The following is a 57,671-nucleotide window of genomic DNA, read 5'->3' on the forward strand; positions in this document are numbered from 1 at the left end:
ATTTTTCGTCCTAGGACGTCAAGAATCCGTATCTTCGAGTGCCCACACAGATTGTCTGATAAATTGTTAAAGAGCAGTGCCGCTTCGCTTTTTCTCAGCGGCGCGGGGTGTGCATATTACGCTTTCCCGCCTCAGAGTCAAGCGTTTATTTTCGCTTTTCTCCGTGAGGTTCTGGTCTGAACCCCGCTGACCCGGCGGCCTGTGTGCCGTTGTTCCGTGTCAGTGGTGGCGCATTATAGGGAGTTATTTCTGCCTGACAAGAGGAAATTTAAAATAATTTCTTAAGTGCCTGGTATTTACCCAAAACGCCATTAAACCGCCAGTTTTTCGAGCGTTTCAAAGCCATAACGCTGTAAAACGGGTAATAATTGTTCAGCTCCTGGCGTCATTGCCATGCAATAAGCAATATTGGCATCGGTTGATTTCGCATCCGGCGCTTCATGTTCCAACAGCCAGGCTGTACGACGCGCTATCGCCGCGCCGGAATCCACTAACCGCGTCCCTTCGGGCAGGACTTGCAAAAGCTCGTCCCGTAATAGAGGGAAATGCGTACACCCCAGAACGACCGTATCAGGCGGCTCCGGCATTCGTAGCCATGGACGTAATATGCGGCGCAGTTCTTCCAGCGATACCGAATCGCCATGTAATTTAGCTTCCGCCAGTTCCACCAGTTCTGCCGACCCCAACATGGCTATCTGACATTCATTAGCGAAGCGCGCAATCAGCTCGTGAGTATAAGGACGTTTGACCGTGGCTCTCGTCGCCAGTAGCCCGACGACGCCATTGGCGGTCAGCCGCGCCGCTGGTTTAATCGCAGGCACAACGCCCACCACCGGGAAGGCAAACTTTTCACGTAATGCGGGAAGTGAGACCGTACTGGCGGTATTACAGGCAATCACCGCCAGTGAAAGGGGATAGCGCTGCTGTACCGCAGTCACAATCTCGACAACGCGCTCGACGATAAACGTTTCGCTCTTTTCCCCGTAGGGGAAAGCCACGTTATCGAAAGCATATATATAGTGGAGATCCGGCAGGAGCCGCCGAATCTCATCATAGACCGACAATCCACCGACGCCGGAATCAAATACCAGCACGGTGGGACGTGGTTCAGAAGGTGTAGCTGCCAGACAAGGTGTATTCTCGTCCTGCAGTTTGGTAGCCATAAACTGTCTCGTAATCTTTGTCGAACAGGTTGGCTATTTTACCACGAACTGTCAGATGTGAGGTGACCGGATATGCAACCGTAAGATCCCATAAACTGACGCCGCCCATTTTTACTGTCCGGTATGGGTAAGCGGAGTAATCCGAATCATAGCGGGAACCAAGGTATTGATATGTCACCCCCCAGTCAAAATCGTAAACGTCCCAGTCAAGTTGATATTTTGCCATCTGTTTGGAACGCCGCGGTAATGGCGTATCGGTAATCGCATTACGCGCATCAACGTAATCGTAACTGACCGTATGCGTTAACGGTCCGGTATCGAAATTCGCCGTCGCCTCAATACCTTTAATGCGCGCCTTACCTTCGTTGTAATATTTTTGCAGATGATCGTCATAATCGATCATGTCATTAATATCGTTACGATAACCTGAAATACGCCAACTGACGCCAGCGGTTAGCCCTTCAAATGCGCCTTCCCACTGTTTACTCTTTTCAGGATTCAGGTTCGGATTACCGTAATAACCATACAGTTGGCCCAAATTAGGCGCTTTGTAGGAGGTTCCGTAGGAAGCAATAAAGCGATAACCTTCTATAAACTCCCATCCCGCGCTGGTTTGCCATGTACCGTGACGACCAAACTGGGAGTTGTCATCACTGCGCGCCGCCGCTTCCAGAGTGAAGTCACCCAACTGTTGTAATCCTGTCAGGTAAACCCCGGTATTACGCTGGTCATATCCCTCGGGCACATAGCCGGTACCAGGCGTGGTAGTCTGTTTCTGCCAGTCTACGCCCGCCCCAACATTACCGTGCCCCACGACCACACTGTTGGTCCATTGAACATTGTACTGTTTCATCTCATCCAGCGTGGCGGAGGTATCATACCGGCCATAGTGCGGATCATAGTTGTAATCTTTACTGTGGCTATAGCTTGAAACCAGCTGAGACTGAATACGTTCGCCATTAAAGCGCAGCCCGGCGTCCCAGCTTTGGCTATAAAGTTTGCGTGTATCAATCAGCGGCGAGCCCGGCGAGTAATAGGCGTCGTAATCGGTACGGTTATCGTAGCCATAACCACGCACGAATCCGCTCCAGCGATCAGAAAAGGTATGCTCTAACGCGCCATAAAGCGTTTTACTCAAAAAGCCGTCCCGGTCAGGCTGCGCCTGCATCCCGGTACCGCCTTTCGCTACCACGTCAAACCCTTTGGTATATTCGTAATCGCCGATCAACGTCGCCCGCGTGTTTTCGCCAAGTTGCTGTTGCGTCGAGAGGTCGTAATTCTGGTAGCTATTGCTTCCCCATCCAGCGGTTAATTCTGTGCCTGGGTTATCGCGCGTCGTAATGATATTCACTACGCCGCCGATAGCATCGGAACCATAAATAGCGGAACGCGGACCACGAATATATTCAATGCGCTGTACCAGCGACACCGGGAACTGGCTGAGATCGGCGGACCCGCTCACGCCTGCTAAATTCAGACGCACGCCGTCAATCAATACCAGTACATGGCTGGAGTTGGTGCCGCGAATGAAAATGGAGGAGTTTTGTCCGGCGCCGCCGCTCTGCGCAATATCGACGCCAGGCAAACGGCGCAGAACATCATTTACGGAGGTCGATTGCCAGCGTTCAATATCCTGACGCGTCACGATGGTAACGGGCGCCAGAACCGCGCTGCGCGGCTGCTGAAAACGGTTGGCGGTGACAACCAGGGTATCCGGGCTAGTGTCCTGCGCCCAAGCGGAAAAGGCCGTGACGGAGAACGCCGTCAGCAGCGTAGCTTTTTTAATCATTGTAAAGCATCCACAATATAAGAAGGATGCCGCAGGCTTCATCGATAGTACGCGATGATGAAAAACCAGATGCGACGTTAGCCGGCAGGTCTTCGGGCTTGGAGGGTTATCCGTTGGCTGGATAGCAGAAATGATGACTTCCCGCCGGAGGCAGTGTCTGCTTACGCTCTCATCTCACCTTTCCTTACCGCTGCGCGTCAGCTCCAGATTTTCACTGGATTCCCTATTAACTCACAGGACCGGCCCACGGATGCTACCGTCTGTCACAACACCCTGTCCAGACCGCGCATCACAAATCAGAAATCATCAATAGCTGGACATCCACTGAGCAATCCCTACAATCCCCGCGTACTTTTATTATTCAGGATGCGATATGACCCCCGAACATCTTCCGACAGAACAGTATGAGGCGCAGCTAGCCGAAAAAGTGGCGCGCTTGCAGAGTATGATGGCGCCGTTTTCTGACCTGGTTCCGGAAGTATTTCGCTCGCCGGTCAGTCACTATCGTATGCGTGCGGAATTTCGCCTGTGGCATGACGGCGATGACCTGTACCACATTATGTTTGATCAGCAGACCAAAAGCCGGATTCGCGTTGACACCTTCCCGGCGGCCAGCCAACTGATTAATACCTTAATGAAGGCGATGATTGCCGGCGTGCGCGATAATCATGCACTGCGGCATAAGCTGTTCCAGATCGATTATCTCACGACCTTGAGCAACCAGGCGGTAGTGTCGTTGCTGTACCATAAGAAGCTGGACGAAGAGTGGCGTGAAGCCGCCACTGCGTTACGCGATGCTTTACGCGCGCAAGGTCTGAACGTACACCTGATTGGCCGGGCTACTAAAACTAAAATCGAATTGGATCAGGATTATATTGATGAGCGTCTGCCTGTGGCAGGTAAAGAGATGATCTACCGCCAGGTCGAAAACAGCTTTACGCAGCCAAACGCCGCCATGAATATTCAGATGTTAGAGTGGGCGCTGGAGGTGACGAAAGACTCAAAAGGCGATCTGCTTGAGTTGTATTGCGGCAACGGCAATTTTTCTTTAGCGCTGGCGCGCAATTTTAACCGCGTGCTGGCAACCGAAATCGCCAAACCGTCCGTCGCTGCCGCACAGTACAATATTGCCGCTAATCATATTGATAATGTGCAAATTATTCGCATGGCGGCGGAAGAGTTTACCCAGGCGATGAATGGCGTTCGTGAGTTTAACCGCCTGCAGGGGATCGACCTGAAGCGCTATCAGTGCGAAACCATTTTTGTCGATCCGCCGCGCAGCGGTCTGGACAGCGAAACGGAAAAAATGGTGCAGGCTTATCCACGTATTCTGTACATTTCCTGCAATCCGGAAACGTTGTGCAAAAACCTGGAAACGTTAAGCCAGACGCACACGGTGTCTCGCCTGGCGCTATTCGATCAGTTCCCGTATACGCATCATATGGAATGCGGGGTATTACTCACCGCAAGGTAAAATGTACGTCGGATGGCCGGTTATACCGCCATCCGGCATTCGCACACTATTCCGCGGTGTCCTGCTTGCGGTTACGCAGTTTAAAGCCAATCCAGAATACCAGAATCACCGACAGCACCGCCGGGAAGAAATTAGAGCCAATATCCGGATATTCTGCACGCACGACGGTGCTATACAGTAAAACGCCAAGAATGAAACAAGCGGCGGCCAACCCCGGCAAACCTACCGGCATAGTACGATTTTGGTAGCGCTGATGCAGGCAATATACCGTCAGCACCAGCGAGATAACCGGGAATACGGAGAACGGCACAATAGCGCTAAACAGCGCCGCGAATGTGCCGTTAATCGATAAGCCAGCGATGAGCGCCAGCAACAGCGTACCTTTATCTTGACCTGACTGTTTCATTACTCGTCCTTCACGTTATTCGGAATGATGTGCTATTTTCTCTTGCTCACGGCGATACCAGTAATACGCCCCTTTCGCAATCATGCGCAGTTGCAATACCAGCCGCTCTTCTAATTGCCGACGCTGTTCAGCGCCGATGTCCAACGCCTCTGCGCCCGCGCTAAAAACAATAGTCACCATCGCTTCGGCCTGGGCTTCAGTAAACGCGCGCGGCATATGGTTTTCGAGTTCCAGATAGTCGGCAAGTTCCGCAATAAAATGCTGAATCTCCCGCGCGACGGCGGCACGAAACGCCGCTGAAGTGCCGGAACGCTCGCGCAACAACAGACGGAAGGCGTTGGGGTTGTTGCCGATAAACTCCATAAATGTGGAGACCGACGTGCGAATGACGCTGCCGCCTTTCGCGATGCGCTGTCGCGCCTGACGCATCAACTGACGCAGCATCAGACCGCTTTCATCCACCATCGTCAGGCCGAGTTCATCGACATCGCGAAAATGACGGTAAAACGACGTTGGCGCAATGCCCGCTTCACGCGCCACCTCACGCAAACTCAGGCTGGCGAAACTCCGCTCAGCGCTCAGTTGGCTGAATGCGGCTTCCACCAGCGAACGCCGGGTTTTTTCTTTTTGTTGCGCTCTAACACCCATCACAATGTCTGAATCCTTCCATATGCCTTATTCGGCACTATACCAGAGAATAAAAGTAACGGGTTCACACTGGATTGTGAATGATTGTTTACAGACAGTTTGTGCTCCGGCTTCGCAAAAAAGCACAACGATAATTGGGTTAAAGCTGGGCAAATGTTATCATCGTGTTTATTTTATGTATAAAAACAGGTGAGTAATACCATGCCACATTCCTGGGATTATGATGCAGTCGTCATAGGGTCAGGCCCCGGCGGTGAAGGCGCTGCAATGGGTCTGGTTAAGCAAGGAGCACGCGTCGCGGTGATTGAGCGTTATCATAACGTTGGCGGCGGATGTACCCACTGGGGCACCATCCCATCCAAAGCCCTTCGCCACGCCGTCAGCCGCATTATTGAATTTAATCAAAACCCGCTCTATAGCGACCACTCCCGTCTCCTTCGATCTTCTTTCGCCGATATCCTTAATCATGCCGATAACGTGATTAATCAACAAACGCGTATGCGTCAGGGGTTTTATGAGCGTAACCACTGTGAAATCTTGCAGGGCAACGCCCATTTTATTGACGAACATACCCTGGCGCTGGAATGCCATGACGGCACGGTTGAAACTCTGACGGCAGAAAAATTTGTTATTGCCTGTGGTTCGCGTCCTTACCATCCCAATGATGTGGATTTCTCGCATCCGCGCATTTATGACAGCGACTCAATCCTGAGTCTCCACCATGAACCGCGCCACGTTATTATTTACGGCGCCGGCGTTATCGGCTGCGAATATGCGTCCATCTTCCGCGGTATGGATGTGAAAGTGGATCTGATCAACACCCGCGATCGCCTGCTGGCCTTTCTCGATCAGGAGATGTCCGACTCTCTCTCTTACCATTTCTGGAATAGCGGCGTGGTTATTCGCCACAATGAAGAGTATGAGAAAATCGAAGGCTGCGATGATGGCGTCATCATGCACCTGAAATCCGGTAAAAAACTGAAGGCTGACTGCCTGCTCTATGCTAATGGCCGTACCGGTAACACCGATTCGCTGGCGCTGGAGAATATTGGTCTGGAAACAGACAGCCGTGGACAGCTCAAAGTCAACAGTATGTACCAGACCGCCCTGCCGCACGTCTATGCGGTGGGCGACGTGATTGGCTATCCCAGTCTGGCCTCCGCCGCCTACGATCAGGGGCGTATTGCAGCGCAGGCGCTGGTGAAAGGCGAAGCGACCGCGCATCTTATCGAAGATATCCCCACCGGGATTTATACCATTCCGGAAATCAGTTCTGTCGGCAAAACCGAGCAGCAGTTAACGGCAATGAAAGTGCCTTACGAAGTGGGCCGCGCGCAGTTTAAGCATCTGGCGCGAGCGCAAATCGTCGGCATGAACGTCGGCACGCTAAAAATTCTCTTCCACCGCGAAACCAAAGAAATTCTGGGGATTCACTGCTTTGGCGAACGCGCCGCCGAAATTATTCATATCGGCCAGGCGATCATGGAGCAGAAAGGTGGCGGTAACACCATCGAATACTTCGTTAACACCACCTTTAACTACCCAACCATGGCGGAAGCTTATCGGGTTGCGGCGTTGAACGGCTTAAACCGCCTGTTTTAACGCCTTATCGAAATGGCCATCCATTGCGCCACGGATGGCCTCTGCCAGTTGCTCATAACGGCTACGCAGCGGCGATCCAGGGCGATAAACCAGCCCCACGGTACGACGCGGCTCCGGCTTAATGCATGGCAGATAAACCACGCCGTCGCGCTTACGCTCCTGCGGTACGGCCAGCGCGGGGAGTAGTGTAATACCACTGCCCGCCGCCACCATGTTGCGCAGCGTTTCCAGACTGGTTGCCCGGAAATGGGTATCTTCATCCGCTCCCGCTTCAAAACAGAACCCCATCGCCTGATCGCGCAGACAGTGGCCATCTTCCAGCATCAGCAATTTCTCGCCCGCCAGGTCGGACATCGGCACGCGATCGCGATTCGCCCACGGATGATCCTCATAAATAGCCAGCATCATGGGCTCATCAAACAGCGGCACTTCGATAAACGCCTCGCTCTCTTTCACCAGCGCCAGAATAGCGCAGTCAAGCTTGCCGCTATCGAGTTGCGCTAACAACTGATGCGTTTGCGCCTCATGCAGATACATTTCCAGCTTCGGGAAAGTCTGGTGCAACATTGGAATGATAAGCGGCAGCAAATAGGGACCAATCGTTGGGATTAAACCAATATGTAGCGGGCCGGACATCGTCTCGCCTTGTTGGCTTGCCATCTCCTTGAGCACCTTGACCTCACGCAGTACGGTACGCGCCTGATCCACCAGCAGTAAGCCCGCCTGGGTAAACAGCACCTTACGGCTCGTACGCTCCAGCAGCATAACGCCCAGCTCATCTTCCAGCTTACGTATTTGCCCACTAAGGGTTGGCTGGCTGACGTGACAGGAGTCCGCCGCTCGCCGGAAATGGCGATGTTCGGCTAACGCCACCAGATATTCAAGATCACGAATATTCATTATTCATCCTCCGTCGCCACGATAGTTCATGGCGATAGGTAGCATAGCAACGAACGATTATCCCTATCAACCTTTCTGATTAATAATACATCACAGAACGGAGCGGTTTCTCGTTTAACCCTTGAAGACCCCGCCCGTTCAGAGGGTATCTCTCGAACCCGAAATAACTAAAGCCAACGTGAACTTTTGCGGACCTCTGGTCCGCTTTTTTTTGCGTAAAAAAGCCCGGCGTCGCTGATGCTCGGCCGGGCAGTATTACCTGATGGCGCTACGCTTATAAGGCCTACAACGCGAGGCGCGCCCTGGCATCGTCGATGGCCTGCGCCACCTGCTGCGGAGAAACGCCGCCTTTTGCCGCCCGTTTATCCAGACACGACTGCAAAGACAATATCGGATACACATCGTCGCCAATCACGCGGCTGAATTTCTGTAAATCGGCCAGCGGCAACGCTTCCAGCGGCTTACCCTGGCGAATGGCTTCTACCACCGCTTCGCCGACAATATGGTGCGCTTCGCGGAACGGCACGCCTTTCGCGACCAGGTAATCCGCCAGCTCCGTGGCGTTGGCATACCCCTGTTGCGCCGCGTCCTGACAACGTGGGCGTTTCACCTGAATACCGTCCAGCACCAACGCCGCCATATGCAGGCAGTCAAGCCAGGTATCGAGCGCATCGAACAGCCCTTCTTTGTCTTCCTGCATATCTTTGTTATACGCCAGCGGCAGACCTTTTAAGGTCATCATCATGCCGGTTAGCGCCCCTTGTACGCGACCGCACTTACCGCGAATCAGCTCCAGCGCGTCCGGGTTTTTCTTCTGCGGCATTAACGATGAACCGGAAGTCACGCGGTCAGAAAGCTCTACAAAGCCCGCTTCACCAGAATTAAAGAAAATCAGATCTTCCGCGAAGCGTGACAGATGCACCATGCCGATAGCCGCATCAGAAAGCAGTTCCAGTACGTGGTCACGATCGGACACGCTGTCCAGGCTGTTGCGGGTCGCAGACGTAAAGCCCAGCCAGCCTGCCAATTGTTCACGGTCAATTTCATAGGCCGTTCCCGCCAACGCGCCGCAACCTAGCGGACTCACGTCCAGACGTTTAAGCGTGTCCTGCAGGCGGCTTTCATCGCGCGCCAGCATTTCGACATACGCGAGACACCAGTGGGCGAAAGTCACCGGCTGCGCGCGTTGCAGATGGGTATATCCCGGCATTACCGCGTCCTGGTTCGCCTGCGCGGTTTCCACCAGCGCGCTCTGTAGCTGGCGGTTAGCGGTAAGCAGTTCCCTCACCGTCTCTTTGCACCACAGTTTCAGGTCCGTCGCCACCTGATCGTTACGGCTGCGTCCGGTGTGCAGCTTTTTACCCAACTGACCCACTTTGTCGATGAGCTTACCTTCCACCCAGCTATGGATATCTTCCGCATCGCTTTGCAGGATTTGCTGCGGATTCGCGCGAACCTCTTCCAGCAGCACGTTCAGCGCTTCTTCCAACTGTCGTTGCTCATCGGCAGTCAGTACGCCTACCGTGACCAATGCTTTGGACCAGGCCACAGAACCGACAATATCCTGCTCCGCCAGACGGTAATCGAAGCGCAACGAATCATTGAATTGTTTAAACCGCTGGTCTGCCGCCTGTGTAAAACGCCCACCCCAAAGTGCCATAATAGACTTCCTTAAATTCTTCGAATTTCACTGCCGGATGGCGCTACGCTTATCCGGCCTATAATTTCTGTTTACGCAGGCCCGATAAGGCGCAGCCGCCATCGGGCGAACAAATACTTAAGCCAGAATACGCGTGCCAATCGGCGTGCCGTTAAACAGTGCAGGCAATTGCTCCGCATGACGCCAGGAAGCGATATCCACCGGGCGACCCAGCGCCCGCGCAGCATCGAGAGCCGCATTCACTTTCACAATCATCCCGTCGGTAATAATGCCCTGGTCGATAAGCTGCTCGGCTTTGGACGCCGTCATTTCGGCGATACGCTGGCCTTTGCCGTCCAGAATACCGCTCACGTCGGAAAGCAGGATCAGATCGGCCCCCAGCGTCGCCGCCAGCGCGGTTGCCGCCTGATCGGCGTTGACGTTCATCAGTTGGCCGTCGTCTGTTACGCCAATGGAGCTGACCACCGGCAGAAAGCCGTTTTCCAGCAGCATGTTAATCAGCTTCGGCGACCCCGGCTGCGCCAGCCCGACGTGGCCTAACGCTTCATCGAGTTGGGTCACGTTTACGCTGTCGCCATCGCCCAGAAACAGACCAACAGAGGCGATATGGTGTTTCTTCGCCCAGGCCAGCAGAGTTTTGTTAGCGGTTCCCGCCAGCGCGCCTGTAATGATGCCAATCTGATCGGCAGGCGTCACGCGCAGGCCGTCTTTCTTTTTCACTGGCAAATTCAGCCCTTTCATCAGCTCATCCACCACGCAACCGCCGCCATGAACAATCACCAGCGGACGCTGATGGGACTCACGATAGTTGACCAGCGCGGTAAAAAGACGTTCCAGAGCCTCTTCGCTATCCAGTAATACGCCACCCAGCTTGATAATTAATGGATTCATCATTTCACCCTTAAATAAGAGACTGCGTTTCAGCGAAGCCAAAACGAATATTAGCGCACTGCACCGCCTGCGCCGCTGCGCCTTTCAACAAGTTGTCTTCGGTTGCCACCACAATCAGATGTTCGCCCTGGACGGCAAAACCAATATCGCAGAACGGCAGCCCGACGACGTTCTTTAACGCCGGAACGCCTTTGTCATACAGGCGCACCAGTGGTTTGTCGCCATAGGCTTTTTGCAACACATCGGCGACCTGCGCATGGGTTACTCCCGCTTTCAGGCGGCAGGTAATGGTTTCCAGAATCCCGCGCGGGAAATTCCCCAGATGCGGGGTGAAGATGACCTCCGCGCCCAGATGGACGGCGATTTCCGGCTGATGACGATGCGTAAACACACCATACGGTTGCAAACTCACTTCACAGAAACTGTTCGATATTGCCGCTTTGCGCCCCGCGCCGCTCACCCCGCTGGTGGCATTAATTACCGGCCACTGCGTCAGATCCAGAAGCCCGCCGTCAATCAGCGGTTTTAGCGACAACTGCGCTGCGGTTGGATAGCAACCAGGAACCGCAATCAGATTCGCCGTGTTCAGTTTATCGGCATTCCACTCCGCCAGACCGTACACCGCCTGCTCCAACAGCTCAGGATACTGATGAGTAAATCCGTAGTACTTTTCATAGAAGGCGCGATCGTTTACCCGAAACGCGCCGGAAAGATCGAATACGACGCATCCGGCCTGTAAAAATTGCGGCGCCAGATCGTGGCTCACTTCATGCGCTGTCGCCAGGAACACCACATCAACATCTGCACTAAAATCACGCACATCCGACATCGGTTGCAATGGCAGGTCGACAATCCCTTTTAACTGCGGATGTAAATCAGAAATTAACTTTCCTGCATCATTGCTTTGCGCTGAGACGGTCAAAGCGGTTATGGTCATATGTGGGTGGCGATTTACGTAGCTTACAAGCTCTGCGCCCGCATAACCGCTAGCGCCTACAATCAGCGTATTCAACATCGGGTTCCTTTATGCTCAACGTTAATGTATTTTTATTCATAATTAATGCATGAATATTGATACTATCATGACCTGAGGTGTGTCAACAATGAAAAACGTTTTACCGCCATTTATCGAGATTTACCGCGCTCTGATTGCCACACCGTCGATAAGCGCAACCGAAGAATCCCTGGATCAAAGTAATGCGTCTTTAATCACTTTGCTTGCAGGCTGGTTCAGCGATCTTGGTTTCAACGTAGAGGTTCAACCGGTTCCAGGAACGCGAAACAAATTTAATATGCTCGCCAGCACCGGACATGGCGCGGGCGGTTTGCTGCTGACCGGCCATACCGACACGGTTCCCTTTGATGACGGACGCTGGACGCGCGACCCGTTCACGCTGACCGAGCACGACAATAAGCTCTATGGCCTGGGCACTGCGGATATGAAAGGCTTCTTCGCTTTTATTCTGGACGCACTACGTGACGTTGACGTCACAAAGTTGAAAAAGCCGCTCTACATTCTGGCGACCGCCGATGAAGAGACCAGCATGGCGGGGGCGCGTTATTTTTCCGAAACCACGGCATTACGTCCGGACTGCGCGATCATTGGCGAACCGACGTCGTTGCAACCGATACGCGCGCACAAAGGGCATATCTCTAATGTCGTTCGCGTCCTGGGGCAGTCCGGTCATTCCAGCGACCCGGCGCGTGGGGTTAACGCCATTGAACTGATGCACGATGCGATTGGCCATATCATGCAACTGCGTGACTCGCTGAAAGCGCGGTATCACTACGAGGCGTTTACCGTTCCGTATCCAACGCTGAATCTGGGCCATATCCACGGCGGCGATGCCTCAAACCGTATCTGCGCCTGCTGCGAATTGCATATGGATATTCGTCCACTGCCGGGCATGACGTTAAACGACCTTAATGGACTGCTTAACGACGCGCTGGCCCCGGTAAGCGAACGCTGGCCTGGCCGCCTGACGGTGGCGGAATTACATCCGCCGATTCCAGGTTACGAGTGTCCACCGGACCACCAACTGGTTGAAGTAGTAGAAAAACTGTTGGGAACAAAAACCGACGTGGTGAACTACTGTACTGAAGCGCCGTTTATGCAGACATTATGTCCAACGCTGGTGCTTGGTCCGGGCTCAATTAATCAGGCGCATCAGCCGGATGAATATCTCGAAACGCGTTTTATTAAGCCAACCCGGGAATTGATTACCCAGGTAGTACACCATTTTTGCTGGCATTAATGCATATTGCCCGGTGACGTGATGTTTACCGGGCCTCCCCCGTCTTGTAGGCCGGATAAGCGCAGCGCCATCCGGCATCTCTACGCCACATGTTCATAAGCATTTCTTATTTGGCACGATGCGAATTAACTTTAATAAATTACCGCCATTTTTTCGTTTGCTGAACCGATTTCGCAGTAATTGACGCCACGGGTTTTACGTGGCTTTATAAAAGACGGCTAAAAAGCAAAGTCCGAAAAATTTCACGTCACAGCAAGGCGGCAAACGAGCCCATTCCGCAGAACTGGCATACGGGCGAGCGCAGCCACTGCCGCTGTGGCATGAAAGAGACAGGGCAATTACATTAAAGATGGGGTGTCTGGGGTCATATGAACGAACAATATTCCGCGTTGCGTAGTAATGTCAGTATGCTCGGCAAGGTGCTGGGAGAAACCATCAAGGATGCGCTGGGAGAACACATTCTTGATCGCGTAGAAACAATCCGTAAGCTATCCAAATCTTCACGCGCCGGCAATGAAGCTAATCGCCAGGAGCTGCTCACCACGCTACAAAATTTGTCTAATGACGAGCTGCTGCCAGTTGCGCGCGCGTTTAGTCAGTTCCTGAACCTGGCCAATACTGCCGAGCAATACCACAGCATTTCGCCAAAAGGCGAAGCCGCCAGCAACCCGGAAGTGATTGCCCGCACTCTGCGCAAACTGAAAAACCAACCGGACCTCAACGACGCAACCATCAAAAAAGCGGTAGAGTCGCTGTCTTTGGAGTTGGTGCTAACCGCCCACCCGACAGAAATTACCCGCCGTACGCTTATTCACAAGATGGGTGAAATCAATAACTGTCTGAAACAGCTTGATAATACCGATATCGCCGACTACGAACGCCACCAGGTGATGCGTCGCCTGCGCCAGTTGATTGCCCAATCCTGGCATACGGATGAGATCCGCAAGCAGCGCCCAAGCCCAGTGGATGAAGCCAAATGGGGCTTCGCCGTGGTTGAGAACAGCCTGTGGCAGGGCGTACCTAACTATCTGCGTGAACTGAACGAACAGCTGGAAGAAAATCTCGGCTACAAATTGCCGGTGGATTTTGTGCCGGTACGTTTTACCTCCTGGATGGGCGGCGACCGTGACGGCAACCCGAACGTGACGGCGGATATCACCCGCCACGTACTCTTGTTAAGCCGCTGGAAAGCCACCGATCTGTTCCTGAAAGACATTCATGTTCTGGTATCAGAACTGTCGATGGTCGACGCCACGCCGGAGCTGCTGGCGTTAGTGGGCGAAGAAGGCGCGTCTGAACCGTATCGCTACCTGATGAAAAAATTGCGCGCCCGTCTGATGGCGACCCAGTCCTGGCTGGAAGCGCGTCTGAAAGGCGAGAAACTGCCCAAACCGGATGGCCTGCTGACGCAAAACGAGCAGCTCTGGGAACCTCTGTACGCCTGCTACCAGTCGTTACAGGCCTGCGGCATGGGCATTATCGCCAACGGCGAGTTACTCGACACGCTCCGCCGCGTGAAGTGTTTCGGCGTACCGCTGGTGCGTATTGATATCCGTCAGGAGAGCACCCGCCATACCGAAGCGCTGGGCGAAATTACCCGCTACCTTGGTATTGGCGACTACGAAAGCTGGTCGGAAGCCGACAAGCAGGCCTTCCTGATCCGCGAGCTGAACTCCAAACGTCCGCTGCTGCCGCGTAACTGGGAGCCGAGCAACGATACCCGCGAAGTGCTTGAAACCTGCAAGGTTATTGCCGAAGCGCCAAAAGGGTCGATCGCCGCCTACGTGATTTCAATGGCGAAAACGCCGTCTGATGTGCTGGCTGTGCATCTGCTGCTGAAAGAGGCAGGTATCGGCTTTGCCATGCCGGTCGCGCCGCTGTTTGAAACCCTCGACGACCTGAACAACGCCGACGACGTGATGACCCAGTTGTTGAATATCGACTGGTATCGCGGGCTGATTCAGGGTAAGCAGATGGTCATGATCGGCTACTCCGACTCGGCGAAAGACGCCGGCGTTATGGCCGCGTCATGGGCGCAGTATCAGGCGCAGGACGCCCTGATCAAAACTTGTGAAAAAGCCGGCATCGAGCTCACCCTCTTCCACGGCCGCGGCGGCTCTATTGGCCGTGGCGGCGCGCCAGCCCACGCGGCGCTGCTTTCGCAACCGCCAGGCAGTCTGAAAGGCGGTCTGCGCGTGACCGAGCAGGGCGAGATGATCCGCTTCAAATACGGCCTGCCGGAAGTCACCGTCAGCAGCCTCTCGCTTTACACCAGCGCAATTCTGGAAGCAAACCTGCTGCCGCCGCCGGAACCGAAAGACAGCTGGCGTCATATTATGGATGAGCTTTCCGTGATCTCCTGTGAAACCTACCGCGGCTACGTGCGCGAAAATAAAGACTTTGTACCGTACTTCCGCTCCGCGACGCCGGAGCAAGAGCTGGGCAAATTGCCGCTCGGCTCACGTCCGGCGAAACGTCGTCCAACTGGCGGCGTCGAATCGCTGCGCGCGATTCCGTGGATCTTCGCCTGGACGCAAAACCGCCTGATGCTGCCAGCCTGGCTGGGCGCGGGTACTGCGCTGCAAAAAGTGGTGGAAGACGGTAAACAAAGCGAACTGGAAGCCATGTGCCGCGACTGGCCGTTCTTCTCCACGCGTCTTGGAATGCTGGAAATGGTATTCTCGAAAGCCGACCTGTGGCTGGCCGACTATTACGATCAGCGTCTGGTTGCGAAAACGCTATGGCCGCTGGGCAAAGAGCTACGAGACCTGCTGGAAGAAGACATTAAAGTGGTGCTGGCGATTGCCAACGATTCGCACCTGATGGCCGACTTACCGTGGATTGCGGAGTCCATTCAGTTAAGAAACGTTTATACCGATCCATTAAACGTGTTGCAGGCCGAGTTGCTGTATCGTTCCCGTCTGACTGAAGAGCAGGGCAAATCGCCCGATCCTCGCGTCGAACAGGCGTTGATGGTCACGATTGCGGGCGTCGCCGCCGGTATGCGCAACACCGGCTAACGCCAAAAGAAAGCCGCCCTCACGCAGTTATGTGGGGGCGGCATGAAATACTGCTGTCATCCTCGTCATTTTTTCAATATATTCCTGTCTGCATTTTATGCATTTGTAAATCTTTCTTAGCAAAACGTGCGGCATAAAGCAGGTTTGCTTCAGATTCTTTTAAGGTTCAGGCGTTACGTTTGGCGCTACGATTAAAGACAGGCTCTCATTATGCAATCCACATTACTCCAGACTAAACCCGCGTTTAGCTGGAAAGCCCTGGGCTGGGCACTGCTCTACTTTTGGTTCTTTTCCACCCTCCTGCAGGCCATTATTTATCTCACCGGATACAGTGGGACAAACGGTCTGCGGGATTCGCTACTGTACAGCTCACTGTGGCTGATCCCGGTCTTTCTGTTTCCAGGCCGCATCCGGGTTATTGCTGCCGTTATTGGCGTCGTACTCTGGGCCGCCTCGCTGGCGGCGCTGAGCTATTACGTAATCTACGGGCAGGAGTTCTCGCAAAGCGTGCTGTTTGTGATGTTTGAAACCAACGCCAATGAAGCCAGCGAATATTTAAGCCAATATTTCAGTCTGAAAATTGTTCTTGTCGCGCTGGCTTATACGGTGGCGGCGATTTTGCTGTGGACACGTCTGCGCCCGGTTTATATTCCATCCCCCTGGCGTTATCTGGTGTCGTTTGCCCTGCTGTACGGGCTGATCCTCCATCCCATCGCGATGAATACCTTTATCAAGCATAAGTCGATGGAGAAAACGCTGGATAGCCTGGCGTCACGAATGGAACCCGCAGCGCCGTGGCAATTTATTACTGGCTACTATCAGTACCGTTTACAGCTCGCCTCGCTGAATAAACTGCTGAATGAAAACGATGCCCTGCCGCCGCTGGCTAACTTCAAAGACCACTCCGGCGATGCGCCGCGCACGCTGGTACTGGTGATTGGCGAATCGACCCAGCGTGGCCGTATGAGTCTGTACGGTTATCCGCGCGAAACCACGCCGGAACTGGACGCGCTGCATAAAACCGACCCCGGGCTGACCGTGTTTAATAACGTGGTAACTTCGCGACCGTACACCATTGAGATTCTGCAACAGGCGCTAACGTTCGCGGACGAAAAGAACCCGGACTGGTATCTGACGAAGCCATCGCTGATGAATATGATGAAACAGGCCGGGTATAAAACCTTCTGGATCACTAACCAGCAGACGATGACGGCGCGTAATACCATGCTGACCGTGTTCTCTAAGCAGACTGATAAGCAGTTCTATATGAACCAGCAGCGCACTCAAAGCGCACGCGAATATGACAGCAACGTGCTGGCGCCGTTTAAAGCGGTGTTAGCCGACCCGGCGCCGAAAAAATTCATTATTGTGCATCTGCTGGGAACGCACATTAAATACAAGTTCCGCTATCCAGAAAACCAGGGCAAGTTTGATGGTAAAACCGACCATGTTCCGCCGGGATTAAGCAGCGACGAACTGGAGTCGTATAACGATTACGACAACGCGAACCTGTATAACGACTATGTTGTCGCCAGCCTGATTAAGGACTATAAAGCGACCGATCCGAACGGTTTCCTGCTCTACTTCTCCGATCACGGTGAAGAAGTGTATGACACGCCGCCGCATAAGACGCAGGGACGAAACGAAGATTCGCCAACCCGTCATATGTATACGGTGCCGTTCCTGCTGTGGACCTCAGAGAAATGGCAGGCGGCGCATCCGCGCGACTTCTCACAGGATGTCGATCGTAAGTACAGCAGTTCCGAGCTTATCCATACCTGGTCGGACTTAGCGGGCCTGACCTATGATGGTTACGACCCGACGCGTTCCATCACCAACCCGCAATTCAAAGAGACCACGCGCTGGATTGGCAACCCGTATAAGAAAAATGCGCTGATTGATTATGATACGTTGCCGTATGGCGATCAGGTCGGTAATCAATAGCCTATATGTTGCCCGATAACGCTAACGCTTATCGGGCCTGGCGTGCTTCTCTCCCGTAGTCCGGATAAGGCGCAAAGCGCCGCTATCCGGCAATAATCGCTTGAGGACATCGGTTTTCGACGTTACTGTTTCCTCTGTTTGCGATCGGCAGGGGATTATCATGTATCACGACGTCAGCCACCTTCTCTCCCGTCTCATCAACGGCCCGCTGCCACTGCGCCAGATTTATTTTGCCAGCGCCAGCGGCCCAGCGCCGGAACTGGCGTACCAGGTGGATTTTCCACGGCTGGAGATTGTGCTGGAGGGCGAGCTTACTGACATGAGCATTACCGCCCCGCTCATTCCTTGCGATGTTCTCTACGTTCCGGCTGGCGGCTGGAACATCCCGCAATGGCAAACGCCCGTCACCACCCTGAGCATTCTGTTTGGCAAACAGCAGTTAGGTTTCAGCGTGGTCCACTGGGACGGTCAGCAGCATCAAAACCTCACGAAACAGCATGTTGCGCGCCGCGGCCCGCGTATCGGCTCTTTCCTGTTACAAACGCTTAATGAGATGCAGATGCAGCCGCAAGAGCAGCAAACGGCCAGATTGATTGTCGCCAGCCTACTAAGCCATTGCCGCGATCTGCTCGGCAGCCAAATCCAGACCGCCTCTCGCAGCCGCGCGCTTTTTGAAGCCATTCGGGAGTATATTGATGAACGCTACGCCGCGCCGTTGACGCGCGAATCGGTAGCACAGGCGTTTTATATCTCGCCAAATTACCTCTCGCACCTGTTCCAGAAAACGGGGGCCATCGGCTTTAACGAATACCTGAACCATACGCGACTGGAACACGCCAAAACGTTGCTGAAGGGCTATGACCTGAAAGTGAAAGAGGTGGCGCACCGCTGCGGCTTTGTCGACAGTAACTATTTCTGCCGCCTGTTTCGCAAAAATACGGAACGCTCGCCGTCGGAGTATCGCCGCCAGTATCACAGCCAGCTAACGGAGAAATAATCCACACGCCAGTAAAGAGAATACAGTAGATAAAACGCGCATTTACTGGATTATTGTAATATCAATGCAAAAACCTCACTCCCCCACATGGCATACAACAGCACGTTATACGTTAATCATCACCAACTTGTGAAGTAAATCACACTTTACCAAGAGCATCACATTTGTCCAGTTTTTGGCAGATTTGTCACATAGCGTATCCGGGGCACGCTCCTTTATCCTGTCCATAACGAAAACTCACGAAGAGAAAGACTATGGAACTCTATCTGGATACCGCTAACGTGGCGGAAGTTGAACGTCTGGCGCGCATTTTCCCGATTGCCGGCGTCACCACCAATCCAAGCATTGTGGCAGCCAGCAAAGAACCTATCTGGGATGTGCTGCCCAGGCTGCAAAACGCCATCGGCGAAGAAGGCACTTTATTTGCGCAGACCATGAGCCGCGACGCGAAAGGGATGGTGGAAGAAGCCAAACGGCTGAATAACGCCATCCCCGGCATTGTGGTTAAAATTCCGGTGACCGCCGAAGGTCTTGCAGCGATTAAATTGCTGAAAAAAGAAGGCATCGTGACGCTGGGCACCGCCGTCTACAGCGCATCGCAGGGCCTGCTGGCGGCGCTGGCGGGCGCAAAATATGTCGCTCCCTACGTCAACCGCGTTGATGCGCAGGGCGGCGATGGCATTCGTATGGTTCAGGAGCTGCAAACGCTACTGGAACATCACGCTCCCGACAGCATGGTGCTGGCGGCCAGCTTTAAAACGCCGCGGCAGGCGCTGGATTGCTTACTGGCAGGTTGCCAGGCGATTACCCTTCCTTTAGATGTAGCGCAACAAATGCTCAATACGCCTGCGGTAGAGTCAGCAATAGAGAAGTTTGAGCAAGACTGGAAAAACGCTTTTGGTAATCTGAACCTGTAGGGGAGAAATGTATGGATCGCATTATTCAGTCACCAGGTAAGTATATTCAGGGTGCAAACGTCATCGCGCGTCTTGGCGATTATTTAAAACCAATGGCGAACAACTGGCTGGTTGTGGGCGATAAATTCGTGCTGGGATTTGCCGAAGAGACGCTGCGCAAAAGCCTGACGGATGCCGGTTTGTCAGTAGAAATCGCCCCGTTTGGCAGCGAATGTTCGCAAAATGAGATCGACAGGCTGCGCGCCGTCGCCGAAAAAAGTCAGTGTGGCGCCGTACTGGGTATCGGCGGCGGTAAAACGCTGGATACCGCCAAAGCGCTGGCGCACTTTATGAACGTCCCGGTCGCTATCGCGCCGACCATCGCCTCTACCGACGCACCGTGCAGCGCGCTCTCGGTTATTTATACCGATGCCGGTGAGTTTGACCGTTATCTGTTGCTGCCGCATAACCCGAATATGGTCATTGTCGATACGCAGATAGTGGCGGGCGCGCCGGCGCGTCTGCTGGCAGCCGGTATCGGCGATGCGCTGGCGACCTGGTTTGAAGCGCGCGCCTGCTCACGCAGCGGCGCCACCACAATGGCGGGCGGTAAGTGTACACAGGCCGCGCTGGCGCTGGCGGAGCTATGCTATAACACGCTGATCGAAGAAGGCGAAAAAGCCATGTTGGCCGCCGAACAGCACGTCGTCACGCCAGCGCTGGAACGCGTCATCGAAGCCAACACCTACCTGAGCGGGGTCGGTTTTGAAAGCGGCGGTCTGGCCGCAGCACACGCGATTCATAACGGTTTAACGGCGATTCCGGATGCGCACCACTATTATCACGGTGAGAAGGTCGCTTTCGGTACGCTGACGCAACTGGTGCTGGAAAACGCGCCGGTCGAAGAAATCGAAACCGTTGCGGCGCTGTGCCATTCCGTTGGCCTGCCGATTACGCTGGCGCAACTGGATATTAAACAGGATATTCCGGCAAAAATGCGCACCGTCGCGGAAGCCTCCTGCGCAGAAGGTGAAACTATTCATAACATGCCTGGCGGCGCAACGCCGGATGAAGTGTACGCCGCGCTGCTGGTTGCCGACCAGTACGGTCAACGCTTCTTGCAGGAATGGGAATAAGGTCTGAGCAATACTCCTGACGATAGTCAGGAGTATTTCAGCTTGCTGACCCAACAGAATTCATTTGCCGAATATCGACACAGGCACCTTATCTGGCCTTGTTATCCAATCATCCAGGCCGGGTAAGCGAAGCGCCATCATCAGGTATTCCATAGCCTGGAATCAGTCCATTTTGTCCTGAAATAGACTTTTTTATCACGCACCATTCTCTCCGCGGAAAGTCAAATGACGTACTGACACACTTCACGGACGAAGAAGATGAAATTCGCACAGGCACTTATCGGTATTCTTGCTGCTTTTTTTATTAGCCATACCTCTCATCATTCGCCACGCTCTGATACCAGACCAATAACCGTTCAGGCGCAAACTAATGCTGCAATCGCCCAAAGTGCCGGGACGCAAATAGGTAAGACGCTATTTTATGATGCTGCCTATGTTCGTCTGGATTATCCGAATGGCGATCTTCCGCTGGAGCGTGGCGTATGTGCAGATGTCGTCATCCGCGCGCTGCGCAGTCAGCAGGTTGATTTACAGAAACGGGTACATGAAGACATGCAGGCGCATTTCTCTGCCTACCCGAATAACTGGAAGCTGAAACGCCCGGACAGCAATATCGACCATCGCCGCGTTCCGAATCTGGAAACCTGGTTCCAGCGTCAAAACAAAGCGTTGCCGGTGACAGATAAATATAGCGATTATCAACCGGGAGATATTGTCTCCTGGCGACTGGATAACGGCCTTGCGCATATTGGCGTGGTATCCCTGAACGTCACGCCTGAAGGGGTGCCGCTGGTTGTGCATAACATAGGCGCGGGAGCACAGGAGGAAGATGTATTATTTAACTGGAAAGTAACGGGGCATTTTCGTTATTTTTCGCATTAAACGCGGAAAAAGTCAGCGACTACCGAATAGCAGCCGCTGACGAATTAACCTATCAGATTATTGCAGATCGAAACGGTCCAGGTTCATCACTTTCACCCATGCCGCGACGAAGTCCTTCACAAACTTCTCGTGCGCATCGCTACACGCGTAAACTTCCGCCAGCGCGCGCAGTACGGAGTTGGAACCAAACACCAGATCGGCGCGGGTCGCCGTGTATTTCACCTCGCCAGTCAGACGATCCCGGCCTTCGAACAGCTCATTAGATTCGTCGGTCGGTTTCCACTCGTAACGCATATCCAGCAGATTAGCGAAGAAGTCTGTGCTGAGCACGCCCGGTCTGTCGGTAAAGACACCGTTCTGGCTGCCGTCAAAGTTGGTTCCCAGCACACGCATCCCGCCAACCAGTACCGTCATTTCCGGCGCGGTCAACGTTAACTGCTGCGCTTTATCAATCAACAGCGATTCGGTCGTCGACACATCCAGACGCGCACGATAGTTACGGAATCCATCGGCAATCGGTTCAAGCAGCGAGAACATCTCGATGTCGGTCTGATCCTGACGCGCATCCACCCGGCCCGGCGCAAAAGGTACGCTGATGCTGACACCCGCAGCAGCGGCCGCCTGCTCGATACCAACCACGCCCGCCAGCACAATAATATCGGCCAGCGAGGCTTTATTCGTCGTTTTCTGGATCTCTTCTAATACCGGCAGAACGCGAGCCGCAACGGCGTTGACCTCCCAGTCGCGCTGAGGCGCTAATGCCAGACGCGCGCCGTTAGCGCCGCCACGCTTATCGCCGCCGCGGAAAGTAGACGCAGATGCCCAGGCAACCGAAACCATCTCGCTAATAGAAAGCCCGGATGCAGCGATCGCCGCTTTCAGGTTGATAATGTCTTCCTGCGTTGGCTGGTAGAGCGGTTGCGGCAATGGGTCCTGCCAGATCAGATCTTCTTTCGGCACTTCCGGTCCGATGTAACGCGCTTTTGGTCCCATATCTCTGTGCGTCAGTTTGAACCAGGCACGAGCAAAGGCTTCATTAAAGGCCTGAGGATCGTTAAGGAAACGACGGGAAATCTTCTCGAACTCCGGATCAAAACGCAGCGTCAGGTCGGTGACCAGCATGGTTGGCTTACGTTTTTTCGACGGATCGAACGGGTCCGGGATGATGTCCGGCGCGTCTACCGCTTCAAACTGGATAGCGCCAGCCGGACTACGGGTTTGTACCCACTCATATTTGAACAGGTTCTCGAAGAAATAATTGCTCCACTGGGTCGGCGTCTGCGTCCAGACCACTTCCAGCCCGGAGGTGATAGCATCCGCGCCAACGCCGCTACCATAGCTGCTGGCCCAACCTAAGCCCTGCGCTTCAATCGGCGCGGCTTCCGGATCGGCCCCTACATGGGATGCCGCTGCCGCGCCGTGGGTTTTACCGAGGGTATGCCCGCCAGCGATCAACGCCACGGTCTCTTCGTCGTTCATCCCCATATTGCCAAAGGTAGCGCGAATAGCGGCGGCGGCAGAAAGTGGTTCGCCGCTGTGATCCGGCCCTTCCGGGTTAACGTAGATAAGGCCCATCTCGGTCGCGCCCAGCGGCGCTTTTGCCAGCGCTTCAGGGTGTCGGTGAGTCAACCAGGCTTTTTCATCGCCCCAGTTCACATCCAGATCCGGTTCCCAGACATCTTCACGCCCGGCGCCGAAACCGAAGGTACGGAAGCCGGAGTTTTCCAGCGCCACGTTACCCGCCAGAATAAACAGGTCGGCCCAGGAAATTTTCTGGCCATATTTCTGCTTAATCGGCCACAACAAACGACGCGCCTTATCGAGGCTGACGTTATCCGGCCAGGAGTTAAGCGGCGCAAAACGCTGTTGACCACGACCCGCGCCGCCACGACCATCAATAGAACGGTAGGTGCCAGCGCCATGCCAGGCCATACGAATAAACAAACCGACATAGCTGCCCCAGTCGGCGGGCCACCACGGTTGTGAATCGGTCAGCAGCGCCTTGAGATCCCCTTTCAGGGCGGAGTAGTCTAACTTGCTAAACTCTTTGCGGTAGTCAAAGTCTTCACCCAGCGGGTTAGAACGGTTGGAATGTTGATTCAAAAGATCCACACGAAGCTGGTTCGGCCACCAGTCGCGGCTGGCAGTCCCTGCGCCTGCGCTTCGGTCATGCCCCCCCTGATGGAAAGGACATTTTCCAGTGGATAACGTGTTATGGGTATCGTCGGTCGTGCTCATATCTCAGCTCCCTTTTAAAGTGTTACCGTTACGATATACACCAGGAGCAAATAGATATAGTTGAATTAATCCACAGATTCGATAGCTAATACCTTTTATATTTTTAGTTACAGAGATGTAGATCAATATGAGGTGTAATAAAGCTCCCGGCAGGGAGCTGGAGATTATAAACCGGGTCTTACGCCCAGCGTGTGGCAAATGGCATAACTCATTTCCGCACGATTCAACGTGTAGAAGTGGAAATCCTTCACTCCTTCGCGGCTTAAAATTTTCACCATGTCCATCGCAATGTTAGCGCCCACCAGCTTGCGGGTTTCTGCGTCATCATCCAGCCCCTCAAACATCAGTGACATCCAGGACGGAATGCGGACATTGGTCATATCGGCAAATTTTTTCGCCTGTTTAAAATTAGACACCGGTAAAATGCCGGGAATAATTTCTACGTCGATACCGGCGGAAACACAGCGGTCACGAAAACGCAGATAGCTTTCCACATCGAAGAAAAATTGGGTTATCGCGCGGTTAGCGCCAGCATCCACTTTACGCTTCAGATTAAGCAGATCGGCCTGCGCGCTTTTCGCTTCCGGATGTACCTCCGGATAGGCCGCTACTGAAATATCGAAATCGGCCACCTCTTTGAGCAAACCAACCAGATCGGCGGCGTACATCTCCGGCTTACCGCTGCCCGGCGGCAAATCGCCGCGCAAAGCGACAATGTGGCGGATACCGTTATTCCAGTAGTCGCGGGCGATGGTGCGCAGCTCATCGCGCGTGGCGTCAATACAGGTAAGGTGCGGCGCGGCCTCAAGCCCAGTACGCTCTTTAATGCCTTTAATAACGCTATGGGTGCGGTCGCGTTCCCCGGAGTTGGCGCCATACGTTACCGAAACAAACTTCGGTTTCAGACTGCTCAGGCGATCGATGGAGTTCCACAGGGTTTGCTCCATTTCACTGGTGCGCGGCGGGAAAAATTCAAACGAAACGTTAATCTGACCCTGTACTTCCGCCAGGCTCTGATTCAGGGCTTCCCGCTGGTTGGCGTGAAAAAAGCTCATACCTTACCTCATCAATCGCATGTTATTATTTGTTGTGTTGTAAACATCTATCCGTTTAGACGTCCAGATGTAAAAATGACGGAAAAGCAGAAGGACGTCAACTGAAAAATCACGCTAAAGAATGAGGAATATTCAGCAAAGTTGAATTTTCTTCATGTCACGCCGCGACACTGAACGCGCCGCGGCAGGGGAAATTACTTCTTCACATCCGCAACGCGCATCCCTTTGAGCTGCTCATCCGTGATGGTGTTGCCCGCCTTAAAGTAATCAACTATCGCATTCGACACATAGTAGCCGCCGGAGGTGTTCCGCGCCTGGCCTTCCGTGAATGCCGCAAAACCATCGCCGCCGTCGGCAAGGAAGCTGTTGGTAGCGATGTGATAAACCGTAGCATCGTCAATCGGCTTGCCATTGAGCGTCAGCACGGTAACCCGCTGGCCGACAGGTTTGCTGCTGTCATACTTCATCTCCAGCCCTTTAGACACCTGCAATACGCCGTTGCTTAATCCAGCGCCATGCTCCATCAGGCTGCGCAATTGTTTACCGGTTAAATCCATCGTGACCAGTTCATTAGGGAACGGGAAGGTACTGATTACCGCCCCCATCGTCACCGCGCCAGCCAGGATTTCGTTGCGGATACCGCCAGAGTTAGTAAGCGCTAACTGGGTGTCTTTCCCCGCCGTAAAAAGCAGCGCATCCGCCGCCAGATTCCCCAGCGACGACGATTCGCCATACGCGCGGGTCAGCTCAACCGGCGATTGCGCCACCGTCTGCTGCACGACTTTATCGAGCTTTTTGTTCCAGCCGTCGATCACCTGTTTCGTTTGCGGATCGGGCTTCCACTCATCAGCAAAAATGGTCTTCAGCTCGAAGTTCTTCACGGTAAACTGATGCGGCTTTTCCTGGTAGTCCAGCACCAGTTTGCCGACATCAATGCCGCCGCTGTCCGTTGAGAGGATCAGCGTATTACCGACTTTAATCGGTTCTGGCGTACCGACATGCGCGTGGCCGGTAATCAAAATATCCAGCCCTTTTACCTGACTTGCGGTCTGAATATCTTTATCCAGCGCGCGTCGCACATCGGTATTCCCCATGCTGGACTGGCGGGCCGGGGTGCCTTCGTGGATCAGCGCGACGGTCAGATCGACTTTACCTTTAAGTTCATCAATGTAACGTTGCAGCCACTTAATCTCATCGCGTGCCTCAATGCCCACGCGCGTCGCCGCAGAAACCGTATCATTAAAAGCAAAGACACCGTGTAAGCCGATTACGCCAATCTTGACGCCATCTTTTTCAACAATGGTGTACGGCTTATCCCAGAAGGATTTACTGCTGTCCTCATAAAAAATATTGCCCTGCACGATAGGGAATTTCGCCCGGCTCAGTTGCAACAATGTATTGTCCCAGCCATGATCGAACTCATGATTACCGATAGTGGCAGCGTCATACTGCATGGTATTCAAAATATCGATAATCGCTTTACCCTTCGTCAGACTGCTGATATACGGTCCGGTAAAGTAATCTCCGGCATCAAAAAACCACGTCGCCTTATTTTTGGCTTTTTCCTGCTTCACCAGCGTAGTGATATTGGCCCAACCGCCAATATCGCGTTTACCGTCAGCAATCCACGGCACTTTATAAGGCTCCACATGGGCGTGTAGATCGTTGGTGTAAATAATGGTGACATCTTTGGCGCAGGCCCAGAACGGCAGCGTGAACAAAATACCGGCAGCAAGCAGTTTTACTTTCATAAATAAGTCCCTTTCAGTCATATAAAGATTCGCTACGTTACGTTCTGAAAGGTTTTTTTATGTGAGAGTCCTCACACCCGCGTACCGTTTTATGAAGGCAGAATCAACGACCTGCCAAAATCGTTGGTAAAATGTATGCCGCCTCTGTTCACCATTAATGCCTGCAAAAGCGCTGGTTGTCGCAATCTTGGGCTGCCTGACTCGCCGGATTATGTGTGGCCGGACTATCGCCTGGGTTATCCGGCATTGCATTGTCGAGCCTGCGGCAGTTATCCGCCGCTCTTCAACGAGGGGGAATTTCGCCGCTGGGCGTCTGCTTACATCGCGCAATATGCCAAAGAGCATGGTCACTTTTGCCCCGACTGCTATCAAAAAACATGGATTCGTTATGGACGTAATCCCGGCGGAACGCAGCGACTTCAGTGCCAGTACTGTAAGAAGGTCTGGACGCCAAAACAGCACGCGCTGAATGTCGCCGAAACGCCGGAACAGATTTGCAGTATTCCGCTGCTCGTACCGTTTCAGGGAGCGAATGCCTTCCAACAATTGTACTTTTTATTCAGTTTTGACGCTGTTCGCGGCAATGTTCTTCACCTTTCCAGCAATTTCACGTTACTTTCTGCCGGAAAGAGTTTGCATTACCACTGGAAAGGAATTGCGCCTCCCGAGGGTGAGAATGGCGATATTATTCACCGTATCGCCATTAAAGAACGGCAATTTTTACAGCGCAGCCAGTTCGATGAGATTCAGTATGGCCCGGCGGCGCTTAAACGTAACGCGCAAGGGACAATACTTCGCCCGGTCATTACGGCGCATGGTCATTTTCGGGTGCTGAAAAACCGCTTTCCTGATGTCGCGACACACATCATTGCCCATGAGTGTTTTTTGCGCGGCGCGGTCATTACGGCATGGGCGGAGCGGTTTCGCCAGCGTCTCTCCTCGCTGTGGTTCGTTGAGGAAGAGATAAACGATGACGATTGCCGCGCAGAGTGGCAACTGTTAGGCAAAACATGGCAGGGATGGTGGCAAAATCAGTGGCAACTCTGGGGGCAAGGTCACAACCGCAAAATGGTCTGTTCGTTAACCGGTTCCCACTTAGAACAAGGTGTCGCCGTTAATCTGGCGGCCAGTCGCCGCTTTGTTACCTGGCTATGGCAACAACCTGAATTCCAGCAAAGCGCCCACTATTCCGCCAAACGCGTCACGCAAATTCTGTATTTGCTGACGGAAAAATATAACTCACAATGGAATCACATTTAACCCAATGATGTAATGCCACGCATAAAAAATCACAGATTATCATTCAGGAGGCGCTATAGATTTAATCACCTCACATCCTGCTTTTACACGCTGAAAAAGAATAGAACTATTTGATAAAATGGCCCTTCGTTTTAAGTTAATATCGGCTATAAACGTTGTTCACATAATAAATATTTATTATCGATTTGAATAGTTCTATACATTCTTATTTTCTATGGAAAACAAGGGATAAATATGGAAATTACTTTACCGTCAATGTCAGATAAAAAATGGACCTGCGCCGATCTCCTGAGTAGCTATCGATTCTGGGGGATCACTTTTTTCTTTTTGGTGCTCTCTTTTATCGGTTCGCTGGGATCGTCGTATGGTGTTTATTTTTGGAGTAAATCACTGTCTATTCCAGCCGATCGTATTGGTGTTATTCTCGTTTGCGTAAATGGCCCATCTGACGTAGTCAGGCTTATCATAGCACAGCAATATTGTGTCTGACGCTTAGCGGCGAAATCCGAACATTGCTGGCGAATGCAAACGAAAATACGGGGATACAGAGCGGCTGGGCGCTATTTTGGGCCTTGCTGTTCCCACCTGTCGGCATAGCCATTATTCAGGCGAAGATGAACCGATTTATCGTCGCCAATGCAGAAAACGCATCTGACGAAGAATAAACAGATACCCCGGTTTGCCCGCTGCCGGATCTGGCGAAGCCGCTATCCGGCAGGCAGGCGTATTACAATAGCTGCGCCAGGCGGTTGATGTCAGACTGAATCGCCCCGGCGGTCACATCGCGACCCGCGCCCGGCCCACGGATCACCAACGGGTTATCGCGATACCAGCGGCTTTCAATAGCAAAGACATTATCGCACGGCAGCAGCGCCGCCAGCGGATGTTCCGGACGCACCGCTTCAACGCCGACGCGCGCTTTGCCATTGGCGTCGAAACGCGCCACGTAACGCAACACCAGCCCCAGTTCGCGGGCTGCCTCCAGACGCTGCACCATCTGTTCATTCAGCGCGTCGCCGTTTTCGAAAAAGTGATCGATAGACCCTTCTTCACAATGCGCCGGCACCAACGATTCTACACGCACCTGATCCGGCTCGATGTCGTATCCCGCCTCGCGCGCCAGAATCACCAGCTTACGCATGACATCTTTTCCGGAAAGATCGACGCGCGGATCGGGTTCGGTCAGTCCCTGCTGCCAGGCCTGATCCACCAGATCGGTAAACGGCACCGTACCGTCAAATTGCAGGAACAGCCAGGATAGCGTCCCGGAGAAGATCCCGCTGATCGAGAGAATCGTATCGCCGCTGTCAATCAGATCCCGCACCGTGTGGTTGATCGGCAACCCCGCGCCCACGGTGGCGTTATACAGCCAGTAACGCCCGGTTTTTTCAAACGCGTCATGAATCTGGCGATACTTATCGCTGGCGCTTGCGCCCGCCAGTTTATTGGCGCTAATCACATGAAAACCGTGGCTGGCGAAATCCAGATACTGATCGGCCAATTGCTCGCTTGCTGTCACATCCAGCACCACTAAATCATCATACGGATGCGCACGCATCCACAGGAATAGCGACTCTTCGTCCTGCTCAACGGCTTCATCATCAAAGAATGCCAGCGCGCGGCTGGCGTCCAGCCCCTCATAATTCAGCAGGCTACGGCGGCTATCCACCACGCCCGCCAGCACAAATTCAAAACCAGTACGCGCGGAAAGCGTGCTTTGCTCACGGGCAAACAGTTCAAGCCAACGGGAGCCGATGTTCCCCTTACCGAACAGCATCAGGCCAATGCGTTTTTCGGCACGGAAAACCGACTGATGCAGCCCCTGAATCAGGCTCTCAGTCGGGCCGGTACGCAGGACCGCCACCAGACTGATGCCCTCCTCCGACTGCCAGGTAAATTCCACTGGCTGACCTTTCAACTGCTGCCAGAAGCGATGGCAGTGTAGCGGATTGCGAGTAACGCCCGCACCGACCATCGCCACCAGCGCCAGCCCCTGCCGCAGGCGCAATTCGCCCGGCAGCCCGACATCGTCGAGGAGTTTCAGTACGCTATCCGCTACCTCGGCGGTATAGCAGAACTGCAATAGCTGGCGATCGCGATGCACGCCCACCGCCAACGGACGCGCCTGCGCCCGTTTTAAAATTTGGTCGAGCTCTTTATGCGCCAGCCTGAAATCCTGGCTGGCAGGCACCTGAAACTCAATCAGACAGATATCATCGTGACTGGTCACGATACGCGCGCCCGTCCCGGAAGCCAGCACACGTTCAATGCGCGTGGAGCCTTGATCCGGCGTGTAGCTACAGCGCAACTGGAGGTCAATATCGCTGCCGGAAACCGGCTGTAGTGTGCGGGCGTGCAGAACAGGCGCCGCCAGACGCGCCAGCTCGCTGGCTTCGTCCAGACGCAGCAACGGCAGCAGGCAGGCATCTTTCACTTTGCGCGGGTCGGCGCTATAAACGCCCGCGACATCGCTCCAGATGGTCACGCGGGAAACACCCGCCAGCGCGCCGATTTGCGTGGCGGAATAGTCGGAACCGTTACGGCCTAACAGGACTGTTTCGCCGTCGTGATTGCGGCTGATAAACCCGGTCACGACCAGACGTTTGCCAGGATGCTGCGCCAGTAGCTGTTGCAATAAAGGATAAGATAGCCCTTCATCAACCTGCGGCTGTGCGGCGCGTTCGGCGCGTAAAAATGCGCGCGCGTCCAGCCAGGCGGCATCCAGCCCCTGCTGATTCAGGACGGCGGACATCAATCTCGCCGACCAAATTTCGCCGTGTCCGACGATCTCAGCATAGACGGCATCCGTTACGCCGCCGTCGAGCAAGGCGGCAAGACGTTCCAGATCGCTGATAAAAGCGCTGGTTAAGTCATCTGCCGCATCGGCGGGAAGCAGCCCGCTAATCAGATCGCACTGGTAGCGGCGTAACGTCTGTAATACCTGATGCGCAGAAAGGCGATCGGTCTGGCTTAACTTGAGCCAGCTAATCAACTGGTTGGTGGTACTGCCTGCGGCGGACACTACCATCATATCGTCAGGCTGCGAATACTCCGCCATAATGCCTGCGACACGCAGGTAACACTTCACATCCGCCAGACTACTGCCGCCAAATTTATGCAGTTGACGACCTTTCGCCCCTGCCTGCGCAATCACACTCATGTTTACCCCTTGTTTGCAGCCCGGAAGCCATTTTCCAGGTCGGCAATTAAATCTTCGCCATCTTCAATACCGGTGGAGATACGCAGTAGCGTTTCGGAGATCCCGGCGGCGGCACGCGCCTGCGGCGACATACCGGCATGCGTCATGGTGGCGGCGTGAGAGATCAAACTTTCCACTCCCCCTAAAGATTCCGCCAGCGTAAACAGCGACAGCCCGCCCAGAAAACGACGCAGCGTCTCCTCATCCCCATCCAGTTCAAAACTCAACATTGCGCCAAAGCCTTTTTGCTGACGCGCGGCAATCTCATGTCCCTGATTATCCGGCAGTGACGGATGATACAGCTTTTTCACCAGCGGCTGGGTTTGCAGGTAATCCACAATCGCCTGCGCGTTGCGCTGCGCCAGCTCCATACGCGGCACCAGAGTTCGCAAACCGCGCAGCAGCAGATAGCTATCAAACGCCCCGCCCGTCACACCAATATTATTCGCCCACCACGCCAGTTCAGTGACCATTTCCGGATCTTTAGCAATCACCACGCCGGCCACGACATCCGAATGACCGTTGAGATATTTCGTGCATGAATGCAACACCAGATCGGCACCCAACGCCAGCGGATTTTGCAGCGCCGGGCTTAAAAACGTGTTATCAACGACGCTCACTGCGCCCGCCTCGCGCGCCAGCCGACAGATTTTCGCAATATCCACCACGCGTAACAATGGATTACTTGGACTTTCTACCAGTACCAGCTTCGGTTTTTCTTCCAGCGCCGCCTGTAAGGCGCGTTCATCGCCCTGATCGACAAACCGCACACGATAACAGCCGCGTGTCGCCAGACTGTCAAACAGACGATAACTGCCACCATAGCAATCATGCGGCGCGACCAGCAGATCGCCCGGCTTGAGGAAAACGGTGGTGACCAGATGAATCGCCGACATGCCGGTATTCGTCAATACCGCGCCCGCGCCGCCTTCCAGTTCCGCTAATGCACGCTGAACCACATCACGCGTGGGATTACCGCGGCGGGAATAATCATGCGCGCGCGGCTCATTGAAACCGGTAAAGTTATAGGTACTGGAGAGATGGATTGGCGGCACAACGCAGCCGTATTGCTCGTCGTCGTTTAATCCGCTACGCACTGCGATAGTGGCCTGTTTACGCGTCATATGAAGATATTCCTGGCTGAGTCGGTGAAAGTCAGGCCACAGATTAACCACTACCACAATAGACGTCAATACATCTGGACATCTAAACCTCTTTGCGTATAGATTGAGCAAACCGCAAATAGCCGTTAAAATTATATGCATTAGCGCACATCTGCGACCGCTAACTTCGTGTCAGGGCCGCGCCACTACGGTAAACTACGCGCGATTATGGTCCGGGCTCAGGTTCAGACCTCAATATTAATGACGAAGAGGATTAAGTATCTCATGGCTGAATGGAGCGGCGAATATATCAGCCCATACGCTGAGCACGGTAAGAAGAGTGAGCAAGTCAAAAAAATTACGGTTTCCATTCCTCTGAAGGTGTTAAAAATCCTCACCGATGAACGTACGCGTCGTCAGGTGAACAACCTGCGCCACGCCACCAACAGCGAGCTGTTGTGTGAAGCATTTCTGCACGCCTTTACCGGGCAACCCTTGCCGGATGATGCCGATCTGCGAAAAGAGCGCAGCGATGAAATCCCGGAAGCGGCAAAAGAGATCATGCGTGAAATGGGGATTGACCCGGAAACGTGGGAATACTGATAGCAAAGCATGCGGTCAGAACGCCTCTGGCCGCGCTTTTTTAACGATTCCCCCTGTACACGGCTATCTCCGACATTTTTCTAACCGTTCATCTTCCCGAATAGCCCTCGATAGATAAATTTGTCATACATGATAAGTTTCTCTTCGTTATTTTCCTGAAAAAAATCCCCGGCATGCCATAACCGATATAATTTTATTATATTTAAACTTCCAATCTTTATTTAAAGTTTCACGTAGCAAAGCGTACATGAATAATAATACACCGCTATGTATTTACTGAACAAATAGTATAACGATGAGTATTGTTAAAAAGACCATGGACACCTCATATTTGTGACCAACATCATTATTCCCCTCCGCGGATTGTTTTACTTTTTTAAATGTTTTTTCATCTCCAACAAATAAGAAAGTTAATATACATTCAACTTATCGATAATATCGAATGGGGAAATAAACATGTTATTTACAAGGAAAGTCTTACCTGTATTATGTTGCCTGTGTTTGAGCGGCAGCGTTTTAGCCTCAGGCGTTTTAGACCCAAACAGGCCAATGGTCGCATCAGCAGATGTCATTCCAGTACATGAAGGGCCATTAGGTATGGTCGATGTCGCCCCCTACGGCGGCGTTTTCCCATTAACAGCAATTATTAATAAAGCCAATCATAATGTACAGGACGTGAAGGTTACCGTTTTAGGGAAAGGGGAAAAAGGCATCCCGATCAGTTATGATGTCGGCCCGCAGGCTATAAATACCCATGACGGCATACCTGTATTTGGCTTGTATCCAGATTATGTCAATAAGGTTAAAGTTGACTGGACTGAAGAAGGTAAAAAACAAACATATACGTGGTCCATTTACGCCGCACCGGTATCATTACCCTCTACTACCGGGCAAACTGCCGTTCTTCCTACAGTAGAACCGGTTAAAGTCGATAGCTCGCTTAAAAATCGCTTATATCTTTTTAACCATATAACGGGGATGCCAAGAGCCGGCCACATTATGCATGTCGCAGGCGGCGCGGCGAACTGGGATTATACCGGTATCAACTGGATTAGCGATACGAATGGCGATGTTCGCGGCTATATGAATATTGATAAATTCCGTAACCAGGATGATATAACGCGCTTTGGTTCCATGATGAGCTTCCATCAGGTTAACGATGGCAATCTTATTTTTGGCCAGGGTCAACGTTACTTTAAATATGATTTCTTAGGCCGCGTTATTTCCGATAAACGACTGCCAAAAGGATTTATTGATTTTTCGCACGCCATTACCGAAACGCCGAAAGGCACCTACCTGCTGCGTGTCGCAAAAGAAAATTATCCATTAAATGGTAAATACACCATCAATACTGTGCGTGATCATATTCTTGAAGTTGACCAGAACGGCGATACTGTCGATTACTGGGATCTGCCAAAAATCCTCGACCCCTATCGTGACGACGTTATTCTGGCGATGGATCAGGGAGCGGTATGTTTGAGCGTCGATGCCGAACATTCCGGTCAGGTCATGACCAAAGAGCAGCTTGCAAAGCAACCCTTCGGCGATATCGCGGGCTCCGGCCCGGGCCGCAACTGGGCGCATGTTAACTCCGTCAGCTACGATCCTCGCGACGACAGCATTATCATTAGCTCGCGCCACCAGTCTGCCATCATCAAAATTGGCCGCGATAAAAAAGTGAAATGGATACTTTCCGATCCATCCGGCTGGAAAGGCGAACTGGCGAAAAAAGTGCTGAAACCCGTAGACAGCAACGGTAAACCGCTAACCTGCGAAGCGCACCACTGCGACGGTGGATTTGACTGGACATGGACACAACATACCGGTTGGTTAGTGCCATCCAAAAGCACCGGAGGTAAAACCGTCGTGACCGCCTTTGATAACGGAGATGCGCGCGGCATGGAACAACCGGCCATGCCGTCAATGAAATATTCCCGCGGCGTGGAATATCAGATTGACGAAAAAAATATGACGGTTTCCCAAATGTGGGAATATGGTAAAGAGCGTGGTTTTGACTGGTACAGCGCCATTACTTCCGTCACGGAATATCGCCCGGAAACCAAAACGATGTTCATGTACTCGGCTACAGCGGGAATGAGCGGTACAAAACCGATCGTTTCCGTTCTGGATGAAGTCAAAGACGGTACTCAGGATGTGATGCTGGAGCTAAAAGTACACAGTAACCGTGCCGGTATGCTGGGTTATCGGGCGCTGATTATCGATCCAGAGCAGATGTTTAAAAAATAAAGCGAGATAGTAAAAGTAAAACAGGCGGAAGCTAACTTCCGCCTGAATGGTTAAAACGTATTGTAGTTATGACATTCGCTTTATTACCCTCGAAGAGGAATGCAAAAATATCAATGAATTACCAATCCGGCACCGACCCGATAAGCGCAGCGTCATTAGACAAACGCCACAACATACCGCGCCTTTGCTGGTGATATGTCATGAAAAATCTCTTTATCGCCTGGTTAAGTTTATTGCTATATGGCTGCACAACCTTTCCACAAGCCGTAAAACCTACGACAGGCGGACAGCCCTCCCCGACGGAAATCTATATCGTCAGTCATGGCTGGCACACGGGAATTATTGCGCCGGCCCATGATGTTAATACCGTTCTGCCACAGCTTAAAAAACGGTTCGCTCAGGAGACGCAGTGGTATGAAATCGGCTGGGGCGATAAGGGCTTTTATCAGTCACAAGAAATAACCACCGCGCTTACGCTCCAGGCCATGTTCTGGTCATCCGGCGCGGTTATGCACATCGTCGCCTTTTCCGGTCAACCAGAACGCTATTTCGCCGGTAGCGAGATAAAATCACTGCTCCTGCACACAAACCAGCGTAACAGTCTGATGCGTTATCTGGGCCGCAGCTTTGCTGCGTGACGAAGAGGGTAATCTGATTCCGTTAAAACAAGGAATTTACGGCGATAGCCAGTTTTACGCCGCGAATGGCCGCTACGGCATACTCAATACCTGCAATAAATGGACAGCGAAGGGGCTGGAAAGTGCGGGACTGACTATAAATCCTTCGTTAAAACTCACGGCAGGAAGCGTAATGAAAGCGATTACGGATCACAGAATGTGTCTGAACAAATACTGTTATCCCTAGAAAACAAAAAAAGCGCCCTGCGGCGCTTTTTTTTCTGGCGGTAACTTATTTGCTGCCAGGGATGCTGAAGCGCTTGTTGAAGCGCTCAACACGACCACCGGTATCAACAACACGCTGCTTACCAGTGAAGAACGGGTGGCATTTGCCGCACACGTCCAGGTTCAGGTCGTGACCCACGGTAGAGTGGGTTTTGATAACATTACCGCAAGAACAGGTTGCAGTAATTTCTACGTAATTCGGGTGAATACCTTTTTTCATGGGGAACCTCAGTGTAAGGCCGCGTCGCTCTTCCAGCCCTAACGCCAGACACCACGCGAAGTTAATAGTAAAGGGTTTGATGCTCACAACACGCACCAAAGGCGGCGAATCATACAGAATTTGACCACCGTATGCAAACTGATCCGCGCTCCCTTATCGTAATGTGTATACTACCCGACGAAATTTCAAGTCAGGAAGATGCTATGTCCGTCGCGCACGTTGCCTTGCCCGTTCCGCTTCCCCGAACCTTTGATTACCTGCTGCCGGAAGGCGGGGTCGCCAAAGCCGGGTGCCGCGTGCGCGTGCCGTTCGGCAAGCAGCAAGAGCGCGTGGGCATTGTCGTCTCGATTAGCGACCACAGCGAATTGCCGCTCAATGAATTAAAATCGGTCATTGAAATCCTGGATAACGAGCCAATCTTTTCTCCCTCCATCTGGCGCTTACTCCTCTGGGCGGCGGATTACTACCACCATCCCCTCGGCGACGTTCTGTTTCACGCTCTGCCGGTTTTACTGCGTCAGGGAAAACCAGCCAGCAACGCGCCCCTATGGTATTGGTTCGCCACCGAAGAGGGGCAAGCCGTCGACATCAACAGCCTGAAACGCTCCGCCAAACAACAACAGGCGCTGGCGGCGCTGCGGCAAGGAAAGATCTGGCGCTATCAGGTAGCCGAGCTTGATTTTACTGACGCCACGCTGCAAACGCTGCGGCGTAAGGGGCTTTGTGAGCTTGCCAGTGAAACGCCCGCGTTTACCGACTGGCGGGAGCGTTATGCCGTCGCAGGAGAGCGCCTGCGGCTGAATACCGAACAGGCGACAGCAGTCGGCGCAATTCACAGCGCGTCGGACGGTTTCTCCGCCTGGTTGCTGGCAGGCGTAACCGGTTCCGGCAAGACCGAAGTGTATCTGAGCGTGCTGGAAAACATCCTCGCCCAGGGCAAACAGGCGCTGGTGATGGTGCCGGAAATCGGCCTGACGCCGCAAACGATCGCCCGTTTTCGCGAACGTTTTAACGCGCCGGTGGAAGTGCTGCATTCCGGGCTAAACGACAGCGAGCGTCTTTCGGCATGGCTGAAAGCGAAAAACGGCGAAGCGGCGATTGTCATCGGCACGCGCTCCTCGCTGTTTACGCCGTTTAAAAATCTTGGCGTAATTGTCATCGACGAAGAGCACGACAGCTCTTATAAACAGCAGGAAGGGTGGCGCTACCATGCCCGCGATTTGGCTGTGTATCGCGCCCATAGCGAGCAGATCCCGATTATTCTCGGCTCCGCCACCCCAGCCCTGGAAACGCTATACAACGTGCGGCAGAAAAAATACCGGATGCTGCGTCTGACGCGGCGCGCAGGCAACGCCCGCCCAGCCCTGCAGCATGTGCTGGATTTAAAAGGCCAGCGTCTTCAGGCGGGACTGGCGCCCGCCCTTATCGCCCGTATGCGCCAACATCTCCAGGCCGACAATCAGGTAATTTTATTTCTTAACCGCCGGGGATTCGCGCCCGCGCTGCTTTGCCACGACTGCGGCTGGATTGCGGAGTGCCCGCGTTGCGATCACTACTACACGCTGCACCAGGCGCAGCATCATTTACGCTGTCATCACTGCGACAGCCAACGTCCGGTACCGCGTCAGTGCCCCTCCTGCGGCTCCACACATATGCTACCGGTTGGGTTAGGGACGGAACAGTTGGAGCAGGTGCTGGCGCCCTTCTTCCCCGGCGTGCCGATCTCACGAATCGACCGTGATACCACCAGTCGTAAAGGCGCGCTGGAGCAGCATCTGGCGGAAGTTCACCGCGGCGGAGCGCGCATTCTGATAGGCACACAAATGCTGGCGAAAGGCCATCACTTTCCGGACGTCACGCTGGTGGCGTTGCTGGACGTCGATGGCGCGCTTTTTTCCGCAGATTTTCGTTCGGCGGAACGCTTCGCCCAGCTCTACACTCAGGTTTCCGGCCGCGCCGGGCGCGCGGGCAAACAGGGCGAAGTGGTGCTCCAAACGCACCATCCTGAGCATCCCCTGCTGCAAACGTTACTGTATAAAGGCTATGATGCGTTTGCGGAGCAGGCGCTGGCGGAACGGCAAACGCTCCAGCTTCCGCCGTGGACCAGCCACGTCATTATTCGCGCAGAGGATCACAACAATCAGCAGGCGCCCGTCTTTCTCCAGCAGTTGCGTAATCTGATTCAGGCCAGCCCGCTATCAGACGATAAGCTGTGGATCTTAGGTCCGGTTCCGGCCCTCGCGCCAAAACGCGGCGGCCGCTATCGCTGGCAAATTTTACTTCAGCATCCTTCACGGATTCGCCTGCAACACATCATCAGCGGCACGCTGGCGTTGCTCAATACGCTCCCTGAAGCGCGGAAAGTTAAATGGGTTCTGGACGTCGATCCGATTGAAGGATAGTCCTCACGATGCGAGGCGGATCGTAAAATTAAAGATCCATCACACTTTTTATGAAAATTCTGTAACCGCTTCCACGCACTATCTGATAAAAATGTTTTCGATGAGTGTTACCAGGGATAGATCTGCGCCAGCAGTTCCCAGGCGAGGAGAAAGAGTGAAATCGAACAAGCAGGTTACTGCCGCTACGATGAAGGATGTTGCGTTGAAGGCGAAAGTCTCTACGGCAACCGTATCCCGCGCGTTAATGAACCCCGATAAAGTCTCCCAGTCGACCCGTAGCCGGGTTGAACAGGCCGCGCTTGAAGTGGGTTATTTCCCGCAGTCGATGGGGCGAAATGTAAAACGCAATGAATCCCGTACGATTTTGGTGATTGTCCCGGATATTTGCGATCCCTTCTTCAGTGAAATTATCCGCGGTATCGAAGTGACCGCGGCAGAACAGGGGTATCTGGTGCTGATTGGCGATTGCGCCCATCAAAACCAGAAAGAAAAAACCTTTCTTAATCTCATCATCACCAAACAGATCGACGGCATGGTACTTCTCAGTTCCCGACTGCCCTTTGACGCTAGCGTTGAGGAGCAGCGCAATTTGCCTCCGATGGTGATGTCGAATGAGTTCGCGCCGGAGCTTGAATTGCCGACGGTACATATCGATAACCTGACCGCCGCGTTCAACGCCATGAATTACCTGTTGGATTTGGGCCACAAGCGGATTGGTTGTATTGCGGGGCCGGAAGATATGCCGCTCTGTCACTATCGCTTACAAGGTTACGTACAGGCATTAAGACGCAGTGGCATTGTGGTCGATCCGCATTACATCGCCCGTGGCGACTTTACCTTTGAAGCCGGGGCAAACGCATTAAAGCAGTTGCTTGAGCAACCGTTGCCGCCTACCGCCGTCTTTTGTCATAGCGACGTAATGGCGCTGGGCGCGCTCTCCTGGGCCAAGCGCCAGGGTCTGAAAGTACCTGACGATCTGTCGATTATCGGCTTTGACAATATCGCGCTGGCCGAGTTTTGCGACCCTCCGTTGACAACCGTGGCGCAGCCGCGTTTTGACATTGGTCGCGAAGCGATGCTGCTGTTGCTCGATCAGATGCAGGGGCAAAATGTGAGCAGCGGCTCGCGTTTAATGGATTGCGAGCTGATTATTCGCGGTTCTACGCGCGCTTTACCCTAAAGTAAATAGCTTTAAGACTCACCTGTCTGGTCAAAGGCCCGCCGCTTCAGTAACATGACGGGCTGACGAACGAATAAATACAGCGAAACGATAGTGGCACAACGAGATTATGTACGTCGCGGCCAACCGGCTCCTTCGCGGCGCAAAAAGAGCACCTCACGGAACTCACGGAAGAAGCAAAGCAACATGCCTGCCGTCTCGCCGGCAATGGTCGCGATTGCGGCAGCCGTCCTTGTGACCTTTATCGGCGGTCTGTACTTCATTACTCACCATAAGAAAGAAGAGTCCGAAACGCTACAAAACCAGAAAGTCACCGGCAATGGGCTTCCGCCAAAACCGGAAGAGCGCTGGCGTTACATCAAAGAGCTGGAAAGTCGCCAGCCGGGCGTGCGTACGCCAACGGAACCGTCCGCCGGCGGCGAAGTCATGAATCCGAATCAGCTCACCAGCGAACAGCGTCAACTCCTGGAGCAGATGCAGGCGGATATGCGTCAGCAGCCAACGCAACTTAACGAAGTGCCGTGGAACGAGCAGACGCCAGAACAACGCCAGCAAACGCTACAGCGCCAGCGTCAGGCGCAGCAGCAGCAGCAGCAGCAGCAGCAGCAGCAGCAGCAGCAGCAGCAGTGGGCTCAAACGCAGCCTGTTCAGCAACCACGTACGCAGCCGCGGGTAAACGAACAGCCGCAAACGCGCACGGTACAGTCCGCCCCGGCGCAACCCGCGCGCCAAAGTCAGCCGCCGAAGCAGACGGCCTCGCAGCAACCTTATCAGGATTTGCTGCAAACGCCGGCGCATACCAGCGCGGCAGCGCCAAAAGCCGCGCCCATTACGCGCGCGCCTGAAGCGCCGAAGGCGACAGCAGAGAAAAAAGATGAACGTCGCTGGATGGTGCAATGTGGTTCATTCAAAGGCGCCGAGCAGGCAGAAAGCGTCCGCGCTCAGCTGGCGTTTGAAGGCTTTGACTCCAAAATTACCACCAATAACGGCTGGAATCGCGTGGTTATCGGGCCGGTGAAAGGTAAAGAAAATGCCGACAGCACCATTAACCGTCTGAAGATGGCGGGCCATACAAACTGCATTCGACTCGCCACCGGGGGTTGAAACCCTCAAAATCTCCCCCATCTATACTTGCATTATGCCCCGTACGCCGTACGGGGCCGCAATTCAGCATTAGTAACCAAGGGGTCTGCTCGTGACAACAATAGTAAGCGTACGCCGTAACGGCCACGTGGTAATCGCCGGTGATGGTCAGGCCACACTGGGTAACACAGTAATGAAAGGCAACGTGAAGAAAGTCCGCCGCCTCTACAACGACAAGGTCATTGCGGGCTTTGCGGGCGGTACTGCGGATGCATTCACGCTGTTCGAGCTGTTTGAACGTAAACTGGAAATGCATCAGGGGCACCTGGTCAAAGCCGCCGTTGAACTGGCGAAAGACTGGCGTACCGACCGTATGCTACGCAAACTGGAAGCGTTGCTGGCCGTCGCGGATGAAACCGCCTCGCTCATCATCACGGGTAACGGCGATGTCGTGCAACCTGAAAACGATTTAATTGCTATCGGCTCCGGCGGTCCTTATGCCCAGGCTGCCGCTCGCGCTCTGTTGGAAAATACCGAGCTCGGCGCGCGCGAAATTGCTGAAAAGGCGTTGGATATTGCAGGCGATATCTGCATTTACACCAACCATTTCCACACCATTGAAGAATTGACCGCCAAAGCGTAAGGACCTCTCATGTCTGAAATGACCCCACGCGAAATTGTCAGCGAACTGAACAAACACATTATCGGCCAGGATAACGCAAAGCGTTCCGTGGCGATTGCATTGCGTAACCGCTGGCGTCGTATGCAGCTTGATGAAGAGCTGCGCCACGAAGTAACGCCGAAAAATATTCTGATGATTGGCCCGACCGGCGTCGGTAAAACCGAAATCGCCCGTCGTCTGGCAAAACTCGCCAACGCGCCGTTCATTAAAGTCGAAGCCACCAAATTCACCGAAGTGGGCTATGTCGGGAAAGAAGTGGACTCTATCATCCGCGATCTGACCGATGCCGCGGTGAAAATGGTTCGCGTACAGGCTATCGAGAAAAATCGCTATCGTGCGGAAGAGTTGGCGGAAGAACGTATTCTCGACGTACTGATCCCACCCGCAAAAAATAACTGGGGCCAGGCCGAACAGCAGCAGGAGCCTTCTGCCGCCCGTCAAACGTTCCGCAAAAAACTGCGCGAAGGCCAGCTCGACGATAAAGAGATCGAGATTAACCTCGCCGCCGCGCCGATGGGCGTAGAGATTATGGCGCCTCCGGGCATGGAAGAGATGACCAGCCAGTTGCAGTCTATGTTCCAGAACCTGGGCGGTCAGAAACAGAAACCGCGTAAGCTGAAAATTAAAGACGCGATGAAACTGTTGGTTGAAGAAGAAGCTGCTAAGCTGGTCAACCCGGAAGAGCTGAAACAGGACGCTATCGACGCGGTTGAACAGCACGGCATCGTGTTTATCGATGAAATTGACAAAATTTGTAAGCGTGGCGAAACCTCCGGCCCGGATGTTTCACGCGAAGGCGTACAGCGCGACTTACTGCCGCTGGTAGAAGGCTGCACGGTTTCGACCAAACACGGGATGGTCAAAACGGATCATATTCTGTTTATCGCCTCTGGCGCGTTCCAGGTGGCGAAGCCGTCTGATCTGATCCCGGAACTGCAGGGCCGCCTGCCGATTCGCGTTGAACTTCAGGCGCTGACCACCAGCGATTTCGAACGCATTTTGACCGAGCCAAACGCCTCCGTCACCGTGCAGTATAAAGCGCTGATGGCAACTGAAGGCGTCAATATCGAGTTCACCGATTCCGGTATTAAACGTATTGCCGAAGCCGCCTGGCAGGTTAACGAAACCACCGAAAACATCGGCGCGCGCCGTCTGCATACCGTACTGGAGCGTCTGATGGAAGAAATTTCCTATAACGCCAGCGATCTGCACGGCCAAAACATCACAATTGATGCGGAATATGTGAGCAAACATCTGGATGCGCTGGTCGCAGATGAAGATCTAAGCCGTTTTATCTTATAATCGCGTCCAATGCATTTTCATCACTGTTGATGGGGCTGAAAAGCCCCATTTTTATTGGCGCTAAATATGACTGAACAACAACAAATTAGCCGCACCCAGGCCTGGCTGGAAAGCTTACGACCCAAAACCTTACCCCTCGCCTTCGCGGCGATTATCGTCGGTACGGCCCTGGCATGGTGGCAAGGCTATTTCGATCCTCTGGTCGCGCTGCTGGCCCTTATCACCGCCGGGCTGCTGCAAATTTTATCCAACCTCGCCAACGATTATGGCGACGCTGTCAAAGGCAGCGATAAACCGGATCGCATCGGGCCGCTGCGGGGGATGCAAAAAGGCGTCATCACCCGGCAGGAGATGAAGCGGGCGTTAATCATTACCGTCGTGCTGATCTGTATCTCCGGACTGGCGCTGGTGGCGGTCGCGTGCCATACGTTAACCGATTTTGTCGGCTTCCTGATTTTGGGCGGACTGTCGATTATCGCCGCCATCACCTACACCGTGGGTAATCGGCCCTACGGCTATATCGGGCTGGGTGATATCTCTGTTCTGGTATTCTTTGGCTGGCTAAGTGTCATGGGGAGCTGGTATCTCCAGGCGCATACGCTGATTCCGGCGCTGATTCTCCCGGCCACCGCCTGCGGTTTACTGGCGACGGCGGTGCTGAATATTAATAACCTGCGCGATATTAATAGCGACAGAGAGAACGGCAAAAACACCCTTGTAGTACGACTGGGCGATGTCAACGCGCGTCGTTATCACGCCTGCCTGTTGCTAGGCGCGCTGCTCTGTCTGGCGCTGTTTAATCTGCTCTCGCTACACAGTCCGTGGGGATGGTTGTTTATTCTGGCCGCGCCCTTGCTCATTAAACAAGCGCGCTACGTAATGCGCGAAAGGGAGCCTGCGGCAATGCGCCCGATGCTTGAACGTACCGTTAAAGGCGCGTTGTTAACCAACCTGTTATTTGTGATTGGGATACTCTTAAGTCAGTGGGCCGTTTAACTGACAAATATCAATTAACAATTGATGATTTTGCCAACAGTATACTTAGCGCGATATACTAAAAATTCTCGCAGCAACTGAACGTTAAGCCTATGAAATACGATACTTCCGAGCTTTGTGACATCTATCAGGAAGATGTCAACGTCGTGGAACCGCTGTTCTCTAATTTTGGAGGGCGGTCGTCGTTTGGCGGACAAATCATCACGGTAAAATGTTTCGAGGACAACGGGTTGCTGTACGATCTGCTCGAACAAAATGGCCGTGGTCGGGTTCTGCTGGTCGATGGCGGCGGTTCTGTCCGCCGTGCATTAGTCGATGCGGAGCTGGCGCGTCTGGCCACGCAAAATGAATGGGAAGGGCTGGTTATCTATGGCGCGGTGCGTCAGGTGGACGATCTGGAAGAGCTGGATATCGGCATTCAGGCGATCGCCGCCATTCCGGTTGGCGCCGCAGGTGAAGGCATTGGGGAAAGCGATGTGCGCGTCAATTTCGGCGGCGTGACGTTCTTCTCCGGCGATCATCTCTATGCCGACAACACCGGGATTATCCTTTCCGAAGACCCGCTTGATATCGAGTGATCAAAAAAGGCGCCGTAAGGCGCCTTTTTTATGCGTTGTCGCTGATTGCCGGATAGCAGCTTACGCCTTATCCGGCCCACCGGTATCCGCATTCTAAATCCTCTATAGATTTCGCGTCAGGGCAAGGCGGCAAGTAAGTGAATCCCCAGGAGCATAGGCCACTATGTGACTGGGGTGAACGCACGCAGCCAACGCCGCCATAACGTGAAATATGACGAGGATTAGACTTCTTCCATACGACCAAGCAGCGCCTGCAAACGTTCCTGCCAGCCGCTCTGCTGTTCCTTCAGAGAATTATTTTCACGCTCGAGTTCTTCACGCTGATGCTGTGCAGACTGCACTTCCTGCGTCAGGCTGTTGTTCTTTTCTTTCAGCTCTTCAATTTCCATCTGTAACAGGGTGATGGTGTCAATCGCCTGCTGTACTTTTGCTTCCAGTTTCTCAAACACTTCTAAAGACATGATCTTACCTCTCCTGAATTGCAAGGCGACGCTTCACGTAAACGCGCACAATATATAGTGTCGATTGTATGAAGCCCCGCTCTCGCTGTCCAGCGACATACCGCGTAGATCGCGGTTTGCAGCAATTTTCATCCATCTCCTGGTAACATTCATTCAATAACTTAAAAATGTTAACATATTGGTTAATGAAATGATTCAATTCACTCTCTTCTGCTGTCTCAAAATGCGCATCATGGCGCGATAACGCTCATTTTATTGACGCAGTACACACATTTTGATTTCGATATTTCTCGTTTTTGCTCGTTAACGATAAATTAACAGTGTGCCTACAGGGCATCGTGGATGTCCATGACCTCCTCGCATACCAATAATCATTACATACTCTTCAGGATCCGATTATGAGTCAAACATCAACCTTAAAAGGCCAGTGCATTGCTGAATTCCTCGGTACCGGGTTGTTGATTTTTTTCGGTGTGGGTTGTGTCGCTGCGCTTAAAGTTGCCGGAGCTACTTTTGGACAGTGGGAAATCAGCGTCATCTGGGGTCTGGGGGTAGCGATGGCTATCTACCTGACGGCAGGTGTTTCTGGCGCACACCTGAACCCGGCAGTGACCATCGCACTCTGGCTATTTGCCTGTTTCGACAAACGTAAAGTTGTTCCTTTTATTATTTCTCAAGTTGCCGGCGCCTTTTGCGCAGCGGCGTTAGTTTACGGGCTTTATTACAATCTTTTTGTGGACTTCGAACAAACCCACCATATCGTCCGTGGCAGCGTTGAAAGTCTCGATCTCGCAGGCATTTTCTCAACTTACCCGAATCCTCATATCAATTTTGTGCAGGCCTTCGCGGTTGAAATGGTGATTACCGCTATTCTGATGGGGCTGATTCTGGCGCTGACCGACGACGGCAACGGCGTACCTCGCGGTCCGCTTGCGCCACTGCTCATTGGTTTACTGATCGCCGTTATCGGTGCCTCTATGGGGCCGTTGACCGGGTTTGCGATGAATCCGGCGCGTGACTTTGGCCCCAAAATGTTTGCCGGGCTTGCCGGCTGGGGTGAAATTGCGTTTACCGGCGGTAGAGACATTCCTTACTTCCTGGTGCCGCTGTTTGGCCCCATCGTCGGCGCCATTCTGGGCGCGTTTGCTTATCGCAAATTTATTGGCCGTCATTTGCCGTGCGATACCTGCGTCGTGGAAGAGAAGGACTCCACCGCGACCACACAACAAAATGCTTCGCTGTAATCTGATTACGGGACAAAATTATGACTGAAAAAAAATATATCGTTGCGCTCGACCAGGGTACCACCAGCTCCCGCGCGGTCGTTATGGATCATGACGCGAATATCGTCAGCGTATCACAGCGTGAATTTGAGCAAATTTATCCTAAGCCAGGCTGGGTAGAACACGACCCGATGGAAATTTGGGCGTCCCAAAGCTCAACGCTGGTAGAAGTGCTGGCTAAGGCCGATATCAGTTCCGATCAGATTGCCGCTATCGGTATCACCAACCAACGTGAAACCGCGATCGTCTGGGAACGTGAAACCGGCAAACCGATATACAACGCTATTGTCTGGCAGTGCCGTCGTACCGCCGATATTTGCGAACAGCTTAAACGCGACGGCCTGGAAGATTACATCCGCGACAATACCGGTCTGGTCGTCGATCCGTACTTCTCTGGCACTAAAGTGAAATGGATCCTTGACCATGTGGAAGGTTCGCGCGAACGCGCGAAGCGTGGCGAGCTGCTGTTCGGTACGGTGGATACCTGGCTTATCTGGAAGATGACGCAGGGCCGCGTCCACGTTACGGATTACACCAACGCCTCACGAACCATGCTGTTCAACATCCATGATTTGGACTGGGACGATAAGATGCTGGACGTGCTGGATATCCCACGCGCGATGCTGCCCCAGGTACGTAAGTCCTCCGAAGTCTACGGCCAGACCAATATTGGCGGTAAAGGCGGTACACGTATTCCTATCGCCGGGATTGCCGGGGATCAGCAGGCCGCGCTATTCGGCCAACTGTGCGTAAAGGAAGGAATGGCAAAGAATACCTACGGCACCGGCTGCTTTATGCTGATGAACACCGGCGAGAAAGCGGTAAAATCGGAAAACGGCCTGCTGACCACCATCGCCTGCGGCCCAAGCGGCGAAGTCAACTATGCGCTGGAAGGCGCGGTGTTTATGGCGGGAGCGTCTATTCAATGGCTGCGTGATGAAATGAAGCTCATCAGCGACGCGTTCGACTCCGAATATTTCGCCACGAAAGTGAAAGATACCAACGGTGTCTACGTGGTTCCGGCCTTCACCGGTCTGGGCGCGCCGTACTGGGATCCGTATGCCCGCGGTGCCATTTTTGGCCTGACCCGCGGCGTGAACTCTAATCACATTATCCGCGCGACGCTCGAATCCATCGCTTACCAGACCCGCGACGTACTGGAAGCGATGCAGGCCGACTCCGGTATCCGCCTGCACGCTCTGCGTGTGGACGGCGGCGCAGTGGCCAACAACTTCCTGATGCAGTTCCAGTCAGATATTCTCGGCACGCGGGTGGAACGCCCGGAAGTGCGCGAAGTGACCGCGCTGGGCGCCGCCTATCTGGCTGGTCTGGCCGTCGGTTACTGGCAGAACCTGGACGAGCTGCAGGAAAAAGCCGTCATTGAACGAGAATTCCGCCCCGGCATTGAAACCACCGAGCGTAACTACCGTTACAGCGGCTGGAAGAAAGCGGTTAAACGCGCAATGGCGTGGGAAGAGCACGACAAGTAAGGTCGCCATCCGGCAAAATCTTTGTGCGGGGGCAACTCCGCACACACATCAATTATTCCCTCCTTCCCCTGTGCTACACTGCGCGCCACTCCTTTTTGCTACGAGTTTTTTATGAGACGAGAACTTGCCATCGAATTTTCCCGTGTGACCGAAGCGGCAGCGCTGGCTGGCTACAAATGGCTGGGACGCGGCGATAAAAATACCGCGGACGGCGCGGCGGTCAACGCCATGCGTATCATGCTCAACCAGGTCAACATTGACGGCACCATCGTGATTGGCGAAGGCGAAATCGACGAGGCCCCGATGCTCTATATCGGCGAGAAAGTCGGTACTGGCCACGGCGATGCGGTAGATATCGCCGTCGATCCGATTGAGGGCACGCGCATGACGGCGATGGGTCAGGCGAACGCGCTGGCGGTGCTGGCGGTCGGCGATAAAGGCTGTTTCCTGAATGCGCCCGATATGTATATGGAAAAACTGATTGTCGGTCCGGGCGCCAAAGGGGCAATTGATCTCAACCTGCCGCTGGCGGATAACCTGCGCAACATCGCGGATGCGCTGGGTAAACCGCTTGGCGATCTGACCGTGACCATTCTGGCAAAACCGCGTCATGACGAGGTTATCGCAGAGATGGCTAAACTGGGCGTACGCGTGTTTGCCATTCCTGACGGCGACGTCGCGGCCTCAATTCTGACCTGTATGCCGGATAGCGAAGTCGACGTGCTGTACGGGATTGGCGGCGCACCAGAAGGCGTGGTATCCGCAGCGGTGATCCGCGCGCTGGACGGCGATATGCAGGGGCGTCTGCTGGCGCGCCATGACGTGAAAGGCGACAGCGAAGAAAACCGCCGCATTGGCGAACAGGAACTGGCGCGCTGCAAAGCAATGGGCATTGAAGCGGGCAAGGCGTTATGCCTGGGCGATATGGCGCGTAGCGATAACGTTATTTTCTCCGCGACCGGCATCACGAAAGGCGATCTGCTGGAAGGAATTAGCCGAAAAGGCCATATTGCCACGACGGAAACACTGCTGATCCGCGGCAAATCACGCACCATCCGCCGCATTCAGTCGATCCACTATCTTGATCGTAAAGATCCGGATGTGCAGGCGCATATCCTCTAGCGCATTTGTTAGTTAGAGCCTTCCAGCCTCGCGGGGCTGGAAATCTTTCTCCTGACGAACGAAGATAAGGTTAGCGATTCAGAACAGGAGAAAACCATGGCCGATTGGGTAACAGGTAAAGTCACTAAGGTGCAAAACTGGACTGACGCACTGTTCAGCCTGACCGTGCACGCCCCCATTAATCCTTTTACTGCAGGCCAATTTACCAAACTCGGACTGGAGATCGATGGCGAGCGCGTTCAGCGCGCGTATTCCTATGTGAATGCGCCTGACAATCCGAATTTAGAGTTTTATCTGGTGACGGTGCCGCAAGGAAAGCTCAGCCCGCGGCTGGCAGCGCTAAAACCTGGCGATGAGGTGCAAGTGGTCAGCGACGCGTCGGGTTTCTTTGTACTGGATGAAGTGCCTGACTGCGAGACGCTATGGATGCTGGCAACCGGAACCGCTATTGGCCCGTATTTGTCTATTCTGCAATATGGCCAGGATGTCGCGCGCTTTAAAAATCTGGTCTTGGTCCACGCCGCACGCTTCGCCGCCGATTTAAGCTATCTGCCGCTAATGCTGGAACTGCAACAGCGTTATGAAGGCAAGCTGCGCATCCAAACGGTGGTCAGCCGGGAGAGCGTGCCAGGCTCGCTTACCGGACGCGTGCCAGCGCTCATTGAAAACGGCGAGCTGGAAAAAGCCGTTGGGTTGCCGATGGATAAAGAGACCAGCCACGTCATGCTGTGCGGTAACCCGCAGATGGTGCGCGATACGCAGCAACTGCTGAAAGAGACCCGACAGATGACTAAACATCTGCGCCGCCGACCGGGGCAGATGACGGCTGAACATTACTGGTGATGTTTTACCGAATGGCGGCTGGGGCTTATCCGGCCTCCTGCAAATCATCACCAATCTGTGGGCCCGGTAAGCGTCAGCACCACCGGGCAAATTACGGTTTACCGCCCGTTTACGATTCTGCTTTAAACTTCACGTCCTGTGTCGCTTTCCCAAACTTATTTTCCCCCTGAACACCGACAAACGCGCCCAGATCGATAAGCATCATCACCAGGATCAGCGTCGGAATAAATCGCCCGACGACCCACTGCCACATCCCCGGCAGCATCACCCAGTTTCCGGCCAGCAGCATCCACGCCAGAATCATCAGCAACGCCCACGCGCCGGATCGCCCCCGGTCATGCAGACGTTTGACCATGACGGCGGCGGTCGGCCACAGCAGGCACACCAGGCAAAATGCCGCCGTTTGGATATCAAGCAGATTTTTCCCCGCCAGCGAAAATAGCGCCAGCATCCCGGCAAACCAGAGGCCGATCCAAATCCAGAAATCACGGCGTCCGATACGCCCTTTAAATGAGAATAACCATTGCTGTATGGTCATGTAAGTTCCTTATATTTTGCCTTCCGCTACAGTTTACCCTTTTGACAAGCCCGACAGTTATCGTTTTAATCGTGAGCAGTCCTAACGAAAGGTAAGATTGATGAAGCCAGGATGTACTCTGTTTTTACTGTTGTTTTCTGCTCTCACCGCCAGCATAACGGCGCACGCGCAGCTCTCTTCATCGACCACGACAGCGCCCTATTTGCTGGCGGGCTCGCCAACCTTTGATCTTTCTATTAGCCAGTTTCGTGAGAACTTTAACCGTCAGAATCCCGATCTGCCGCTCAATGAATTTCGCGCCATTGAGAATAGCCGCGATAAGGCGAATCTGACCCGCGCCGCCAGTAAGATTAACGAAAATCTGTATGCCTCCACGGCGTTGGAGCGCGGTACGCTCAAAGTGAAAAGTATGCAGATTACCTGGCTGCCCATTCAGGGGCCGGAACAGAAAGCGGCGAAAGCGAAAGCGCTGGAATATATGGCCGCCATTATTCGCACTGTCGCCCCGTTACTGACAAAAGAGCAAAGCCAGAAAAAACTGCAAAAGATGCTTATCGCCGGTAAAGGTAAACACTATTACGCCGAGACCGAAGGCGCGGTACGTTATGTTGTCGCAGATAACGGCGAAAAGGGGCTGACCTTCGCGGTTGAACCGATTAAGCTGGCGTTATCTGAAAATCTGGAAGGGGCGAATTGATGACAAAAAGCAAAGCCTTTCCGGGGATGAATCTCTATACTGTTTCACAGACCATGCTGCTCTGACGAGCGGCCATCTTCCTTAATTCGCTGACTAAGCGTGGAGAAATGAAATGCGACATCCTTTAGTGATGGGTAACTGGAAACTGAACGGCAGCCGCCACATGGTAAACGAACTGGTGGCTAACCTGCGTAAAGAACTGGCGGGCGTAGCAGGCTGCGACGTGGCAATCGCTCCGCCGGAAATGTATATCGATCTGGCGAAACGCGCTGCTGCCGGCAGCCACATCATGCTGGGCGCGCAGAACGTTGATCTGAACCTGTCTGGCGCATTCACCGGTGAAACTTCGGCTGAAATGCTGAAAGATATCGGCGCGCAGTACATTATTATCGGCCACTCCGAGCGTCGTACTTATCACAAAGAATCTGACGAGCTGATCGCCAAAAAATTCGCCGTACTGAAAGAACAAGGTCTGACGCCGGTACTGTGCATCGGTGAAACCGAAGCGGAAAACGAAGCGGGCAAAACAGAAGAAGTATGCGCACGCCAGATCGACGCGGTACTGAAAACGCAGGGCGCGGCAGCCTTTGAAGGCGCGGTTATCGCTTACGAACCCGTATGGGCGATCGGTACCGGTAAATCTGCAACGCCTGCGCAGGCTCAGGCAGTGCACAAATTCATCCGTGACCACATTGCTAAAGCTGACGCGAAAATCGCTGAACAGGTTATTATCCAGTACGGCGGTTCTGTTAATGCCTCCAACGCAGCCGAACTGTTCGCGCAGCCGGACATCGACGGCGCGCTGGTAGGCGGCGCTTCTCTGAAAGCTGACGCCTTCGCCGTGATCGTGAAAGCAGCAGAAGCTGCTAAACAGGCTTAATTGCCAATCAATGTCTGATGGCGCTGCGCTTATCAGGCCTACCAGCCGAGTGCTTATGTAGGCCTGATAAGGTAAAGCCGCCATCCGGCATTTATGCTGTGGAGGGTAAGAAAGTAGTATCCCCGGCAACCTTAAACATCGCCCTCCAGCTCCGCGTATTCTCAACCAGCCGATCATCACGAAATAACGCACTACCAGAAACAACACGATCGATGCCCTGTGCAATCAGCGAAGGCAACTGATCCTGCGTTAACGACCCATCAATAACGATAATTTTACCTTCGCGTTTATCACCAAGTAGACAGAGAAGCTGTGCCACGCGCTCATGCAAATCACTGGAGCGCATTTTACTGCCGTATCCAGGGTTTACTGCCAGTAGTTGAATAACCTCAACGTCGCTCAGAATGGGGATAATGACATCCAGAGGCGTTGCCGGGCATAAACTAATCCCCCGGATCACCGGCATTTCACCGCCGATAACGGGCACGGTCTGCTGACCAAGCCAACTTAACGTATGATGCAGATGAATATCGCCTTCAGCCTGAAGCGTGATGCAGTGTGCGCCCGCCTTCACGCAGGCTTGCGCCGCCGTCCATTGATCCGCTACCATCAAATGAACATCTTTGATAAAGGTTTGCGGCAGTTGCCCAACTGCCCATGGCCCAACGGTAAACTGCGGGCAAAATTGACCATCCATCAAATCCAAATGCAACAGCGGCTGGTTTAGCGCTTCCAACTGTTGCAGATAGCGATGCAACGCAATCCACTGCCCTGCCAGAATACCCACACTAAGCGGATATGACGCTAACAATGTCACACATGCTTCGCGCGTTAATCCGGCAAACTGGCTGTTCATGAGCGCTCCTTAAGGCATCAAACCCATAAAAACTTTTTTTGTCCGCGGGCCGGTCATCAACGGTTCAAGCTGCTCCACGCAAGTTTTGTAGTGTGGCGTTGTCTTGTGAAAAGCGACGGCCTGTTCATCAACGTAGGCTTCATAAATATAAAATCGCGTAGGCACCTGCGGATCCTGCAGAACATCAAAACGCAAGTTACCCGGCTCTTTAATTGAGCCCAGATGATTCTGCCGAAAAACATCGATAAATTGTTCAACCTTGTCATCATGAACGTTAATTTCAACCAGCGTAACGTGCATCATTAACCCCCTGATTATTCCAAATAAAATAACAGTCATCCCCATCTCCTCGCATCGGTAAAAGATGGGGAAGCGATCTCATTTAACCTTTCTCACTCAAAAACAGCTCATAAGCACGCTCTGCTGTTTCGTTATGATGAACGACAGCATGTACCGCTTTAATCATGGCTACCGGATCTTCTGACTGGAATATATTACGCCCCATATCTACGCCAGAAGCCCCCTGGTCAATCGCCTGATAGCACATTTCCAATGCTTCACGTTCAGGCAGTTTTTTACCGCCGGCGATGACAATCGGCACCGGACAACCTGCCGCAATACGCTCAAAACCTTTATCGACATAATACGTTTTGATAATTTGCGCCCCCATTTCCGCAGCGATACGCGTTGCCAGTGAAAAATAACGCTGGTCGCGAGCCATATCTTTACCCACCCCGGTCACTGCCATTATTGGCATCCCGACGCGTAACCCGGCATCAATCAGTTGAATAATATTTTTAATCGACTGATGTTCATGCTCACTACCAATATAAACCTGTGCGGCAGCAGCACAGCTATTCAACCGCACAGCGTCATCCATCGCCACCGCAACCGCCTCATTGCTTAATTCAGTGAGAATAGAATTCGCCCCGGACGCGCGTAAAACGACTGGTTTATTAATTGCCGGAGGTACCACACTGCGTAATATGCCGCGAGTACACATTAAGACATCAGCATATTCAAAGAGCGGCGCAATATTGATATCAATACGCTCAAGTCCGGTTGTCGGCCCCTGGAAATATCCATGGTCAAAGGCCAGCATGACCGTTTTTCTGGTCTTGGGATTAAAAATCCTCGCCAGTCTGGACTGCATTCCCCAATCCAGCGCGCCACAGCCTTTTAATGCGAACAAAGTGTTAGTTTGTGGTTTATCGGTGTGAAAATCTTTGCCATCTTTAATATCATCTAAATCAGCCATTCTTTACTCCGTCGATACATAACAGTTATCAGAAATCATATTTGTCGATATTGTCTTTGTTGAAAATGACACGCTCCGGCAATAACACAATGCCGTTACCTTTTGCCTCATAGTGATATCCCTGCTCACTATTAGGTGAAACGGTGACTTTGCCGATGCCGGGAATATCCAGTGAGTCACCGACATTCATTGGCATATTTTTCAGCAACGCGTTGGCGACATATACGGAAATTTTTCCCTGTTGGACGACATCCCACAGGCCAAACTCTTTAACAGTGCCGCGCTGAACATAAGGGCGCATTACATTCGGCGTACTAAAACCAACAATCGCGAGATTATTACGTTTAAGGTTCTCCGCCGCCTGTGCCGCAGCAGGTAAAGCGTTAGCGTCAGGCGCGATGATGGCATCCAGATCGGGATACGCTTTGATGATACCTTCCGCCGTCTGGAGCGATTTCGTGGCATCGTTATAGCCAAACTGGGTAGTGACTATCTCCCACCCCGGATGTTCCTGGCTAATTTTGGCTTTAGCTTCTTTCACCCACTGGTTCTGGTCGGTCACCGTTGGGCTGGAATAGAAGAAAGCGACTTTCGCTTTCTCTTTGTCCACCTGATGAGCGGCCATCTCTACCAGCATGCTGCCGAGCTGTTTTGGCGTCCCTTGATTGATATAGTAAGAACGGCACTCCGGCTTGGTATCGGAATCCCAGGTTAATATTTTCACGCCTCTTTGCATTGCCCGCTTCAACGCCGGGCACAGGCCATCAGGCGAAACGGCAGAAACGATAATGGCGTCATACCCCTGATTGACAAAGTTATTCACCAGTTGAACCTGGCCTGAGACGCTGGGCTCTGTAGGGCCATCGTAAGTTACGTCAATGCCCAGCGCTTTTCCCGCTTCCTGCGCGCCATTGCCGCCGCTGGTAAAAAAGCCCACGCCAACCAGTTTGGGAATAAAAGCAATCCGCTCTGCCGCCTGCACGGTCATTGCCGCAGATGCCAGACCAAACGCAGTGAGTAAGGCGATCATTTTAATGCTGTGTCTTGCCATTTTTTTCTCCATAAATTTCAAAAGGAAATCATGCCTGATGCGCATTGCGACGGCGTGAGTACCATTCAAGGATTTGGTGACGATGCAAACTGACGGAACGACCAACGACAACAACAATGAGAAGCGCACCGGACAATGCGCTGGAAATTTGATTCGGCACTCCGGCCATCTGTAGCCCCTGCTGTAAAAATCCCACCAGCAGCGCCGCCAACGCGGACCCCATAATCGACCCGGAGCCGCCATAAATATTGGCGCCTCCCAGCACAACCGCCGTAATGGCCGGCATCAGGAAAGAGGCGCCCAGATCCGAACGTGCGGAGCCAAAGTAAGAAACCAGTAATACGGCGGCGATCGCGGAGGCGCATCCGGTCATGGCATACACTGTATACAACGTGCGATTCACCGGGATCGCGCTGTACTGCGCGACACGGGCGCTCTGGCCAATCAGAAAAACGTTGCGTCCCATATGCGTGCGATGCATGAGCAGCCAGAAAAACAGACAGCACACAAGAAAAAAAATAAGCGGCATGGGAATACCAAGAAATGAAATATTGGCAAAGTCAGTGAACGCTGTGGGAAATCCACCAATACCTTCATAACCCGTGGCGCCAGCCATACCAGATAACAATAATGCGCTACCACCAAATAAATACATGGTTCCCAGGGTAATCACCAACGGGTTTACGCCGGTATAAATAATAAGTCCGGCATTTATCAGCCCACATATTGCGCCGAGTAGTAGGGTAATAATAATCGCTAAAGGTAGCGGCATACCGAGCTGAAACAGCACACCCAGGGTAATCGCGCATAGCCCGATTGTAGAACCAAATGAAATATCCATGCCACCGCTGACAATAACCATTGTTAGCGGCAAAGCGACAATACCGATACAAATAAAATCGCTAGTGCTAAAAAGTAAGACATTAATATCTAATAAACGTGGATTAATCAGACCGAAAGCCAGAATTTCAAAGATCAATAAGGCTGCCAGCGCAATTTCCCAGCTATAGCGTCGCCATGGATTCATCATGCCACCTCTTTGTTTTTATTCTGTTGTGCGTGCGTTTTTGCTTCCGCCTGTAGTGGAGTGGGTGGTGATATAAAACGGGCATATTTCTGGCGGCGCAGATTGCGTTGTAATGCGCAACGCAGCCGCCCATCGAATACCAGTACGCCCAACAATACCAGGCCGGCAATAAAATCGTTCCACCAGGCGGGAATACGCAGCAGCACTAACACACTATCGATTTGCGTAAGAAAATAAGCGCCGAGAATAGCGCCGATGACCGTGCCTGACCCGCCTAACAGGCTAATTCCCCCCAATACGCAGGCCGCGATGGCTTTCATTTCCAGCCCCGTGCCGGTTTGATTGGGAATGAAGCCAATCTGCGAGGCAAACACGATTCCAGCCAATGCCGCCATACCGCCATTAAGTGAAAATGCCATGATGCGTACCATCTCAGTACGGACACCCAATTGCCGGGCGCCCTGCAGGTTATCGCCGGTGGCGTAAAAATTGCGGCCAAAGGCGGTTTTCGCCAGGAGCCAGGCCATAAGCAGCGCTAACACCAGGGTAAACCAGCCGATTGCGGAAATTCCCAGAAACACCGGAGCAGAGAGTTGCTTTAAGCCTGCGGGTAATCCTTCAATCCATTTCCCCCCTGTCCATAGCAGCATGATCCCACGATACAAGCCCAGCGTTCCCAGCGTGGCGACAATGGCGGGTATCTTCAACCAGGCAACCAGTACGCCATTAAAAAATCCGGCGACAATTCCTAATATTAGTGTGGCCAGGCAGGCGACCGGCAGGCTATAGCCGGCGTTTAACATCACTCCCAGCAATACCGCGCACATGCCTGTCGTCGAGCCCACCGATACATCAATATTGCGGGTGAGCATTACCATCGTCGCGCCAATCGCCAACAGCATCAAAATTTGCGCGCTACTGAAAACCATTGTCAGCGTTTGCACGCTCAAATACTGGCTATCCAGCGCGCCAGGAAACACGAATAAACAGACTATTGCCAGCAGCGCCGTTGCTTCCCGGTTATTTTGGATGAATTTCAACATGTTGCCTCCGACGCACCATGTTCGCCAAACGCAACGTGCATGATGGTATCAACGTTAATTTCCTCGCCGCATAACGCAGGCCCCCCCAGTTCCCCCTGGTGCATGACATATACGCGATCGGCCATCTGCTCTATCTCTTCCAGATCGGAGGAAATAAACAGCACTGCGACATTTTGTTGCGCGATACTGCGCAACAGCTGATAAATATCGCTGCGGGCGGAGACATCGACACCGCGGGTCGGTTCATCGACAATCAGTAATTGCGGAGAGGCTTCCAGGCATTTGGCAATCAATACTTTTTGCTGGTTACCGCCGGATAAAGTACGCGCCGCCTGTTCGGCATTATTGAGTTTGATATTTAACGCGCGGTGGTAACGTTCAAGAGTGGCGTTATCCCGCTGGGGCTTTATCCAAAATCCTTTTTGGTTGTGGGTCAGCGAACAGACATTCCATGCCAGGGAAGCGTCAAGATACAGCCCGGATGACTGCCGATCTTCCGGCAAATAGACCAGGCCGAGCTGCAACCGCTGTTGGGTTGTCAGGGCGTTAATTTCTTCACCATTGAACAGCATCCGCCCCGCATTGACCGGTCTAATACCGTACAGCGTTTCAGCCAGTTCTGTGCGTCCCGCGCCGACCAACCCGGCCAGACCAAGTA

At 53.2% G+C, this 57,671-nt stretch carries 48 protein-coding genes, 2 pseudogenes and 1 riboswitch (1 of these 51 running past the window's edge); of the genes and pseudogenes, 27 read left to right on the forward strand and 23 right to left on the reverse strand.

All coding sequences use genetic code 11. The features are described 5' to 3' along the window. Positions 1–311 precede the first annotated feature (311 nt). Positions 312–1,163 (reverse strand): glutamate racemase, encoded by an 852-nt coding sequence (gene murI, locus NAZ64_RS18375; protein ID WP_000201804.1) that lies wholly within the window; start codon positions 1,161–1,163, stop codon positions 312–314. After that, entirely contained in the window at positions 1,108–2,952 is a 1,845-nt protein-coding gene (btuB, locus tag NAZ64_RS18380) for a TonB-dependent vitamin B12 receptor BtuB (protein ID WP_000591411.1), read from the reverse strand. The genes murI and btuB overlap by 56 nt, the downstream gene beginning before the upstream one ends. Positions 2,953–3,018: 66 nt before the next feature. Further along, positions 3,019–3,211: riboswitch (cobalamin riboswitch) on the reverse strand. A gap of 114 nt (positions 3,212–3,325) precedes the next feature. Here btuB and trmA point away from each other — a divergent pair. After that, positions 3,326–4,426: a tRNA (uridine(54)-C5)-methyltransferase TrmA gene (trmA, locus tag NAZ64_RS18385; RefSeq protein ID WP_023200574.1), complete on the forward strand. Its 1,101-nt coding sequence runs from the start codon at positions 3,326–3,328 to the stop codon at positions 4,424–4,426. A 46-nt stretch (positions 4,427–4,472) separates the two neighbouring features. On the opposite strand, the gene NAZ64_RS18390 is transcribed toward trmA, so the two are convergent. Both NAZ64_RS18390 and fabR read right to left on the reverse strand, forming a co-directional pair. Beyond that, the gene (locus NAZ64_RS18390; RefSeq protein ID WP_000813838.1) at positions 4,473–4,832 is read right to left on the reverse strand and encodes a YijD family membrane protein; all 360 of its coding nucleotides are present in this window, start codon (positions 4,830–4,832) and stop codon (positions 4,473–4,475) included. A gap of 15 nt (positions 4,833–4,847) precedes the next feature. Beyond that, positions 4,848–5,483: an HTH-type transcriptional repressor FabR gene (fabR, locus tag NAZ64_RS18395; protein WP_000971958.1), complete on the reverse strand. Its 636-nt coding sequence runs from the start codon at positions 5,481–5,483 to the stop codon at positions 4,848–4,850. A 198-nt stretch (positions 5,484–5,681) separates the two neighbouring features. Between fabR and sthA the strand changes: the two genes are divergently transcribed. Then, positions 5,682–7,082 (forward strand): Si-specific NAD(P)(+) transhydrogenase, encoded by a 1,401-nt coding sequence (gene sthA, locus NAZ64_RS18400; RefSeq protein ID WP_001120789.1) that lies wholly within the window; start codon positions 5,682–5,684, stop codon positions 7,080–7,082. Here sthA and oxyR read toward each other — a convergent pair. The 4 genes from oxyR to argC form a co-directional block, all read right to left on the reverse strand. Then, positions 7,065–7,982: a DNA-binding transcriptional regulator OxyR gene (gene oxyR / locus NAZ64_RS18405; RefSeq protein WP_001025919.1), complete on the reverse strand. Its 918-nt coding sequence runs from the start codon at positions 7,980–7,982 to the stop codon at positions 7,065–7,067. The two genes, sthA and oxyR, sit on opposite strands and share 18 nt — an antisense overlap. Positions 7,983–8,265: 283 nt before the next feature. Further along, entirely contained in the window at positions 8,266–9,642 is a 1,377-nt protein-coding gene (argH, locus tag NAZ64_RS18410) for an argininosuccinate lyase (RefSeq protein ID WP_001230054.1), read from the reverse strand. A gap of 117 nt (positions 9,643–9,759) precedes the next feature. Beyond that, the gene (gene argB, locus NAZ64_RS18415; protein WP_001575262.1) at positions 9,760–10,536 is read right to left on the reverse strand and encodes an acetylglutamate kinase; all 777 of its coding nucleotides are present in this window, start codon (positions 10,534–10,536) and stop codon (positions 9,760–9,762) included. Positions 10,537–10,543: 7 nt separating this feature from the next. Continuing rightward, on the reverse strand, positions 10,544–11,548 hold the full coding sequence (gene argC / locus NAZ64_RS18420) for an N-acetyl-gamma-glutamyl-phosphate reductase (protein ID WP_000935336.1): 1,005 nt from the start codon (positions 11,546–11,548) through the stop codon (positions 10,544–10,546). Positions 11,549–11,636: 88 nt separating this feature from the next. Here argC and argE point away from each other — a divergent pair, with 88 nt between their 5' ends. The 7 genes from argE to NAZ64_RS18455 all read left to right on the forward strand — a co-directional run bounded on the left by argE (position 11,637) and on the right by NAZ64_RS18455 (position 21,663). Next, a complete protein-coding gene (argE, locus tag NAZ64_RS18425) occupies positions 11,637–12,788 on the forward strand; it encodes an acetylornithine deacetylase (RefSeq protein WP_000800208.1) in 1,152 nt (383 codons plus the stop codon). A gap of 368 nt (positions 12,789–13,156) precedes the next feature. Next, entirely contained in the window at positions 13,157–15,808 is a 2,652-nt protein-coding gene (gene ppc, locus NAZ64_RS18430; protein WP_001005549.1) for a phosphoenolpyruvate carboxylase, read from the forward strand. Positions 15,809–16,018: 210 nt separating this feature from the next. Then, complete coding sequence (locus tag NAZ64_RS18435; RefSeq protein WP_001528929.1) at positions 16,019–17,752, forward strand: phosphoethanolamine transferase CptA; 1,734 nt, start codon at positions 16,019–16,021, stop codon at positions 17,750–17,752. 160 nt (positions 17,753–17,912) lie between these two features. Further along, entirely contained in the window at positions 17,913–18,749 is an 837-nt protein-coding gene (locus tag NAZ64_RS18440; RefSeq protein ID WP_000274595.1) for a helix-turn-helix transcriptional regulator, read from the forward strand. 254 nt (positions 18,750–19,003) lie between these two features. Beyond that, positions 19,004–19,666 (forward strand): fructose-6-phosphate aldolase, encoded by a 663-nt coding sequence (fsa, locus tag NAZ64_RS18445; RefSeq protein ID WP_000424861.1) that lies wholly within the window; start codon positions 19,004–19,006, stop codon positions 19,664–19,666. Between the two features lie 11 nt (positions 19,667–19,677). Further along, on the forward strand, positions 19,678–20,781 hold the full coding sequence (gene gldA / locus NAZ64_RS18450) for a bifunctional L-1,2-propanediol dehydrogenase/glycerol dehydrogenase (protein ID WP_220569501.1): 1,104 nt from the start codon (positions 19,678–19,680) through the stop codon (positions 20,779–20,781). A 258-nt stretch (positions 20,782–21,039) separates the two neighbouring features. Next, the gene (locus NAZ64_RS18455) at positions 21,040–21,663 is read left to right on the forward strand and encodes a DUF1287 domain-containing protein (protein WP_000666692.1); all 624 of its coding nucleotides are present in this window, start codon (positions 21,040–21,042) and stop codon (positions 21,661–21,663) included. A 57-nt stretch (positions 21,664–21,720) separates the two neighbouring features. On the opposite strand, the gene katG is transcribed toward NAZ64_RS18455, so the two are convergent. From katG to NAZ64_RS18470, 3 genes are all read right to left on the reverse strand, one after another. Further along, on the reverse strand, positions 21,721–23,901 hold the full coding sequence (katG, locus tag NAZ64_RS18460) for a catalase/peroxidase HPI (protein ID WP_020838265.1): 2,181 nt from the start codon (positions 23,899–23,901) through the stop codon (positions 21,721–21,723). 164 nt (positions 23,902–24,065) lie between these two features. Next, on the reverse strand, positions 24,066–24,956 hold the full coding sequence (metF, locus tag NAZ64_RS18465) for a methylenetetrahydrofolate reductase (RefSeq protein ID WP_000007507.1): 891 nt from the start codon (positions 24,954–24,956) through the stop codon (positions 24,066–24,068). A gap of 194 nt (positions 24,957–25,150) precedes the next feature. After that, positions 25,151–26,707 (reverse strand): bifunctional metallophosphatase/5'-nucleotidase, encoded by a 1,557-nt coding sequence (locus NAZ64_RS18470; protein ID WP_220569502.1) that lies wholly within the window; start codon positions 26,705–26,707, stop codon positions 25,151–25,153. A 135-nt stretch (positions 26,708–26,842) separates the two neighbouring features. Here NAZ64_RS18470 and NAZ64_RS18475 point away from each other — a divergent pair, with 135 nt between their 5' ends. Then, positions 26,843–27,967 (forward strand): hypothetical protein, encoded by a 1,125-nt coding sequence (locus tag NAZ64_RS18475; protein WP_061383755.1) that lies wholly within the window; start codon positions 26,843–26,845, stop codon positions 27,965–27,967. A 234-nt stretch (positions 27,968–28,201) separates the two neighbouring features. Next, a pseudogene (locus tag NAZ64_RS18480) lies at positions 28,202–28,632 on the forward strand (hypothetical protein). 62 nt (positions 28,633–28,694) lie between these two features. On the opposite strand, the gene metL reads toward NAZ64_RS18480, so the two are convergent. Next, positions 28,695–31,127 (reverse strand): bifunctional aspartate kinase/homoserine dehydrogenase II, encoded by a 2,433-nt coding sequence (gene metL / locus NAZ64_RS18485; RefSeq protein WP_000110811.1) that lies wholly within the window; start codon positions 31,125–31,127, stop codon positions 28,695–28,697. A gap of 2 nt (positions 31,128–31,129) precedes the next feature. Then, on the reverse strand, positions 31,130–32,290 hold the full coding sequence (metB, locus tag NAZ64_RS18490; RefSeq protein ID WP_000197210.1) for a cystathionine gamma-synthase: 1,161 nt from the start codon (positions 32,288–32,290) through the stop codon (positions 31,130–31,132). Between the two features lie 264 nt (positions 32,291–32,554). Between metB and metJ the strand changes: the two genes are divergently transcribed. The 3 genes and pseudogenes from metJ (at position 32,555) to NAZ64_RS18505 (ending at position 35,983) form a co-directional block, all read left to right on the forward strand. Beyond that, on the forward strand, positions 32,555–32,872 hold the full coding sequence (gene metJ, locus NAZ64_RS18495; protein WP_000852811.1) for a met regulon transcriptional regulator MetJ: 318 nt from the start codon (positions 32,555–32,557) through the stop codon (positions 32,870–32,872). A 456-nt stretch (positions 32,873–33,328) separates the two neighbouring features. Further along, positions 33,329–35,119: an aryl-sulfate sulfotransferase gene (locus NAZ64_RS18500; RefSeq protein ID WP_000899639.1), complete on the forward strand. Its 1,791-nt coding sequence runs from the start codon at positions 33,329–33,331 to the stop codon at positions 35,117–35,119. Positions 35,120–35,319: 200 nt separating this feature from the next. Further along, positions 35,320–35,983: pseudogene (locus NAZ64_RS18505) on the forward strand (TIGR02117 family protein). A gap of 45 nt (positions 35,984–36,028) precedes the next feature. On the opposite strand, the gene rpmE reads toward NAZ64_RS18505, so the two are convergent. Then, positions 36,029–36,241 (reverse strand): 50S ribosomal protein L31, encoded by a 213-nt coding sequence (rpmE, locus tag NAZ64_RS18510; RefSeq protein ID WP_000715284.1) that lies wholly within the window; start codon positions 36,239–36,241, stop codon positions 36,029–36,031. A 203-nt stretch (positions 36,242–36,444) separates the two neighbouring features. On the opposite strand from rpmE, the gene priA reads away from it, so the two are divergent. The 7 genes from priA to rraA all read left to right on the forward strand — a co-directional run bounded on the left by priA (position 36,445) and on the right by rraA (position 44,464). Next, a complete protein-coding gene (gene priA, locus NAZ64_RS18515) occupies positions 36,445–38,643 on the forward strand; it encodes a primosomal protein N' (RefSeq protein ID WP_220569503.1) in 2,199 nt (732 codons plus the stop codon). 154 nt (positions 38,644–38,797) lie between these two features. Then, positions 38,798–39,823 carry a DNA-binding transcriptional regulator CytR gene (cytR, locus tag NAZ64_RS18520; protein ID WP_000841337.1) on the forward strand — a complete coding sequence of 342 codons (1,026 nt, stop codon included), beginning with the start codon at positions 38,798–38,800 and terminating at the stop codon, positions 39,821–39,823. Between the two features lie 93 nt (positions 39,824–39,916). Then, positions 39,917–40,927: a cell division protein FtsN gene (ftsN, locus tag NAZ64_RS18525; protein ID WP_024147580.1), complete on the forward strand. Its 1,011-nt coding sequence runs from the start codon at positions 39,917–39,919 to the stop codon at positions 40,925–40,927. Positions 40,928–41,018: 91 nt separating this feature from the next. Further along, a complete protein-coding gene (gene hslV / locus NAZ64_RS18530) occupies positions 41,019–41,549 on the forward strand; it encodes an ATP-dependent protease subunit HslV (RefSeq protein WP_000208240.1) in 531 nt (176 codons plus the stop codon). Between the two features lie 9 nt (positions 41,550–41,558). Next, the gene (gene hslU, locus NAZ64_RS18535) at positions 41,559–42,890 is read left to right on the forward strand and encodes an HslU--HslV peptidase ATPase subunit (RefSeq protein WP_001293360.1); all 1,332 of its coding nucleotides are present in this window, start codon (positions 41,559–41,561) and stop codon (positions 42,888–42,890) included. 66 nt (positions 42,891–42,956) lie between these two features. After that, complete coding sequence (gene menA / locus NAZ64_RS18540; RefSeq protein ID WP_000139639.1) at positions 42,957–43,886, forward strand: 1,4-dihydroxy-2-naphthoate polyprenyltransferase; 930 nt, start codon at positions 42,957–42,959, stop codon at positions 43,884–43,886. Positions 43,887–43,978: 92 nt separating this feature from the next. Further along, positions 43,979–44,464: a ribonuclease E activity regulator RraA gene (gene rraA / locus NAZ64_RS18545; protein WP_000872918.1), complete on the forward strand. Its 486-nt coding sequence runs from the start codon at positions 43,979–43,981 to the stop codon at positions 44,462–44,464. Between the two features lie 221 nt (positions 44,465–44,685). Here rraA and zapB read toward each other — a convergent pair whose 3' ends face one another. Beyond that, complete coding sequence (gene zapB / locus NAZ64_RS18550; RefSeq protein WP_000051370.1) at positions 44,686–44,925, reverse strand: septal ring assembly protein ZapB; 240 nt, start codon at positions 44,923–44,925, stop codon at positions 44,686–44,688. Positions 44,926–45,323: 398 nt separating this feature from the next. Between zapB and NAZ64_RS18555 the strand changes: the two genes are divergently transcribed. From NAZ64_RS18555 to fpr, 4 genes are all read left to right on the forward strand, one after another. After that, positions 45,324–46,169 carry an MIP/aquaporin family protein gene (locus NAZ64_RS18555; RefSeq protein WP_000084285.1) on the forward strand — a complete coding sequence of 282 codons (846 nt, stop codon included), beginning with the start codon at positions 45,324–45,326 and terminating at the stop codon, positions 46,167–46,169. 20 nt (positions 46,170–46,189) lie between these two features. After that, positions 46,190–47,698: a glycerol kinase GlpK gene (gene glpK, locus NAZ64_RS18560; RefSeq protein ID WP_000136809.1), complete on the forward strand. Its 1,509-nt coding sequence runs from the start codon at positions 46,190–46,192 to the stop codon at positions 47,696–47,698. A gap of 111 nt (positions 47,699–47,809) precedes the next feature. Next, entirely contained in the window at positions 47,810–48,820 is a 1,011-nt protein-coding gene (glpX, locus tag NAZ64_RS18565) for a class II fructose-bisphosphatase (protein WP_001250624.1), read from the forward strand. 96 nt (positions 48,821–48,916) lie between these two features. Further along, positions 48,917–49,663, forward strand: coding sequence for a ferredoxin--NADP(+) reductase (fpr, locus tag NAZ64_RS18570; RefSeq protein WP_000796304.1), 747 nt, complete (start codon positions 48,917–48,919; stop codon positions 49,661–49,663). A gap of 109 nt (positions 49,664–49,772) precedes the next feature. On the opposite strand, the gene NAZ64_RS18575 is transcribed toward fpr, so the two are convergent. Beyond that, a complete protein-coding gene (locus NAZ64_RS18575; RefSeq protein WP_000155238.1) occupies positions 49,773–50,201 on the reverse strand; it encodes a DUF805 domain-containing protein in 429 nt (142 codons plus the stop codon). 100 nt (positions 50,202–50,301) lie between these two features. Between NAZ64_RS18575 and NAZ64_RS18580 the strand changes: the two genes are divergently transcribed. Then, positions 50,302–50,898, forward strand: a complete 597-nt coding sequence (locus tag NAZ64_RS18580) for a YiiQ family protein (RefSeq protein ID WP_000802241.1) — start codon at positions 50,302–50,304, stop codon at positions 50,896–50,898. 112 nt (positions 50,899–51,010) lie between these two features. Further along, entirely contained in the window at positions 51,011–51,778 is a 768-nt protein-coding gene (gene tpiA, locus NAZ64_RS18585; protein WP_001216335.1) for a triose-phosphate isomerase, read from the forward strand. Positions 51,779–51,869: 91 nt separating this feature from the next. Here tpiA and NAZ64_RS18590 read toward each other — a convergent pair whose 3' ends face one another. The 7 genes from NAZ64_RS18590 to lsrA form a co-directional block, all read right to left on the reverse strand. Next, on the reverse strand, positions 51,870–52,634 hold the full coding sequence (locus NAZ64_RS18590) for a beta/alpha barrel domain-containing protein (protein ID WP_131046843.1): 765 nt from the start codon (positions 52,632–52,634) through the stop codon (positions 51,870–51,872). A gap of 9 nt (positions 52,635–52,643) precedes the next feature. Continuing rightward, positions 52,644–52,934, reverse strand: coding sequence for a (4S)-4-hydroxy-5-phosphonooxypentane-2,3-dione isomerase (gene lsrG / locus NAZ64_RS18595; protein ID WP_001543603.1), 291 nt, complete (start codon positions 52,932–52,934; stop codon positions 52,644–52,646). An 82-nt stretch (positions 52,935–53,016) separates the two neighbouring features. Then, a complete protein-coding gene (gene lsrF / locus NAZ64_RS18600; protein WP_000774146.1) occupies positions 53,017–53,892 on the reverse strand; it encodes a 3-hydroxy-5-phosphonooxypentane-2,4-dione thiolase LsrF in 876 nt (291 codons plus the stop codon). A gap of 28 nt (positions 53,893–53,920) precedes the next feature. Further along, the gene (gene lsrB, locus NAZ64_RS18605; RefSeq protein WP_000090737.1) at positions 53,921–54,943 is read right to left on the reverse strand and encodes an autoinducer 2 ABC transporter substrate-binding protein LsrB; all 1,023 of its coding nucleotides are present in this window, start codon (positions 54,941–54,943) and stop codon (positions 53,921–53,923) included. A gap of 28 nt (positions 54,944–54,971) precedes the next feature. Further along, complete coding sequence (lsrD, locus tag NAZ64_RS18610) at positions 54,972–55,973, reverse strand: autoinducer 2 ABC transporter permease LsrD (RefSeq protein WP_000981826.1); 1,002 nt, start codon at positions 55,971–55,973, stop codon at positions 54,972–54,974. Further along, positions 55,970–57,013 carry an autoinducer 2 ABC transporter permease LsrC gene (lsrC, locus tag NAZ64_RS18615; protein ID WP_000911133.1) on the reverse strand — a complete coding sequence of 348 codons (1,044 nt, stop codon included), beginning with the start codon at positions 57,011–57,013 and terminating at the stop codon, positions 55,970–55,972. The genes lsrD and lsrC overlap by 4 nt, the downstream gene beginning before the upstream one ends. After that, positions 57,007–57,671, reverse strand: the final stretch of a protein-coding gene (gene lsrA, locus NAZ64_RS18620) for an autoinducer 2 ABC transporter ATP-binding protein LsrA (RefSeq protein ID WP_001167248.1). Its footprint extends 871 nt past the window's final position; 665 of the gene's 1,536 nt are visible here — the last part of the coding sequence; the start codon falls outside the window, past its right edge; the stop codon is at positions 57,007–57,009. Before lsrA ends, lsrC begins: the two co-directional genes overlap by 7 nt.

The sequence above is a fragment of the Salmonella sp. A1325 genome, from assembly GCF_056991255.1.

Coding starts and splice junctions, on each gene's coding strand:
- murI (WP_000201804.1), bottom strand. CDS start 1,163: ATGGCTACCAAACTGCAGGACGAGAATACACCTTGTCTGGCAGCTACA.
- btuB (WP_000591411.1), bottom strand. CDS start 2,952: ATGATTAAAAAAGCTACGCTGCTGACGGCGTTCTCCGTCACGGCCTTT.
- trmA (WP_023200574.1), top strand. CDS start 3,326: ATGACCCCCGAACATCTTCCGACAGAACAGTATGAGGCGCAGCTAGCC.
- NAZ64_RS18390 (WP_000813838.1), bottom strand. CDS start 4,832: ATGAAACAGTCAGGTCAAGATAAAGGTACGCTGTTGCTGGCGCTCATC.
- sthA (WP_001120789.1), top strand. CDS start 5,682: ATGCCACATTCCTGGGATTATGATGCAGTCGTCATAGGGTCAGGCCCC.
- oxyR (WP_001025919.1), bottom strand. CDS start 7,982: ATGAATATTCGTGATCTTGAATATCTGGTGGCGTTAGCCGAACATCGC.
- argH (WP_001230054.1), bottom strand. CDS start 9,642: ATGGCACTTTGGGGTGGGCGTTTTACACAGGCGGCAGACCAGCGGTTT.
- argB (WP_001575262.1), bottom strand. CDS start 10,536: ATGATGAATCCATTAATTATCAAGCTGGGTGGCGTATTACTGGATAGC.
- argC (WP_000935336.1), bottom strand. CDS start 11,548: ATGTTGAATACGCTGATTGTAGGCGCTAGCGGTTATGCGGGCGCAGAG.
- argE (WP_000800208.1), top strand. CDS start 11,637: ATGAAAAACGTTTTACCGCCATTTATCGAGATTTACCGCGCTCTGATT.
- ppc (WP_001005549.1), top strand. CDS start 13,157: ATGAACGAACAATATTCCGCGTTGCGTAGTAATGTCAGTATGCTCGGC.
- NAZ64_RS18435 (WP_001528929.1), top strand. CDS start 16,019: ATGCAATCCACATTACTCCAGACTAAACCCGCGTTTAGCTGGAAAGCC.
- NAZ64_RS18440 (WP_000274595.1), top strand. CDS start 17,913: ATGTATCACGACGTCAGCCACCTTCTCTCCCGTCTCATCAACGGCCCG.
- fsa (WP_000424861.1), top strand. CDS start 19,004: ATGGAACTCTATCTGGATACCGCTAACGTGGCGGAAGTTGAACGTCTG.
- gldA (WP_220569501.1), top strand. CDS start 19,678: ATGGATCGCATTATTCAGTCACCAGGTAAGTATATTCAGGGTGCAAAC.
- NAZ64_RS18455 (WP_000666692.1), top strand. CDS start 21,040: ATGAAATTCGCACAGGCACTTATCGGTATTCTTGCTGCTTTTTTTATT.
- katG (WP_020838265.1), bottom strand. CDS start 23,901: ATGAGCACGACCGACGATACCCATAACACGTTATCCACTGGAAAATGT.
- metF (WP_000007507.1), bottom strand. CDS start 24,956: ATGAGCTTTTTTCACGCCAACCAGCGGGAAGCCCTGAATCAGAGCCTG.
- NAZ64_RS18470 (WP_220569502.1), bottom strand. CDS start 26,707: ATGAAAGTAAAACTGCTTGCTGCCGGTATTTTGTTCACGCTGCCGTTC.
- NAZ64_RS18475 (WP_061383755.1), top strand. CDS start 26,843: ATGCCGCCTCTGTTCACCATTAATGCCTGCAAAAGCGCTGGTTGTCGC.
- metL (WP_000110811.1), bottom strand. CDS start 31,127: ATGAGTGTGATTGCGCAGGCAGGGGCGAAAGGTCGTCAACTGCATAAA.
- metB (WP_000197210.1), bottom strand. CDS start 32,290: ATGACGCGTAAACAGGCCACTATCGCAGTGCGTAGCGGATTAAACGAC.
- metJ (WP_000852811.1), top strand. CDS start 32,555: ATGGCTGAATGGAGCGGCGAATATATCAGCCCATACGCTGAGCACGGT.
- NAZ64_RS18500 (WP_000899639.1), top strand. CDS start 33,329: ATGTTATTTACAAGGAAAGTCTTACCTGTATTATGTTGCCTGTGTTTG.
- rpmE (WP_000715284.1), bottom strand. CDS start 36,241: ATGAAAAAAGGTATTCACCCGAATTACGTAGAAATTACTGCAACCTGT.
- priA (WP_220569503.1), top strand. CDS start 36,445: ATGTCCGTCGCGCACGTTGCCTTGCCCGTTCCGCTTCCCCGAACCTTT.
- hslU (WP_001293360.1), top strand. CDS start 41,559: ATGTCTGAAATGACCCCACGCGAAATTGTCAGCGAACTGAACAAACAC.
- menA (WP_000139639.1), top strand. CDS start 42,957: ATGACTGAACAACAACAAATTAGCCGCACCCAGGCCTGGCTGGAAAGC.
- rraA (WP_000872918.1), top strand. CDS start 43,979: ATGAAATACGATACTTCCGAGCTTTGTGACATCTATCAGGAAGATGTC.
- zapB (WP_000051370.1), bottom strand. CDS start 44,925: ATGTCTTTAGAAGTGTTTGAGAAACTGGAAGCAAAAGTACAGCAGGCG.
- NAZ64_RS18555 (WP_000084285.1), top strand. CDS start 45,324: ATGAGTCAAACATCAACCTTAAAAGGCCAGTGCATTGCTGAATTCCTC.
- glpK (WP_000136809.1), top strand. CDS start 46,190: ATGACTGAAAAAAAATATATCGTTGCGCTCGACCAGGGTACCACCAGC.
- glpX (WP_001250624.1), top strand. CDS start 47,810: ATGAGACGAGAACTTGCCATCGAATTTTCCCGTGTGACCGAAGCGGCA.
- fpr (WP_000796304.1), top strand. CDS start 48,917: ATGGCCGATTGGGTAACAGGTAAAGTCACTAAGGTGCAAAACTGGACT.
- NAZ64_RS18575 (WP_000155238.1), bottom strand. CDS start 50,201: ATGACCATACAGCAATGGTTATTCTCATTTAAAGGGCGTATCGGACGC.
- NAZ64_RS18580 (WP_000802241.1), top strand. CDS start 50,302: ATGAAGCCAGGATGTACTCTGTTTTTACTGTTGTTTTCTGCTCTCACC.
- tpiA (WP_001216335.1), top strand. CDS start 51,011: ATGCGACATCCTTTAGTGATGGGTAACTGGAAACTGAACGGCAGCCGC.
- NAZ64_RS18590 (WP_131046843.1), bottom strand. CDS start 52,634: ATGAACAGCCAGTTTGCCGGATTAACGCGCGAAGCATGTGTGACATTG.
- lsrG (WP_001543603.1), bottom strand. CDS start 52,934: ATGCACGTTACGCTGGTTGAAATTAACGTTCATGATGACAAGGTTGAA.
- lsrF (WP_000774146.1), bottom strand. CDS start 53,892: ATGGCTGATTTAGATGATATTAAAGATGGCAAAGATTTTCACACCGAT.
- lsrB (WP_000090737.1), bottom strand. CDS start 54,943: ATGGCAAGACACAGCATTAAAATGATCGCCTTACTCACTGCGTTTGGT.
- lsrD (WP_000981826.1), bottom strand. CDS start 55,973: ATGATGAATCCATGGCGACGCTATAGCTGGGAAATTGCGCTGGCAGCC.
- lsrC (WP_000911133.1), bottom strand. CDS start 57,013: ATGTTGAAATTCATCCAAAATAACCGGGAAGCAACGGCGCTGCTGGCA.